General features: G+C 75.4%; 44 protein-coding genes (2 of these 44 cut by a window edge). 26 read left to right on the top strand and 18 right to left on the bottom strand.

Annotation, left to right across the window (positions count from 1 at the left end; translation table 11 throughout):
• The 7 genes from Sya03_RS19385 to Sya03_RS31125 all read left to right on the top strand — a co-directional run.
• A protein-coding gene (locus Sya03_RS19385) for a translation initiation factor III (protein ID WP_239107684.1) crosses the window boundary here: on the top strand, positions 1-1,446 show its 3' portion. 495 nt of this gene lie to the left of the window's left edge; only the last 1,446 of its 1,941 coding nucleotides appear in the window; its start codon lies beyond the left edge, outside the window; the stop codon is at positions 1,444-1,446.
• A gap of 52 nt (positions 1,447-1,498) precedes the next feature.
• On the top strand, positions 1,499-2,977 hold the full coding sequence (locus Sya03_RS19390; RefSeq protein WP_203939752.1) for an NADH-quinone oxidoreductase subunit NuoF family protein: 1,479 nt from the start codon (positions 1,499-1,501) through the stop codon (positions 2,975-2,977).
• Positions 2,974-3,501 carry a TlpA family protein disulfide reductase gene (locus Sya03_RS19395; RefSeq protein ID WP_203939753.1) on the top strand — a complete coding sequence of 176 codons (528 nt, stop codon included), beginning with the start codon at positions 2,974-2,976 and terminating at the stop codon, positions 3,499-3,501. The genes Sya03_RS19390 and Sya03_RS19395 overlap by 4 nt, the downstream gene beginning before the upstream one ends.
• Before the next feature lie 4 nt (positions 3,502-3,505).
• Complete coding sequence (locus tag Sya03_RS19400) at positions 3,506-4,363, top strand: cytochrome c biogenesis CcdA family protein (protein ID WP_203939754.1); 858 nt, start codon at positions 3,506-3,508, stop codon at positions 4,361-4,363.
• Entirely contained in the window at positions 4,360-6,162 is a 1,803-nt protein-coding gene (locus Sya03_RS19405; protein ID WP_239107685.1) for a serine/threonine-protein kinase, read from the top strand. The genes Sya03_RS19400 and Sya03_RS19405 overlap by 4 nt, the downstream gene beginning before the upstream one ends.
• A 24-nt stretch (positions 6,163-6,186) precedes the next feature.
• Positions 6,187-8,211 carry a serine/threonine-protein kinase gene (locus Sya03_RS19410; RefSeq protein WP_239107686.1) on the top strand — a complete coding sequence of 675 codons (2,025 nt, stop codon included), beginning with the start codon at positions 6,187-6,189 and terminating at the stop codon, positions 8,209-8,211.
• Positions 8,212-8,369: 158 nt separating this feature from the next.
• A complete protein-coding gene (locus Sya03_RS31125) occupies positions 8,370-10,649 on the top strand; it encodes a serine/threonine-protein kinase (RefSeq protein WP_239107687.1) in 2,280 nt (759 codons plus the stop codon).
• 34 nt (positions 10,650-10,683) lie between these two features.
• Here the strand turns inward: Sya03_RS31125 and Sya03_RS19420 are convergent, their stop codons facing one another.
• A complete protein-coding gene (locus tag Sya03_RS19420) occupies positions 10,684-13,155 on the bottom strand; it encodes a Tex family protein (RefSeq protein WP_239107688.1) in 2,472 nt (823 codons plus the stop codon).
• 99 nt (positions 13,156-13,254) lie between these two features.
• Between Sya03_RS19420 and Sya03_RS19425 the strand changes: the two genes are divergently transcribed.
• The 5 genes from Sya03_RS19425 (at position 13,255) to Sya03_RS19445 (ending at position 17,583) form a co-directional block, all read left to right on the top strand.
• Positions 13,255-14,286: a zinc-dependent alcohol dehydrogenase family protein gene (locus tag Sya03_RS19425; protein WP_203939756.1), complete on the top strand. Its 1,032-nt coding sequence runs from the start codon at positions 13,255-13,257 to the stop codon at positions 14,284-14,286.
• A gap of 97 nt (positions 14,287-14,383) precedes the next feature.
• A complete protein-coding gene (locus Sya03_RS19430; protein WP_203939757.1) occupies positions 14,384-15,319 on the top strand; it encodes a hypothetical protein in 936 nt (311 codons plus the stop codon).
• A complete protein-coding gene (locus Sya03_RS19435) occupies positions 15,316-15,762 on the top strand; it encodes an ABA4-like family protein (RefSeq protein WP_203939758.1) in 447 nt (148 codons plus the stop codon). The genes Sya03_RS19430 and Sya03_RS19435 overlap by 4 nt, the downstream gene beginning before the upstream one ends.
• Positions 15,763-15,772: 10 nt before the next feature.
• Positions 15,773-16,960, top strand: a complete 1,188-nt coding sequence (locus Sya03_RS19440; protein ID WP_203939759.1) for a sensor histidine kinase — start codon at positions 15,773-15,775, stop codon at positions 16,958-16,960.
• Positions 16,957-17,583, top strand: a complete 627-nt coding sequence (locus Sya03_RS19445) for a response regulator (protein ID WP_203939760.1) — start codon at positions 16,957-16,959, stop codon at positions 17,581-17,583. Before Sya03_RS19440 ends, Sya03_RS19445 begins: the two co-directional genes overlap by 4 nt.
• Here Sya03_RS19445 and Sya03_RS19450 read toward each other — a convergent pair.
• The gene (locus Sya03_RS19450; protein WP_239107699.1) at positions 17,580-18,533 is read right to left on the bottom strand and encodes an AAA family ATPase; all 954 of its coding nucleotides are present in this window, start codon (positions 18,531-18,533) and stop codon (positions 17,580-17,582) included. The two genes, Sya03_RS19445 and Sya03_RS19450, sit on opposite strands and share 4 nt — an antisense overlap.
• Positions 18,534-18,598: 65 nt before the next feature.
• Here Sya03_RS19450 and Sya03_RS19455 point away from each other — a divergent pair, with 65 nt between their 5' ends.
• Positions 18,599-19,318 (top strand): PP2C family protein-serine/threonine phosphatase, encoded by a 720-nt coding sequence (locus Sya03_RS19455; protein ID WP_203939762.1) that lies wholly within the window; start codon positions 18,599-18,601, stop codon positions 19,316-19,318.
• Complete coding sequence (locus Sya03_RS19460) at positions 19,315-19,992, top strand: HAD family hydrolase (protein ID WP_239107689.1); 678 nt, start codon at positions 19,315-19,317, stop codon at positions 19,990-19,992. The genes Sya03_RS19455 and Sya03_RS19460 overlap by 4 nt, the downstream gene beginning before the upstream one ends.
• Positions 19,993-20,048: 56 nt before the next feature.
• On the opposite strand, the gene glgB is transcribed toward Sya03_RS19460, so the two are convergent.
• The 6 genes from glgB to Sya03_RS19490 form a co-directional block, all read right to left on the bottom strand.
• On the bottom strand, positions 20,049-22,154 hold the full coding sequence (glgB, locus tag Sya03_RS19465; protein WP_203939852.1) for a 1,4-alpha-glucan branching protein GlgB: 2,106 nt from the start codon (positions 22,152-22,154) through the stop codon (positions 20,049-20,051).
• 61 nt (positions 22,155-22,215) lie between these two features.
• Complete coding sequence (locus Sya03_RS19470) at positions 22,216-23,532, bottom strand: maltokinase N-terminal cap-like domain-containing protein (RefSeq protein WP_203939763.1); 1,317 nt, start codon at positions 23,530-23,532, stop codon at positions 22,216-22,218.
• Entirely contained in the window at positions 23,529-25,307 is a 1,779-nt protein-coding gene (gene treS / locus Sya03_RS19475) for a maltose alpha-D-glucosyltransferase (RefSeq protein WP_203939764.1), read from the bottom strand. The genes Sya03_RS19470 and treS overlap by 4 nt, the downstream gene beginning before the upstream one ends.
• A gap of 49 nt (positions 25,308-25,356) precedes the next feature.
• Positions 25,357-27,324 carry an alpha-1,4-glucan--maltose-1-phosphate maltosyltransferase gene (locus Sya03_RS19480; protein WP_203939765.1) on the bottom strand — a complete coding sequence of 656 codons (1,968 nt, stop codon included), beginning with the start codon at positions 27,322-27,324 and terminating at the stop codon, positions 25,357-25,359.
• 266 nt (positions 27,325-27,590) lie between these two features.
• The gene (locus tag Sya03_RS19485) at positions 27,591-28,319 is read right to left on the bottom strand and encodes a spermidine synthase (RefSeq protein WP_239107690.1); all 729 of its coding nucleotides are present in this window, start codon (positions 28,317-28,319) and stop codon (positions 27,591-27,593) included.
• An 11-nt stretch (positions 28,320-28,330) separates the two neighbouring features.
• Entirely contained in the window at positions 28,331-28,813 is a 483-nt protein-coding gene (locus Sya03_RS19490) for a MarR family winged helix-turn-helix transcriptional regulator (RefSeq protein WP_203939767.1), read from the bottom strand.
• 71 nt (positions 28,814-28,884) lie between these two features.
• On the opposite strand from Sya03_RS19490, the gene Sya03_RS19495 reads away from it, so the two are divergent.
• Both Sya03_RS19495 and Sya03_RS19500 read left to right on the top strand, forming a co-directional pair.
• Positions 28,885-30,930, top strand: a complete 2,046-nt coding sequence (locus Sya03_RS19495; RefSeq protein WP_203939768.1) for an MMPL family transporter — start codon at positions 28,885-28,887, stop codon at positions 30,928-30,930.
• Between the two features lie 29 nt (positions 30,931-30,959).
• Entirely contained in the window at positions 30,960-31,421 is a 462-nt protein-coding gene (locus Sya03_RS19500) for a PPOX class F420-dependent oxidoreductase (protein WP_203939769.1), read from the top strand.
• Positions 31,422-31,427: 6 nt separating this feature from the next.
• On the opposite strand, the gene ppgK is transcribed toward Sya03_RS19500, so the two are convergent.
• Positions 31,428-32,165, bottom strand: a complete 738-nt coding sequence (gene ppgK, locus Sya03_RS19505; RefSeq protein WP_203939770.1) for a polyphosphate--glucose phosphotransferase — start codon at positions 32,163-32,165, stop codon at positions 31,428-31,430.
• A gap of 188 nt (positions 32,166-32,353) precedes the next feature.
• On the opposite strand from ppgK, the gene Sya03_RS19510 reads away from it, so the two are divergent.
• The 3 genes from Sya03_RS19510 to Sya03_RS19520 all read left to right on the top strand — a co-directional run bounded on the left by Sya03_RS19510 (position 32,354) and on the right by Sya03_RS19520 (position 37,812).
• Complete coding sequence (locus Sya03_RS19510) at positions 32,354-34,174, top strand: S8 family serine peptidase (protein WP_203939771.1); 1,821 nt, start codon at positions 32,354-32,356, stop codon at positions 34,172-34,174.
• Between the two features lie 1,202 nt (positions 34,175-35,376).
• Positions 35,377-36,750 (top strand): putative bifunctional diguanylate cyclase/phosphodiesterase, encoded by a 1,374-nt coding sequence (locus tag Sya03_RS31885; protein WP_373316098.1) that lies wholly within the window; start codon positions 35,377-35,379, stop codon positions 36,748-36,750.
• Between the two features lie 255 nt (positions 36,751-37,005).
• The gene (locus Sya03_RS19520) at positions 37,006-37,812 is read left to right on the top strand and encodes a SigB/SigF/SigG family RNA polymerase sigma factor (protein ID WP_203939772.1); all 807 of its coding nucleotides are present in this window, start codon (positions 37,006-37,008) and stop codon (positions 37,810-37,812) included.
• Positions 37,813-37,869: 57 nt separating this feature from the next.
• Here the strand turns inward: Sya03_RS19520 and Sya03_RS19525 are convergent, their stop codons facing one another.
• Together Sya03_RS19525 and Sya03_RS19530 are read right to left on the bottom strand one after the other, a co-directional pair.
• Positions 37,870-38,424, bottom strand: a complete 555-nt coding sequence (locus tag Sya03_RS19525; RefSeq protein ID WP_203939773.1) for a YflT domain-containing protein — start codon at positions 38,422-38,424, stop codon at positions 37,870-37,872.
• A 55-nt stretch (positions 38,425-38,479) separates the two neighbouring features.
• Entirely contained in the window at positions 38,480-39,373 is an 894-nt protein-coding gene (locus Sya03_RS19530) for a phosphatase PAP2 family protein (protein WP_203939774.1), read from the bottom strand.
• Positions 39,374-39,616: 243 nt separating this feature from the next.
• Between Sya03_RS19530 and gsmA the strand changes: the two genes are divergently transcribed.
• Positions 39,617-40,705 carry a sporangiospore maturation cell wall hydrolase GsmA gene (gsmA, locus tag Sya03_RS19535; protein WP_203939775.1) on the top strand — a complete coding sequence of 363 codons (1,089 nt, stop codon included), beginning with the start codon at positions 39,617-39,619 and terminating at the stop codon, positions 40,703-40,705.
• A gap of 23 nt (positions 40,706-40,728) precedes the next feature.
• A complete protein-coding gene (locus tag Sya03_RS31590) occupies positions 40,729-42,936 on the top strand; it encodes an ATP-binding protein (protein ID WP_275411461.1) in 2,208 nt (735 codons plus the stop codon).
• An 8-nt stretch (positions 42,937-42,944) separates the two neighbouring features.
• On the opposite strand, the gene Sya03_RS19545 is transcribed toward Sya03_RS31590, so the two are convergent.
• A complete protein-coding gene (locus Sya03_RS19545) occupies positions 42,945-43,310 on the bottom strand; it encodes a response regulator (protein WP_203939776.1) in 366 nt (121 codons plus the stop codon).
• A gap of 127 nt (positions 43,311-43,437) precedes the next feature.
• Between Sya03_RS19545 and Sya03_RS19550 the strand changes: the two genes are divergently transcribed.
• From Sya03_RS19550 to Sya03_RS19570, 5 genes are all read left to right on the top strand, one after another.
• The gene (locus Sya03_RS19550; protein WP_203939777.1) at positions 43,438-44,205 is read left to right on the top strand and encodes an aldo/keto reductase; all 768 of its coding nucleotides are present in this window, start codon (positions 43,438-43,440) and stop codon (positions 44,203-44,205) included.
• A gap of 46 nt (positions 44,206-44,251) precedes the next feature.
• Positions 44,252-48,145, top strand: a complete 3,894-nt coding sequence (gene hrpA / locus Sya03_RS19555; RefSeq protein ID WP_203939778.1) for an ATP-dependent RNA helicase HrpA — start codon at positions 44,252-44,254, stop codon at positions 48,143-48,145.
• Between the two features lie 93 nt (positions 48,146-48,238).
• Positions 48,239-50,560 carry a putative bifunctional diguanylate cyclase/phosphodiesterase gene (locus Sya03_RS19560; protein WP_203939779.1) on the top strand — a complete coding sequence of 774 codons (2,322 nt, stop codon included), beginning with the start codon at positions 48,239-48,241 and terminating at the stop codon, positions 50,558-50,560.
• Positions 50,561-50,665: 105 nt separating this feature from the next.
• Positions 50,666-51,079: a DUF6401 family natural product biosynthesis protein gene (locus tag Sya03_RS19565; RefSeq protein ID WP_203939780.1), complete on the top strand. Its 414-nt coding sequence runs from the start codon at positions 50,666-50,668 to the stop codon at positions 51,077-51,079.
• 90 nt (positions 51,080-51,169) lie between these two features.
• On the top strand, positions 51,170-51,925 hold the full coding sequence (locus Sya03_RS19570; protein WP_203939781.1) for a LamG-like jellyroll fold domain-containing protein: 756 nt from the start codon (positions 51,170-51,172) through the stop codon (positions 51,923-51,925).
• A 59-nt stretch (positions 51,926-51,984) separates the two neighbouring features.
• Here the strand turns inward: Sya03_RS19570 and Sya03_RS19575 are convergent, their stop codons facing one another.
• The 6 genes from Sya03_RS19575 to Sya03_RS19595 form a co-directional block, all read right to left on the bottom strand.
• Positions 51,985-52,188 (bottom strand): hypothetical protein, encoded by a 204-nt coding sequence (locus Sya03_RS19575; protein ID WP_203939782.1) that lies wholly within the window; start codon positions 52,186-52,188, stop codon positions 51,985-51,987.
• Positions 52,189-52,395: 207 nt separating this feature from the next.
• Entirely contained in the window at positions 52,396-53,442 is a 1,047-nt protein-coding gene (locus Sya03_RS19580; protein ID WP_203939783.1) for a cobalamin B12-binding domain-containing protein, read from the bottom strand.
• Entirely contained in the window at positions 53,442-55,196 is a 1,755-nt protein-coding gene (locus Sya03_RS19585; RefSeq protein WP_239107691.1) for a PP2C family protein-serine/threonine phosphatase, read from the bottom strand. The genes Sya03_RS19580 and Sya03_RS19585 overlap by 1 nt, the downstream gene beginning before the upstream one ends.
• Before the next feature lie 162 nt (positions 55,197-55,358).
• The gene (locus tag Sya03_RS19590; RefSeq protein ID WP_203939784.1) at positions 55,359-56,147 is read right to left on the bottom strand and encodes an exodeoxyribonuclease III; all 789 of its coding nucleotides are present in this window, start codon (positions 56,145-56,147) and stop codon (positions 55,359-55,361) included.
• Between the two features lie 29 nt (positions 56,148-56,176).
• Positions 56,177-56,308: a hypothetical protein gene (locus Sya03_RS31595; protein ID WP_275411462.1), complete on the bottom strand. Its 132-nt coding sequence runs from the start codon at positions 56,306-56,308 to the stop codon at positions 56,177-56,179.
• A 114-nt stretch (positions 56,309-56,422) separates the two neighbouring features.
• A protein-coding gene (locus Sya03_RS19595; RefSeq protein WP_239107692.1) for a putative bifunctional diguanylate cyclase/phosphodiesterase crosses the window boundary here: on the bottom strand, positions 56,423-57,671 show its 3' portion. It continues 1,067 nt past the right edge of the window; 1,249 of the gene's 2,316 nt are visible here — the last part of the coding sequence; its start codon lies off the right edge, out of view; it ends in the stop codon at positions 56,423-56,425.

Here is a 57,671-nt window from a genome sequence, read left to right on the forward strand (position 1 = left end):
AGCATGGCGTACCTGGCCTGGCCGATCGCCCTCGTGCACGGCCTCAGCGCCGGCCGCGCCGCCAAGACCTGGGTCGTCGTCAGCTACATCGCCTGCATCGCCCTGGTGCTGGTGACGCTGATCGTGCGGCTGTCCGTGGCGATCAACCGCAAGAAGGACTTCAGCTCCACCTCCACCGGCTCGCTCAAGCCCGTCGGCAAGCTGGTGCCGACCGCCACCCCGAGCGCCCGCCGCCCGGCCCGCCGCGACCGCGACGCCGACGTCAACCCGCTGGCCGACCGGCTCGTCTCGGACCGGCGCAACGCCCCCGCCCGCGACCCGTGGGCGGCGTCCGCGCCGCGCGCCGAGCTCGCCGCCGCCCGCCCCGAGCCCCGGTCCGAGGCGCGGTCCGAGGCCCGGTCCGAGACCCGGCCCGCGCTGCCCGAGCCGCGCGGGGCCGCCGACGACGCGTACCGGCCCGCCGGCCGCCGCCCCATCGACGAGCCGCGCGGGCGCCGCGCCGCCGCCGACGACTACGCCGACGGCTACGCCGACGACGACCCGGCCGACTACGCCGCGCCCCGCCGGGCCGCCCGCCGCGACGCCCGCGACGACCGCGACGTCCGTGACCCCCGCGACGACCGTGATGCCCGTGACGACGCCCGCTACGAGCCCGCCGCCCGCTACGACGACGAGCCGGCGCGCCCCCGCGGCCGCCGCCGCGCCGCCGAGGACGACGTCCGCCCCCGCCGCGACGACCGCCCCACCCAGGAGTGGCGCGCCGAGGACGACCGCGACGAGCGGGACTGGTCCCGCGCCGACCGCGGCGGCGACCGTGACGCCCGCGAGTACGCGCCACGCCGGCAGGGCCCGCGCCGGTACGCCGACGACGACGAGCCGGTGCGCCCCCGCGGCCGCCGCGCCGCCGAGCCCCGCTACCCCGAGCGGTACGACGCCGACGCCCGCACCGACAGCTGGTCCGAGGCCCCGCGCCCGCGCCGGGCGATCGAGGACGGCGGCGCCCGGTCCCGCTGGCGCGGCGAGGAGGACGAGGTGCCCGCGCCGCGCGGCGGACGGCGGCGCGCCGAGGACGACGACGAACGGGCCCGGCCGCGCGCCCGCCGGGCCGCCATCGGCGCCGGCGAGGACGACGGTCCCCGCTCCCGCTGGCGCGCCGACGGCCGCGACCCGTACGAGGTGCCGCAGCCGCGCGCGTCCCGGTACGCCGACGACGAGCCGGGCGGCCGCCCCGCCTGGGACGCCGGCGCCGACCCGAACTACCTGCCGCCGGACGACACCCCGACGCTGATCGACATGGCGTCGCGGCGCGCCCGCCGCAGCGCCGACCGCGACGCCGACCGCGACGCGGGACGCGACCTCGGCCGCCGCGCCGGCCGCCGGTCGCGCCGCTCCGCCGACGACGCCGACGACATGTACTGGCGTCAGCTGCGCGGTGAAGCACAGTGATTCCCGAGACTCCCGATGACCCTGCCCGCCGCCACGAGCACGAGGTGATCTTGTGAGCAACGCCCAGGTACCCCCCGTCGCCACCATCGGCACCCCCCGGATCACCGCCGGGTGGGACGACTACGGGCGGCTCGACCTGATGGCGCACCAGGAGGTGCACGGCGGGTTCTCCGCGCTGACCAGCGGCGAGCTCATCGGCCTGGCCGACCGCATCGAGCTGCGCGGCCGCGGCGGCGCCGGGTTCCCGTTCGCCAAGAAGGTCCGCGCCGTCATGGACTCGGCGCGCCGGCAGGACCTGCCGCCGGTGATCGTCGTCAACGCCACCGAGGGCGAGCCGCCGTCGTGGAAGGACAAGGCGATCCTGACCCGCGGCCCGCACCTCATCCTCGACGGCGCGGCGCTGGCCGCGGCCGCCCTGGACGCCGAGGAGATCGTCATCGGCATCGCCGACGACGGCATCGGGCAGAACTCGCTGGCGGCCGCGCTCGCCGAGCGGCGGATGCCGGTGCCGACGCGGATCGTCACCGTGCCGCACCGGTTCATCTCCGGCGAGGGCGGCGCGCTGGTGCGCGGCATCAACGGCGAGGCGCACATCCCGCCCGGGCGCAAGAAGCGGGCCAGCGACTCCGGCGTCAACGGCCTGCCGACCCTGCTGTCCAACGCCGAGACGTACTCGCAGCTCGCCATCGCCGCCCGGATCGGGCCGTGGGAGTACAACGCCGTCGGCCTGCCCGAGGAGCCGGGCACCGTCATGCTGACCGTCGGCGGCTCGGCGAAGAACCCGGCCGTCGTCGAGTGCCCCACCGGCACCCCGCTGTCCGACATCCTCGCCATGTGCGGCGCCTCCATCGGCCCGGGCGTGCTGGTCGGCGGCTTCCACGGCAAGTGGATCACCCGGGAGGCGGCGGAGCGCATCGACGTGTCCCGCAAGGGCTTCGCGTCGGTCGGCGGCACCATCGGCGCCGGCATGATCCTGCCGCTCGGCGACTCGACCTGCCCGCTCGGCGAGGTCGCCCAGGTCACCCAGTACCTGGCGGGGGAGTCGGCCGGGCAGTGCGGCCCGTGCCGCCTCGGCCTGCCCGACCTGGCCCGCACCGTCACCATGGTCGCGCTCGGCGGCAGCAGCCTGGAGAACGTGCGCGCCGCCGCGGGCGTCGTCAAGGGCCGCGGCGCGTGCAGCCACCCCGACGGCACCGCCCGGTTCGCGATGAGCGCGCTGGAGGTGTTCGCCAAGGACGTCGAGGCGCACGCCAACGGCGAGGGCTGCGGCAAGCCGACCCGCGGCATCCTGCCGCTGCCGTACCGCACCGCCGAGGGCGCCATGACCTTCGCGGTGGACTGGTCCCGTTGCGACGGCCACGGCCTGTGCGCGGCCGTCGTGCCCGAGGTGATCCGGCTCGACGCGAACGGCTTCCCGGCCTTCCCGCAGACCCCGCTGCCGCCGTGGATCGAGCCGAGCGCCCGCAAGGCCGTCAACATGTGCCCGGCGCTCGCGCTGCGCCTGACCACCAGCGGCGGGGGCAAGCATTGAGAACCCGCACGCTGCTCGCCGCCGCCATCGCCGCCGCGCTCGCGCTCACCGGCTGCGGCGGCGCCGGGCAGCCGGCGCCCGCCACGACCCCGGCCGTCGCCGGGTCCGCCGCCGGCGCCGTCGCGGAGACCCTGCGGTTCACGGGTACGACGCTCACCGGCCGGCCGTACGACGCGGCCGCGCTGGCGGGCCGGCCGGCGGTGCTGTGGTTCTGGGCGCCGTGGTGCGCGACGTGCGCCAGTCAGGCGTGGTCGGTCAGCGACGTCGCCGCCGAGTACGGCGACCGGCTCGGCATCGTCGGCATCGCCGGGATGGGCCAGAAGGACGCCATGGCCGGGTTCGTCGCCGACATGGAGATCGAGGCCGTGACCAGCCTCGACGACTCCGAGGGCCGGATCTGGCGCAAGTTCGGCATCGCCGAGCAGAGCACGTACGTGCTGCTCGACCGCGCCGGCGCCGTCGTGCACAGCGGCTACCTGGACGACCTGGCGTTCCAGGCGGCCGTCAAGAAGCTGGCCGGATGAGCCCGTGGGCGCGTCGCTGCTGCTCGCGCTGACCGCCGGGATGCTCGGCGCGGTCAACCCGTGCGGCTTCGCCGTGCTGCCCGCGTACCTGTCGGTGCTGGTCGCCGGCGACGCCCCGGTGGCCCGGGCGCTGCGCTGCACCGCCGCCCTGACCCTGGGCTACGTGGCCGTGTTCGGGGCGTTCGGGCTGCTGCTCGCGCCGTTCGCCGGGTTCCTCGGCCCCGGCCTGCCGTGGCTGACCATGACGTTCGGGGTGCTGCTGGCCGGGCTCGGCTGCTGGCTGCTCGCCGGGCGCACCCTGCCCGGCCTCGCCACCGCCGTCCGCGCCCCGCGGCTGACCGGGTCCACCCGGTCCACCGTCCTGTTCGGCATGGCGTACGCCGTGTCGTCGCTCGGCTGCGCGGTCGGGCCGTTCCTGGCGCTCGTGGTCTCCGCCGGGCGGGCCGCCGGCCCGGCCGAGGCGGTCGCGCTGTTCGCCGCGTTCGCCGCCGGCATGGGCGTCGCGGTCGGCGTCGCCGCCGTCGCCGTCGCGCTCGTGCGGCAGTCGGTGCTGGCCCGGATGCGCCGCGCCGGGGCGCTGGCCCCCCGCATCGGCGGCGCCGTCACCCTCGCCGCCGGCGCCTACCTCGCCTACTACGGCCTGTACGAGCACCGGCTGCGCACCGACCCGCGCGGCGCCCTCGGCGACCCGGTCGTCGCCGCCGTCTCGGACGTGCAGCGGTCGGTGTCCGGAATGCTGGGCCAGGTCGGGATCGTACCGTTGGTCGTTGTGCTCGCCGCCCTGGTTGTGGTTGGTTGGACCGCGGCCCGGTCGGGCCGCCGGCGGCGGGCGCCGGCAGAGGCGGAGGTGGACGCGCGGTGATCGGGGACGCCACGACGCGGGGCACCCCCCTGCGCCCCACCGATCCCCGCACCCTCGGCCCCTACACGCTGCTCGCCCGGCTCGGCTCCGGCGGGATGGGCGTCGTGTTCCTCGCCCGGGGCGCCGACGGGCTCGTCGCCATCAAGATGGTGCACGCCGAGCTGGCCGGCGACGACGAGTTCCGCCGCCGGTTCCGCTCCGAGGTCGAGCGCGCCCGCTCCGTCCCGTCGTTCTGCACCGCCGAGCTGCTCGGCGCGGACCCCGACGCGCCGCGGCCCTACCTGGTCGTCGAGTACGTCGACGGGCCGTCCCTGACCGAGGTCGTCGCCGAGCGCGGCCCGCTCAGCCCGGCGAACCTGCACGCCGTCGCGATCGGCGTCGCCACCGCCCTGACCGCCATCCACGACGCGGGCGTCATCCACCGCGACCTCAAGCCGCGCAACGTGCTGCTCGCCCCCGGCAGCCCCAAGGTCATCGACTTCGGCATCGCCCGCGCGCTCGAGGCCACCAGCCAGCACACCCGCACCGACCAGATGGTCGGCACCGTCGCCTACATGGCGCCCGAGCGGTTCTCCGCCCAGCCCGGCACCCCGCTCACCCCCGCCGCCGACGTCTTCGCGTGGGGCTGCGTCGTCGCGTACGCGGGCACCGGCCGCACCCCGTTCAGCGGCGACTCGCCCGCCGCGACCGCCGCCCGCATCCTCACCCAGCCGCCCGACCTCGCCGGCCTCACCGGACCCCTGCGCGGCATGGTGGAGCTGGCGCTGGCCACCGAACCCCGCGAGCGGCCCACCGCCCGCGACCTGCTCGACATGCTGCTCGGCGCCGGGCCCCAGCGCACCCCGCCGCTGGCCGAGGCGTTCGCCGCCCAGCCCGCGCTGCGCACCGCCGCCGCCGAGGTGCAGGCGGCCACGTCCACGGGCGGCCACCCGATCCCGCGCCAGCGGGCGGCCGAGGGCGTCCCCGCCGCCGGCCCCGCCGGCCCCGCCGGTGCCACCGCGTACTTCCCGCCGGTCGCCGGGCCGCCCGAGCCGCCGCCGGGCCCGCCGCGCGGGCACCGCGGCGCCGCCCGCGCCGCCGGCCGCCGGCCCGGCCGCACCCGGCGCGTCGTCGTCGGCGCACTGGCCGCCTTCGGCGCCCTCGTGCTCGCCGGCCTCGCCGCCGCCGTCATCCACGACTACACCTCGACGACCCACGGGCCCGCGTACGTCGAGACGGTCTACACGCTGCCGCAGGGCACCCCGTTCATCGCCGACTCCCTGAGCACCGGCGGGCAGTACCTCGACAGCGAGATCGAGGGCGAGACCGGCTCCCACTGCCGCATCGCCGACGGCGCCATGCGCGCCCAGCGCGTCACCCCCGGCGTCTACCAGTGCGAGGGCCCCGAGAAGCAGCTCGCCGGCGACCACACCGTCGCCGTCACCGCCACCGTCGAGCAGCCCGGCACCTGCGTCGCGTTCTGGCTGCACTGGTCCAGCCGCGGCAGCTACGTCGTCACCGCCTGCGCCGCCGGCGTCACCGTCACCGTCGAGCAGACCGACCGCGACAACTACACCCTCGGCGACCTCGTCTGGGACGCGCCGCTGCCCGTCGGCGAGCCCGTCCGGTTCGAGCTCGCCGTCGAGGGCGGCGTGCTGACCGTCGCCCACGACGGCGTGTACGCCGGCGACATCCCGCTGCCCGAGGCCGGCCTCGACCGCGGGCGCACCTTCTTCGGCATCGCCAGCGACCCCGCCGACGACACCCCGCCGTACGCCGCGTCCTTCTCCGACGTCGAGATCCAGACGCTCGGCGGGTGATCCGCGGCGGGTAGGGTTCGCGGGGTGAGCAGCCACGGGACCCGTGCGTCCGCGCTGCGGCCCACCGACCCCGGCCGGCTCGGCGCGTACCGGCTCGTCGGCCGGCTCGGCCAGGGCGGCATGGGCACCGTCTACCTCGCCGAGTCCCCGCGCGGCGACCTGGTCGCCGTCAAGGCCGTCCGCGCCGACCTCGGCGCCGACGACGAGTTCCGCCGCCGGTTCCGCTCCGAGGTCGCCCGCGCCCGCCAGGTGCCGCCGTTCTGCACCGCCGAGGTCCTCGACGCCGACCCCGACCACGCCACCCCGTACCTGGTCGTCGAGTACGTCGACGGCCCGTCGCTGGCCGACGTGGTCGAGGGCGACGGGCCGCTGCGCTCGTCCCGGCTGCAGGGCGTGGCGATCGGCGTGGCCACCGCCCTGTCCGCCATCCACGGCGCCGGCGTCATCCACCGCGACCTCAAGCCGCGCAACGTGCTGCTCGCCCCCGGCAGCCCCAAGGTCATCGACTTCGGCATCGCCCGCGCGCTGGACGCCACCAGCCAGCACACCAGCACCGGCCAGATGGTCGGCACCGTCGCCTACATGGCCCCGGAACGCTTCGACACGGGCTCCGGCCCGGTCACCCCGGCCGCCGACATCTTCGCCTGGGGCGCCGTCGTCACGTACGCGGGCACCGGCCGCACCCCGTTCCAGGCCGACTCGCCCCCGGCCACCGCCGCCCGCATCCTCACCCAGCGCCCCGACCTGTCGGGCGTGCCGGAACCCCTGCGCGACGCCGTCGAGGTCGCCCTGGCGAAACGCCCGGAGGACCGGCCCACCGCCCGCGAACTGCTCGACCTGATGCTGGAGACGGGCGCCTCGGCGGCCCCGCTGCGCTTCGGCCAGCCCGCCTGGCCGGGCGCCACCCACCCGCCGGACACCACCGCGGTCCCACCGGGCCGCCACCCGGTTTCGGGCGCGCCGCCTGGTGTACCACCGGCTTCCGCGCCGCCCGGCGCGCCTGGCCCGGCCTTCGGGCCGGGACCGGGTCCCGGTTCCGGTCCGGGTTCGGGTTGGGGATCTGGTTCTTGGCAGGGTTCGGGGTCTGGTCCGGGTCCGGGTTCGGGGTCTGGTCCGGGCTCGGGTTCGGAGTTCGGGGCGGGCTCGGATTCGGGGTCCGGGCCGGGATCGGGTTCCGGGTCCGGGCTGGGATTGGGCCGGGGATCCGCGCCCCGGCCTGGGCCGGAATGGGGGCCGGGTCCGGTCTCGGGGCCGGGAGCGGGTGCGCGGCCGGCCGGGCGGCGGTTGTCGCGCACGGCCGTCGCCGCGCTCGCCGGGCTGGCCGCCACCCTGCTGCTCGTCGGCGTGATCGTGACCGCGCCGGGCGTCGGGCGCCTGCTCGGCGGGCCCGCCGAGAGCGAGGTGCTGCCCCCGCCGGACAGCGGCGTCAACCCCGACTCCCCGGAGGTCCCGGACAGCCCGGCGACCGGCGCCGCCGACCTCGGGCTCACCCCGGTGGAGCCGGACGCGCCCGCCTACACCGACGGCGACGTCGTGCCCGCCCGGTTGCCGCTGCGTACCGCCGACGGCACCTGCCGCGACGGCGACGGCATCGAGGTCGTCCTGACCCATCCCGGCGACCTGCACTGCGGCGACAGTCGCCTGTCGTTCGCCCGCCGGCACCAGGTCACCGTCGACGCCACGCTGCTGTCGGCCGGCAGCTGCGCGTCGCTGTGGTTCCTCGCCGACGGCGACGGCGCGTACCGGCTCAGCGCCTGCCCCCGGCACTACGAGGTGGCCTGGCACGACGACGCCGGGGCCACCACGCTGCGCACGTACCCTCTCGGCCGCCCGATCGCGCTGGACGCCGGGTTCCAGCTCGCCCTCGAGGTGCGCCGCACCGACGTGGTGTTCACCCGCGACGCCGAGGTCGTCGGCACCCTGCCGCTACGTGAGCGGCCCGCGGTGCAGGGCGGCCACCTGCGGCTGGGCGCGCACGGTGAACCGGCGGGCGGCCCCGCCCCGTACCGTGTGACGTTGCGCGGGATGACCGTCCGTTCGCTCGAGTAGGGCGCCACCGGTCTCGATTGCGTGCCATCCGGCGCGCTGCCCTTCAACGGGCTCGAGCGGGGCCGGTATGGTGCAGCACGGTCGCGTGATGGCGGCGGGGGAGGACGGTCGAGCGTGAGGCGCGCCGACCGCCGGCGACAGGGTGGGGTGACCGGGGTATGTCCGACGACCGGACCGGCGACCGGACCGGTGACCGGGCGGGTGCGGCGGCGCCCCTGCGGTCCACCGACCCGGCGCGGCTCGGCGCGTACCGGCTGCTCGGCCGGCTCGGCGAGGGCGGCATGGGCACCGTGTTCCTCGCCAGCGGCCCCGGCGACGACCTGGTCGCCGTCAAGATGGTCCGGGTCGACCTGGCCAGCGACGACGAGTTCCGCCGCCGGTTCCGGTCCGAGGTCAACCGGGTCAAGCAGGTGCCGCCGTTCTGCACCGCCGAGGTGCTCGACGCCGACCCCGACCACGAGCACCCGTACCTGGTGGTGGAGTACGTCGACGGCCCGTCGCTGGCCGACGTGGTGCAGAGCCGCGGCCGGCTCACCTCGTCGAACCTGCACGGCGTGGCGATCGGCGTCGCCACCGCGCTGACCGCCATCCACGGCGCCGGCGTCATCCACCGCGACCTGAAGCCGCGCAACGTGTTGCTCGCCCCCGGCAGCCCCAAGGTCATCGACTTCGGCATCGCCCGCGCGTTCGAGGCGACGAGCCAGCACACCCGCACCGACCAGATGGTCGGCACGGTCGCCTACATGGCGCCGGAGCGGTTCGAGGGCGACGCCACCATCACCGCCGCCGCCGACATCTTCGCGTGGGGCGCGGTCGTCGCGTACGCGGGCACCGGGCGCACCCCGTTCCAGGCCGACTCGGCCCCGGCCACCGCGGTGCGCATCCTGACCCAGGAGCCGGACCTGACCGGCCTGACGGGTTCCCTGCGCGAGCTGGTCGCCGCGTCGCTGGCGAAGGACCCGCGGGACCGGCCGTCGGCCCGCGACCTGCTCGACCTGCTGCTCGCGGCGGGCCCGCAGCGCTCCGCCGCGGCGGCGGCCGCCCTGAAGCACCAGCCCGCCCTCGCCGATGCGGTGCACGAGGCGCAGGCCGCCACCGGCTACGCCCCCGAACGCGACCTGACGGCCGCCGCCGCACCGGCCCCGCTCGTCGGCCACACCGACGCCCCCACCCACCCGGCCAGCCCGGCCGCCTCGGCCACGGAGATCCTCTCCGGCGGGCCGCGCGAGCACCCGACCGAGGTCATCCGGGCGCAGACCGCCGGTTCGGCGCCCGGTTCGGCGCCCGGTTCGGCGCCCGGCTTCGCCGCCCCGACCCAGGCCGCCGCCCACCTGGCCGGCGGCGCCGGGTACACCGTCCCGGCCCAGCAGGGCCCGGCCGCCTACGGCCCCCGCACCGGCGCCGACAACCTGGTGTCCGGCCCGCCGGCCGCGGGCTACCCGGGCCAGCCCGGCGCGGGTCACTTCGCACCCGGCGACCCGGGCGCGGGCTACCCGGGCCAGGGACAGACGGGCACCCGCCACCTCGGCGCCACCCATCCCGGCGCAGGCCACCCGGGCGCAGGCCACCCGGGCGCAGGCCACCCGGGCGCAGGCCACCCGGGCGCAGGTCACCCCGGCGGCGGGTATCCGACCGGTGGGTATCCCGGCGGCGGGTATCCCGGCGGGCCGCCCGGGTACGGGCCGCCGCCGCAGCAGGGGCCGCCCGCGCCGCCGCGCCGGCGGTGGGTCGGGCCCGTGCTGGCGCTGGTCACCGTGCTGCTGCTCAGCGGGCTCGGGGCCGCCGCGTGGGCCCGGTTCGGGGTGGACCGGCAGCAGACCGGCGGCGGGACGCCCGTCACGCAGGGCAGCACCGCGCCGGCCGTCAAGCCGGTGCTGGAGGTCGAGGACGCCCTGCGGGCCCAGCGCCTGTGGGAGCCCGTGGAGGTGGAGACCGAGAAGGCGTCGTGCTACTTCGACGACGCGCTGGTCGCCGAGCGGGCGGAGTCGACCGGCACGCTGCGTTGCCGCGGGCCGCGCGACGACCTGCCCGCCGATCAGCGGGTGCAGGTGGACATCCGGCTGCTGACGGCGGGCAGCTGCGCGGCGTTCTGGCTGCGGTTCGCCGACAACCGCGGCTACCAGGTGCGGGTGTGCGCGGACCGGGTCATGGTGGGCGCGCACGTCACCGCGCGGCCCAGCGTGTACCAGTCGATCCCGCTCGACGAGCCGCTGGAGATCGGCGGCGACCCGGCCACGTTCACCGTGTCGGTCATCGGCGACACGATCGAGGTGGAGCGCGACGGCAGCCCGCTCGGCGGGCCCGTGCAGCTGCTCGACGAGGGCATCGGCACCGGGCGCATCGTGCTGGGCATCTTCACCGAGGATCCCGGCCCGGGCCACAAGCCGCCGTACCGGGTGGCGTACACCGACGTGAAGATCTGGTCGCTCGGCGGCTGACCGCCGCCGGCCGGGGCCGGCGGCGGCGCCGCGATCACTTCTTGTCGGTCAGGCCCGCCCGGCGCAGCGCGTCGGCCATCGCACCGCCGACGAACCCGCCCTGCCCGCCGCCGGACGACCCGCCCGAGCCGCCCGAGCCGCCGCGGCCCTGACCGCCCCGGCCCTGGCCGCCGCGATCCTGGCCGCCGCCCTGACGGGGCTGACCGCCGTCGCGCCCGCCGCCCGGACGCGGACCGCCCTGGCGCGGCTGGCCCTGGCGCGGCTGGCCCTGCCGGGACCGCCCGTCGCCGCCGGCCGGACCGCCCGCGCCGCCGCCGGACGCGCGCCGGTCGCCGGCCGGGTCGGCGTCGAGGCGCATGGTCAGCGAGATGCGCTTGCGGGCCTCGTCGACCTCGACCACCCGCACCTTCACCACGTCGCCCGACTTCACGACGTCACGCGGGTCCTTGACGAACGTGTTCGACAGCGCCGACACGTGCACCAGCCCGTCCTGGTGGACGCCGACGTCGACGAACGCGCCGAACGCCGCCACGTTGGTGACGACGCCCTCCAGCACCATGCCGGGCCGCAGGTCGGCGATCTTCTCGACGCCCTCGGCGAACGTGGCCGTCTTGAAGGCCGGGCGCGGGTCGCGGCCGGGCTTCTCCAGCTCCTTGAGGATGTCGGTGACGGTGGGCAGGCCGACCGCGTCGTCGACGAAGTCCTGCGGGCGCAGGCCGCGCAGCAGCGGGCTGTTGCCGATGAGGCCGCGCAGGTCGCTGCCGGCGGCGGCGAGGATGCGCCGGACCACCGGGTACGACTCGGGGTGCACGCTGGACGCGTCGAGCGGGTCGTCGCCGCCGGCGATCTTGAGGAAGCCGGCGCACTGCTCGAACGCCTTCGGCCCGAGGCGGGGCACCTGCTTGAGCGCCGAGCGGTTGCGGAACGGGCCATTGGCGTCGCGGTGCAGCACGATGTTCTCGGCGAGCCCGGCGCCGATGCCGGAGACGCGGGTGAGCAGCGGCGCGGACGCGGTGTTCACGTCGACGCCGACGGCGTTCACGCAGTCCTCGACGACGGCGTCGAGCGAGCGCGACAGCTTGATCTCGGACAGGTCGTGCTGGTACTGGCCGACGCCGATGGACCGCGGGTCGATCTTGACCAGCTCGGCGAGCGGGTCCTGCAGGCGGCGGGCGATGGACACGGCGCCGCGCAGCGACACGTCGAGGCCGGGCAGTTCCTGCGAGGCGTACGCCGACGCGCTGTAGACCGACGCGCCCGCCTCGCTGACGACCACCTTGGTCAGCGACAGCTCGGGGTGCTTCTGGATGAGCTCGGCGGCGAGCTTGTCGGTCTCCCGCGACGCGGTGCCGTTGCCGATGGCGACCAGGTCGACGGAGTGCGCGGCGGCGAGCCGGGCCAGCGTGGCGATGGACACGTCCCACTTGTGCTGCGGCACGTGCGGGTAGATCGTCTCGGTGGCGACGACCTTGCCGGTGGCGTCGACGACGGCCACCTTGACGCCGGTGCGGAAGCCCGGGTCGAGGCCCATCGTGGCGCGGCTGCCGGCGGGCGCGGCCAGCAGCAGGTCGCGCAGGTTGGCGGCGAACACGCGCACCGCCTCCTCCTCGGCGGCCTGCCACAGCCGCAGCCGCAGGTCGGCGCCCAGGTGCACGAGGATGCGGGTGCGCCACGCCCAGCGCACCGTGTCGCGCAGCCAGCGGTCGCCGGGGCGGCCGTGGTCGCTGATGCCGAAGCGGGCCGCGATGGGCGCCTCGTAGGTGCTGGGCGCCAGCTCGTCGGTGACCTCCTCCGGTTCGAGGACGACGTCGAGCGCCTCCTCCTTCTCGCCGCGGAAGATGGCCAGCACCCGGTGCGACGGCAGGGTGGTGAACGCCTCGGCGAAGTCGAAGTAGTCGGCGAACTTGGCGCCCTCGGTCTCCTTGCCGGGGCGCACCTTGCTGACCAGCCGGCCGCGGGTCCACATGCGCTCGCGCAGCGCGCCGATGAGGTCGGCGTCCTCGGCGAAGCGCTCGACGAGGATGGCCCGGGCGCCGTCGAGCGCGGCGGCCGCGTCGGCCACCGCCTCGGACACGTAGGACGCGGCCTCGGCGCGCGGGTCGAGGCCCGGGTCGGCCAGCAGCGCGTCGGCGAGCGGCTCCAGGCCGGCCTCGCGGGCGATCTGCGCGCGGGTGCGCCGCTTCGGCTTGTAGGGCAGGTAGATGTCCTCGAGCCGCGCCTTGCTCTCGGCGGCCAGGATCTGCGCCTCCAGCGCGTCGTCCAGCTTGCCCTGCGAGCGGATCGACTCGAGCACGGCGGCGCGCCGGTCCTCCAGCTCGCGCAGGTAGCCGAGCCGCTCCTCGAGGGTGCGCAGCTGCGCGTCGTCGAGGGTGCCCGTCACCTCCTTGCGGTAGCGGGCGATGAACGGAACGGTGGCGCCGCCGTCGAGCAGTTCGACTGCCGCGGTGACCTGGCGTTCACGGACACCGAGCTCGTCGGCGATGCGTTGGGAGATGGAGACCGTCACGGCGCCGATTGTGCCCGGACCCTGCGACAGTTGTCGCGCCGCCATGCTGGCCCGGGGAGTAGCGTCACCCGGGGTGTCCTGTCGAGAACGGAGACGGTGGTGCGCGCGACGGTACTGCACGGCCCGAAGGACGTCCGCCTGGAAGATGTGCCCGACCCGCGGATCGAGGACCCGGCGGACGCCCTCGTCCGGGTGACGGCAGCCTGCGTCTGCGGCTCCGACCTGTGGCCGTACCGCGGGATCCGGCCCACGCCGCAGCCGCGGCGGTTGGGCCACGAGTTCGTCGGCGTGGTCGAGGAGACCGGCGCCGCCGTGACCCGCGTCCGGCCCGGCGACTTCGTGATCGCGCCGTTCGCGATCAGCGACGGCACCTGCCCGCACTGCCGCAACGGCGTCACCACGTCGTGCGAGCGCGGGCAGTGGTGGGGCTCGGACACCGACGGCGCGCAGGGCGAGTTCGTGCGGGTCCCGCTGGCCGACGGCACCCTGGTCGCCACGCCCGGCGTGCCGGACGACGCGCAGGTGCCGGCGCTGCTGGCGCTGTCGGACGTGATGGGCACCGGCCACCACGCGGCCCGGGCGGCGCGGGTGCGCCCCGGCCGCACGGTGGCCGTCGTCGGCGACGGCGCGGTGGGCCTGTGCGCGGTGCTGGCCGCCCGGCGCCTGGGCGCGGAGCGGATCGTCGCGTTCTCCCGGCACCGCGACCGGCAGGCGGTGGCGCGGCGCTTCGGCGCGACCGACGTGGTGGAGCTGCGCGGCGACGAGGGCGCGGCGGCGGTCCGCGAGCTGCTCGGCGGGGTCGGCGCGGACACGGTGCTGGAGTGCGTCGGCACCCGCGAGTCGATGGCGCAGGCGCTGGCCACCGTGCGGCCCGGCGGCGCGGTCGGCTACGTCGGGGTGCCCGCGGGCGGCCCCGAGCTGCCGATCGACCGGCTGTTCGGCACGAACGTCACCGTGGGCGGCGGCGTCGCGCCGGTGCGGGCGTACCTGCCGGAGCTGCTCGACGACGTGCTGGACGGCACCCTCGACCCCTCCCCGGTGTTCGACCTCGAGCTGCCGCTGGCCGAGGTGGCCGAGGCGTACGCGGCGATGGACGAGCGCCGCACCATCAAGCCGCTGCTGCGGCCCTGACGCCTCCTACCGGGGGAGGAGGCGCCCTCCGACCGGCGGCCGCGACGGCGGCCGGCGGGCGGGCGCGCCGGGGCCCGCGCGCCGCGAGGCTGTCGTCATGACACGTTGGAACCGTCCCCTGGTGGTCCTCTGCGCCGCGATGGCCGCGCTGACCGTCGTCTCGCTGGTCGGCGTGGTCGCCGACGACCGGGTGCTGACCGGCGCCCCGATCTGGCTCAAGGTGTTCAAGTTCTCCGTCTCGATCGTCCTGTACAGCGCCACGATCGCCTGGATCCTGTCGGTGCTGCCGCGGCGCAGCCGGGCCGCCGAGCGCGCCGCCGTGGTGCTCGTCGGCGCGCTCACCGTCGAGATGATCATCATCACCGGCCAGGTGATCCGTGGCCGGACCAGCCATTTCAACAACGCCACCACGCTGGACGGCATCCTGTTCAACCTCATGGGCACGGCGATCCTGGCGCTGTGGTTCGCCCAGCTGGTGATCACGATCGCGGTGGCCCGCCGCCCGCTCGCCGACCGCACCGCCGCCCTGGGCATCCGGCTGGGCCTGGCGGTGTCGCTGCTCGGCGCGGCGGCGGCCGTCCCGATGACCCTGCCGTTGCAGGCGCAGAGCGCGACCGTCACCGGCGCGCACAGCGTCGGCGTGCCCGACGGCGGCCCCGGCCTGCCGCTGGTCGGGTGGAGCACCACCGGCGGCGACCTGCGCGTCGGCCACTTCGTCGGCCTGCACGCCCTGCAGGCGCTGCCGCTGCTGGCGTGGCTGCTCATCGCGCTGGCCCGGCGGGGTTCGGCGCTGGGCGCCCGGCTGGACGAGACCACCCGGGTCCGGCTCGTCGGCATCGCCGGCGCCGCGTACGCCGCCCTGGTGGTGCTGCTGACCTGGCAGGCGCTGCGCGGGCAGCCGCTGCTGCGCCCGGACGCCCTGACCCTGGCCGCGTCCGGCATGCTGGTGGCGGCCACCGCCGCGGCCGCCGCCGGGGCGCTGCGCCGCCGCCCCGCCACCGTCGAGGTACCCGACCTGGAGCCGGCCCGATGACCAGCGCGCTGTTCTCGCTCAGCTTCCTGCTCGCGGCCCCGTTCTGGGCCCTGATGATCGTGCTGCCGCACTGGTCGTGGACCCGGCGGATCGTCGCGTCGCCGTGGATCGTCGCACCGCCGGCGCTCGTCTACGCGGTGCTCGTCCTGCCGCACCTCGGCACGTTCCTGCCGGCGGTGTCGTCGCCCACGCTGCCCGGCGTGCAGGGCCTGCTCGGCACCGCCGGGGGCGCGGCGGCCGGCTGGGCGCACTTCATCGCGTTCGACCTGCTCGCCGGCCGGTGGATCTACCTGGACAGCCGGGAGCGGGCGATGCCGGCCCTGCTGACCGCGCCGGTGCTGCTGCTGACGATCCTGTTCGGCCCGCTCGGCCTGCTCGCCCACCTGGCGCTGCGCACCCGGTGGGCGCCCGCGGAGCCGCGCCCCGCGCTGCAGGACGCCTAGGGTGGGCGGCGTGCGGTGGGTGGGGCGGCTGTTCGACGAGCGCGACACGCTCGCCCGGCTCATGCTGCTCAACCTCAGCGGCATCGGCTACCTGGTGCTGCGCCCGGTGGGGGAGCCCGCCCCGACCGGGCCGCAGTGGGCGCTCGCGCTGACCGGGTTCACGACGATCCTGCTGCTGTACCGGCTGCCGTTCGTCAACGCGCTGTGGCAGACCGCCCTGCTCGGCGTGGCCATCGCGATCCTGGACGACCCGCTCATCAACCAGGTGGGGGCCAGCTGGTCGCTGCTCGAGCTGACCATGCGCACCCGCCGGCTCGCCCTCGTCTGGGTGGCGGCGGGCGCGCACGCCGCGGTGTTCCTGGCCGGCGAGACGGACGGCTGGCCCGCCTCGATCGCGGCGTCGGTGTTCAGCGCCGTCACCGTGATCGGGCTGCCGGTGCTGCTGGGCGTCGTGGTGCGCAACTCCCGGGAGCTGGCCCGGCAGGCCGAGCGGCGGGGCGAGGAGGACCGCCGCCGACGCGAGTACGAGGACCAGGCCGCCCGCGCCGCCGAGCGCGCCGCCATCGCCCGCGAGCTGCACGACGTCGTCGCGCACCATGTGGCGTCGATGGTGCTGCGCGTCGGCGTCGCCCGGCACGTGCTGGACGTGGCGGACCCGCGGGTCACCGAGGTGTTCGACGACGTGCACGGCACCGGCACCGTCGCCCTGGCCGATCTGCGCCGGCTGGTGGAGCTGCTGCGCGACCCCGCCGGGGTGCGCCCCGACGCCGCCGCCACCGCCGCCGTCGAGCCCGGCACCCTGCCGGAGGCGCTGCGGGCCGCCGTCGACGAGGCCCGGCGCACCGGCCTGGAGGTGACCGCCGCCGTCGACCCGGCCGTCGGCGGGCTGGACGCGGTGCGCGGCCTCGCCGTGCTCCGCCTGACGCAGGAGGCCCTCACGAACGTGGCGAAGCACGCCGGACCGTCCGCGCACGCCCGGCTCACCGTTACCGTCACCGGCGGCGACGTGCGCATCGAGGTCGCCGACGACGGCGACTCCGGCGGCGTGCCCGCCGTCGACCGCCCCGCCGGGGGCGGTCACGGCCTCACCGGCATGCGGGAGCGGGTCGAGGTCTTCGGCGGGTGGCTGGAGGCGGGCCGCAGCGGCGCCGGCTGGCGGGTCACCGCGGTGCTGCCCGACGCGGGGGAGGCCGCGTGATCCGCGTGCTGCTGGCCGACGACCAGCACCTCATCCGGGCCGGGCTGAAGATGCTCTGCGAGGCGCAGCCCGACCTGGAGGTGGTGGGGGAGGCCGACAACGGCGGCGACGCCGTCCGGCTCGCCGAGCAGCTCGTGCCCGACGTGACCGTGATGGACCTGCGGATGCCCGGCGTCGACGGCATCACCGCCACCACCCGCATCGTGGCCGCCCGCCCGGCCGCCCGGGTGCTGGTCCTGACCACGTTCGGCGACGACGACCACCTGTACCCGGCGCTCACCGCCGGGGCCTGCGGCTTCCTGCTCAAGGACGCCCCGCCGGGCGAGCTGCTCGACGGCATCCGCCGCGCCGCCGCCGGCGACAGCCCGTTCAGCCAGGCCGTGCTCCAGCGGCTCGTGCGCCGGGCGGTCAGCACCCGGGCGCCCGCCCCGCAGCCGCTGCCCGCCCTCACCGGCCGGGAGCGCGACGTGCTCGAACTGGTCGCCCAGGGCCTGAGCAACACGGAGATCGCGGAGCGGCTGCACATCGGCGTCACCACCGTGAAGACCCACATCACCAGCCTGATGACCAAGACCGACAGCCCCAACCGGGTACGCCTGGCCCTGCGCTGGACCGGCGGCTAGGTGCCGGCCGCCACCATGCCGCGCCGCACCGCCCACAGGGCCGCCTCCGTGCGCGACGTCGACTCCGTCTTGCGCAGCAGGTTCGACACGTGCACCGTCACCGTGCGCACCGAGATGCCCAGGCTGCGCGCCACCTGCTTGTTCGACATGCCGGCCGCCAGGCAGCCCAGCACCTCCACCTCGCGGGCCGTCAGGTCGCCGTCACCGGCCATGTCGCCGGCCCCGCCCAGCGTCGCCGGGTCGCCGTCCGCGGTGGCCAGCAGCTCACCCAGCCGGTACGGGTTGCCGCCCGTGCGCTCCCACACGGCGCGGGCCACCCGCTCCGGCACCCCCACCGCCCGCAGCACCTCGGCCACCTGCGCCTCGCTCAGCGCCGTCAGGTGCCGCCGCACCGCGCCCGCCCCCGCGAGCCGGGCCAGCGTGCGGGCTGCCAGCTCCGGCGCCACCGCCGTCTCCACCGGCCGGCTCGTCACCACCAGCAGCGCCGGCAGCCGCGCGTCCGCCAGCTCGCCCACCAGGTTGAGGCTCGCCGGGTCCAGTGCGTGCAGGTCCTCCACCACCAGCACCGCCGGCCCGGCTCCGACCAGGTGGCGCACCACCGTCACCGCGATCCGCAGCAGCGCCTCCGGCGTGTACCGCTCCCGGGGGATGTGCGGCAACTGCGCCAGCCAGGCCAGCGCGTCGGCCGGCACGGCCAGCCCCGCCGTGCCCCGCCCGGCCAGCACCGCCGCCAGCCAGTCGTACGGCGCCGGGCTGTGCACCCGCGCCGCCCCCGCCAGCACCAGCGGCGGCCGCACCGAGTCGATCAACGCCCTGATCAACGCGCTCTTGCCGGTGCCCGCGGCCCCCGTGACCACAGCCGGGCGCCCGCCGCCGCCGGCGCGCACGGGCCCCCACGCGGCCCGCAGCTCGTCCAGCGCGGCCGCGCGGCCCACCAGCGGCATCGGCATCACGGGTTCACGATACGTAGTAGGTACTAGAGACAGCTCGTGCGGTCAGTTGGCAAGGTAGACACATGGGGTTCGTACTGCACGCGGTCGTGGCATCCGACAAGGGTCTGGTTCGCGACAACAACGAGGACGCGGTCCACGCCGGCCGCCGCCTGCTCGTGGTCGCCGACGGCATGGGCGGCCTGCCCGCGGGCGAGGAGGCCAGCGCCATCCTCGTCCGGGCGCTCGCCCCGGTCGACGACGCCCCCGCCGACGGCGAACCCCTGCACCGGCTCGTCGAGGCGCTCACCGAGGCGAACGCCCGCATCCAGGAGTCCGTCGCCGAGGCCGAGGAGCGCACCGGCATGGGCACCACCGTCACGGCCGTCCTGCTCGACGGCGACCGCCTCGCGGTGCTCAACGTCGGCGACTCGCGCACCTACCGGCTGCGCGACGGCGAGCTGATGCAGCTCACCCGCGACGACACCTACGTGCAGGCCCTCGTCGACCAGGGCGTCCTCACCCCGGAGGACGCCCGCCGCCACCCGCAGCGCGCCCTGGTCACCGCCGCGGTCCAGGGCGGCGACCTGCGCCCGGCCGGCCGCGTGGTCACCCCGGAGCCCGGCGACCGCTACCTGCTGTGCAGCGACGGGCTGTCCGACTACGTGGCGGACGAGGTCATCGCCACCACGCTGCGCAGCTACACCGACCGCGAGACCTGCGCCGCCGAACTGGTCAAGCGCACCCTGGAAGCCGGCGCCCCGGACAACGTGACGGTGATCGTCGCCGACCTCGACGAGGAGTGACCGCCCGGCCGGCCGCGATCCGCGCGGTCTTCTTCGACGTCGGCGGGACGATCCTCGACGAGACGGGGGAGTTCGCGGGCTGGGCCGACTGGCTCGGCGTGCCGCGGCACACGTTCTCGGCGGTGTTCGGCGCCGTGATCGCCCGCGGCCTGCCGTACGACGAGGTGTTCCGGGTCTTCCGGCCCGGCTTCGACCTCGCGGCCGAGCGGGAGCGCCGGGCGGCCGCCGGAGATCCGGAGACGTTCGGCGAGCGGGACCTCTACCCCGACGCGCGCGCGTGCCTGGCCGCCCTGAAGGGGCAGGGCCTGCTGGTCGGCCTGGCCGGCAACCAGCCGGCGCACGCCGAGGCGGCCCTGCGCGCCCTGGGCCTCGGCGTGGACGTGATCGGCACGTCGCACGGGTGGGGCGTGGAGAAGCCGGCCCCCGCGTTCTTCGACCGGGTCGTCCGGGAGGGCGGCGGCGACGCGGCGTCGATCCTGTACGTCGGCGACCGGCCCGACAACGACGCGGCACCGGCCCTGGCCGCCGGGATGCCGGCGTGCCTGATCCGGCGCGGGCCGTGGGGCCACATCCTCGACGCCCCGGACGTGGCCGCGCGGTGCCTGTTCCGCATCGGCGCGCTGGACGAGCTGCCGGACCTTGTGGCGCGGCACAACGCGGCGCACCCGCATTGAGCCGACGGGCCCGCCGGAGTGCCGGCGAGCCCGTCGAAAGGTGAGGCGGTGGTGGGTCAGCCCTCGTGGCGCAGCCACAGGGCGCCCAGCGGCGGGATGCGCAGCTCCGCCGACGCGGGCAGGCCGTGCCACGGCGTGGCCTCGGCCTGGACGGCGCCCATGTTGCCGACGCCCGAGCCGCCGTAGATGTCGGCGTCGGTGTTGATGATCTCGCGCCAGGTGCCCGTGCGGGGCAGGCCGATGCGGTAGCCCTCGTACGGGATGGCGGAGAAGTTGACCAGGCAGGCCAGGGCCGAGCCGTCGGGCGCGAAGCGGATGAACGAGAACGTGTTGTGCTGCGAGTCCTCACTGGTGATCCAGCGGAAGCCGCTGGCCTCCGTGTCCTGGCTCCACAGGGCCGGGGTGTCGCGGTACGCGCCGTTCAGGTCCTTGACCAGGCGCTGCAGGCCCGCGCGCGGCGGGTGCTCCAGCAGGCTCCAGTCCAGCCCGGCGCTCTCGTTCCACTCGGCCTCGCCGCCCAGCTCGGCGCCCATGAAGATGAGCTGCTTGCCGGTGAACGCCCACATGAAGCCGAGCAGCGCGCGGGTGTTGGCGAGCTTCTGCCAGTAGTCGCCGGGCATCTTGCCGGTGAGCGAGCCCTTGCCGTGCACGACCTCGTCGTGGCTGATCGGCAGGATGTAGTTCTCGCTCCAGGCGTACACCGTGGCGAAGGTCATCTGGTGGTGGTGCCACTGGCGGTGGATCGGGTCCTTCTCGATGTACGACAGGGTGTCGTTCATCCAGCCCATGTTCCACTTGAAGCCGAAGCCCAGGCCGCCGAGGTGGGTGGGGCGGGTGACGCCCGGCCACGCGGTGGACTCCTCGGCGACGGTGATGACGCCGGGGTGGTGCTTGTAGACGGTGGCGTTCATCTCCTGCAGGAAGCTGATCGCGTCGAGGTTCTCGCGGCCGCCGTACTGGTTGGGGCTCCACTCGCCGTGCTTGCGCGAGTAGTCCAGGTAGAGCATGGAGGCGACGGCGTCGACGCGCAGGCCGTCGACGTGGAACTCGTCGCACCAGTAGAGGGCGTTGGCGACGAGGAAGTTGCGCACCTCGCGCCGGCCGAAGTCGAAGATGTACGTGCCCCAGTCGGGGTGCTCGCCGCGCTGCCAGTCGCCGTGCTCGTACAGCGGGGTGCCGTCGAAGCGGGCGAGGGCCCACTCGTCCTTGGGGAAGTGGGCGGGCACCCAGTCGAGCAGCACGCCGATGCCGGCCTGGTGCAGCCGGTCGACCAGGTAGCGGAACTCGTCCGGCTCGCCGAACCGCGACGTGGGGGCGTAGTAGCCGGTGACCTGGTAGCCCCAGGAGCCGCCGAACGGGTGCTCCATGACGGGCATCAGCTCGACGTGGGTGAAGCCCATCTCGGTGACGTACTGGGTGAGCTGGTCGGCCAGCTCACGGTACGACAGGCCGGGCCGCCACGAGCCGAGGTGCACCTCGTACACGCTCATCGGCTCCTGGTGGGCCTTCGACTGGGCGCGGCGGGCGAGCCACTCGGCGTCGTTCCACTCGTAGTTCGACTGGTAGACGACCGACGCGGTGTTCGGCGGGACCTCGGTGTACATGGCCATCGGGTCGGCCTTCTCGCGCCACACGCCGTCGCGGCCGAGGATCTTGAACTTGTACTTGGTGCCGGCGCTGGCGCCGGGCACGAAGATCTCCCACACGCCGCTGGAGCCGAGCGAGCGCATCGGCCAGCCGTCGTGCGGGCCCCAGCCCATCTGGTCGCCGATGATGCGCACGCCGCGGGCGGCGGGCGCCCATACGGCGAAGCCGACGCCGCCCTCGCGCGGGTGGGCGCCGAGCACGGTCCACAGCCGCTCGTGCCGGCCCTCGCCGATGAGGTGCAGGTCCAGCTCGCCGAGCGTGGGCGGGTGCCGGTACGGGTCGTCGCTCACGCCGCCGTCGATGTCGAGGCGGTAGTCGAGGACGGTGCCGGGCACCTCCACGGCGAACAGGCCCTCGTCGTGGGCCTTCGTCATCGGGTAGCGGTCGTCGCCGACGACGACGCTCACCTCGGACGCGCCGCGGCGCAGGGTCCGGATGATCGTCGTGCCGTCCTTGGGGTGCGCGCCGAGCACCGCGTGCGGGTCATGGGTGTCGCCGCTGATCAGGTGCTCCATGACGCGCCCCTCCACGGCCCAGGCGGGCGTAGTCGTCTGCATGAGAGTGCTCCCAGGTGGGTCAGCCGACGAGCCGGGCGACGGACTGCAGGGGGAGCCGCAGCCAGGTCGGCCGGTGCCGGGCCTCGTACGCGGCCTCGTAGACCGCCTTGTCCAGTTCGTACGCCGCCAGCAGGTCGGCCTGCTCGCGCGGGTCGTTGCCCGTGACCGCGGCGTAGCCGTCGCAGAACGCGGACCGGTTGCGGTCTGCCCAGGCGCGGGCGCGGGCGGCCAGGTGCTCGTCGTCGACGTCGTCGGCGACCAGCAGCTGGTACGCGGCGTACTCGTACGAGCGCAGCATCCCCGCGACGTCGCGCAGCGGCGAGTCGGGGCGGCGGCGCTCCTCGAGGGGCTGGCCGGGCTCCCCCTCGAAGTCGATGACCAGCCAGGTGTACGGGGTGCGCAGCACCTGGCCGAGGTGCAGGTCGCCGTGGATGCGCTGGACCGTGACGGGCGCGCCGTCGAGCGCCCGGAACCGGGCCTCGACCTCGGGCACGTAGTCGGCCAGCTCGGGCACCGCCTCCGCCGCGCCGCGCAGCCGGCGCACGATCGCGTCGACGGGCAGCGCCACGCTGGAGGTGCCCAGCTCGGTGGCCAGGGCGGTGTGCACGGCGGCGACGGCCTCGCCGAGCCGGTACGACTCGTCGGCGAAGTCGCCGCCGGCGTCCTCCGGGCGCATCTCGGTCTCGGCAAACAGGTCGCGGGCGCTGGCGGTGGCCATCGCCCAGCCCTCGGCCGAGTTGGCCGCGTACTCGGTGACCATGCCCAGCGCGGCGAGGTCGTCGCCGTCGCCGGTCTCGATGGCGCCGAGCAGGCGGGCGACGTGGGTGCTGCCGGCCCGGCCGAGCGCCCGGTTCAGCTCGATGTCGGGGTTGACCCCGGTGGAGACCCGGCGGAACACCTTGAGGATGGCCTGCTCCTCGAAGATGACGCTGGTGTTGGACTGCTCGGCGTCGCCGACCCGGGCGTGGCACTCGACCGGCAGCTCGACGCCGGGCTCGCGCTCGAAGCGCAGCGGGCCCACGTTCTCGCCCCGGTCGATCAGGGTGAGCAGGTAGCGGGCCGCCTCGGAGTCGTACAGCGCGTCGTAGCCGGTGCGGTCGCCGTCGGAACCGATGGTGGCGACCGCGCTGTACTCCACGTTGGACGGGCCGTTGTCCCAGGCCACGAGCACCTGGTAGCGCTCGGTGCCGCCGTCGGCGTAGCGGGCGTCGAGCAGCACGTGGTCGAGGTCGTCGCGCAGGGCGGTCACGGCGGCCGGTTCGACCGCCTCCAGGGTCCGGTTGCGCCCCGCGTACCACCGCTGGTGCGGCAGCCAGTCGGCGAACGGCAGGTTCATTGCTTCTCCTCCGCGTTGCACAACTGGAACCAGTAGAAACCGTGCCCGGGCAACGTCAGCAGGTACGGCAGCTGGCCGATGCGCGGGAAGTTCACGTGGCCGGTCAGCTCGGTCGGGGTGTAGCCGCTCCAGTGCTGCAGGTTGAGCTCGATGGGCTGCGGGAAGCGCGACAGGTTGTTGACGCACAGCACCACGTCGTCCTCGTGCTCGCGCAGGAACGCCAGCACCGACGGGTTCGACCCGCCCAGCTCCCGGAACGTGCCGACCGCGAACGCCTCGTGCCGGCGGCGCACGGTCAGCATGGTGCGCGTCCAGTTCAGCAGCGACGTCGAATTGTCGCGCTGGGCCTCCACGTTGACGGCCTGGTAGCCGTACACCGGGTCCTGGTTGGCCGGCAGGTAGAGCCGGCCCGGGGTGGCGGTGGAGAAGCCGGCGTTGCGGTCGGGCGTCCACTGCATCGGGGTGCGCACGCCGTCGCGGTCACCGAGCCAGATGTTGTCGCCCATGCCGATCTCGTCGCCGTAGTACAGCACCGGCGAGCCGGGCAGGCTGAGCAGCAGGGCGGTGAACAGCTCGATCTGGTTGCGGTCGTTCTCCAGCAGCGGGGCCAGCCGGCGGCGGATGCCGACGTTGGCCTTCATCCGCGGGTCCTTGGCGTACTCGGAGTACATGTAGTCGCGCTCTTCGTCCGTGACCATCTCGAGCGTCAGCTCGTCGTGGTTGCGCAGGAAGATGCCCCACTGGCACATGTCCGGGATCGGCGGCGTCTGCGCCAGGATCTCGGAGATGGGGAAGCGCGACTCGCGCCGCACCGCCATGAAGATGCGCGGCATGAGCGGGAAGTGGAACGCCATGTGGCACTCGTCGCCGCCGGTGTCGGAGTCGCCGAAGTACTCGACCACGTCGGCGGGCCACTGGTTCGCCTCGGCCAGCAGGACGCGGCCCGGGAACTCGTCGTCGATCACCTTGCGGCAGTGCTTCAGGAAGTTGTGCGTCGCCGGCAGGTTCTCGCAGTTGGTGCCCTCCTCCTCGAAGAGGTAGGGGACCGCGTCGAGCCGGAAGCCGTCGATGCCCAGGTCGAGCCAGAACCGCAGGACGTCGATCATCGCCTCCTGCACGGCCGGGTTCTCGTAGTTGAGGTCCGGCTGGTGCGAGAAGAAGCGGTGCCAGTAGAACTGCCGGCGCACCGGGTCGAACGTCCAGTTGGACTCCTCGGTGTCGACGAAGATCACCCGGGCGTCCTGGTACTTGTCGCTGGTGTCGCTCCACACGTAGAAGTCGCCGTACGGGCCGTCGGGGTCGCGGCGCGACTCCTGGAACCACGGGTGCGAGTCCGACGTGTGGTTCATGACCAGGTCGGTGATGACCCGGATGCCGCGCTTGTGGGCGGCGTCCAGCAGGGCCACGAAGTCCTCGACGGTGCCGAACTCGGGCAGCACCTTGTAGAAGTCGCGGATGTCGTAGCCGCCGTCGCGCAGCGGCGAGTCGTAGAACGGCGGCAGCCAGAGGCAGTCCACGCCGAGCCACTGCAGGTAGTCGAGGCGCTCGATCAGGCCCCGCAGGTCGCCGGAGCCGTCCGAGCTGGAGTCGTAGAACGCCCGGACCAGCACCTCGTAGAACACGGCGCGCTGGAACCACGTCCGGTCCGCCGGCAGCGCTCTGGCGTGGCCGAAGTCGTCGGCGTTCGGGTGTTCGACCACCCCGTGCTCGACGTGGCTGCCCTCGGCCGGGTCGTGCTCCCCGGCCGCATCCGTCAGGTCACGCGTCAAGTCCATCAGGCCCCACCTACCCGCTCGCGCATGGTCAGTAACAGGTGACCGGGACCTACCCCCGGCGGCGCACGGAGAACACGTGCGCCGGTTCGACGTACGGGTCGATGCGGACGGCGTTGTGCTGTCCCCAGTCGTACGTCGCCCCGGTGAGCTCGTCGCGGACCTCGAACCGTTCGTGCCAGTCGAGCCCGAGGGCCGGCATGTCGAGGGTCGTGTTGCCCCACTGCACGTTGGCCGAGTCGAACGAGCAGATCACCAGGATCGTGTTGTCACCCTCCGGGTCGCGCTTCGAGAAGCACAGCAGGGAGGGGTTGTCGATGTCGTGGAACCGCAGGTTGCGCAGCCAGTGCAGCGCGGGGTTCTCCTTGCGGATCCGGTTGAGGCGGCCGATGTACGGCGCCAGCGAGCGGCCGGCGGCCTGGGCGGCGGCGAAGTCCCGCGGCTTCAGCTCGTACTTCTCGTTGTCGATGTACTCCTCGGCGCCCGGCCGTGCGACGTGCTCGAACAGCTCGAAGCCCGCGTACATGCCCCAGGAGGGGGTGAGCATGCTCGCCAGCACCGCGCGGATCTTGAACATCGGCGGCCCGCCGTGCTGCAGCGACTCGTGCAGGATGTCCGGGGTGTTGGGCCAGAAGTTCGGCCGCATCCAGTCGATCGAGCCGAGCAGCTGCTCGCAGTACTCGCGCATCTCCGCGGCCGTCGTGCGCCAGGTGAAGTACGTGTAGGACTGCGTGAAGCCGATCTTGCCGAGCCCGTTCATCATGGCGGGACGGGTGAACGCCTCGGCCAGGAACAGCACGTCGGGGTCGACGGCCTTGACCTTCGCGATCAGCCACTGCCAGAAGTTCAGCGTCTTGGTGTGGGGGTTGTCGACGCGGAAGATCCGGATGCCCTGCTCGACCCAGTGCAGCGTGACCCGCAGGACCTCCTCGCGCAGGCCCACCGGGTCGTTGTCGAAGTTGAGCGGGTAGATGTCCTGGTACTTCTTCGGCGGGTTCTCCGCGTACATGATCGAGCCGTCGGCGCGGGTGGTGAACCACTCCGGGTGGGCGGTGACCCACGGGTGGTCCGGCGCGCACTGCAGCGCCAGGTCGAGCGCCACCTCGAGGCCGTGCTCGCGGGCGGCGGCGACGAAGCCGCGGAAGTCCTCGAGCGAGCCCAGCTCGGGGTGGATCGCGTCGTGGCCGCCCTCGGCGGAGCCGATCGCCCACGGCGAGCCGACGTCGGTCGGGCCGGCGACCAGGGTGTTGTTGCGGCCCTTGCGGTTGACCTTGCCGATGGGGTGGATCGGCGGCAGGTAGAGCACGTCGAAGCCCATCTCGGCGACGCGCGGCAGCGACTCGCGGGCGGTCACGAAGGTGCCGTGCCGCTTCGGGGAGCCGTCGGGGTGGATCTCGGCGCCCTCGGAGCGCGGGAAGAACTCGTACCACGCGCTGAACAGGGCGCGCTTGCGGTCGACCCACAGCGCGTACGAGCGGGTGGTGGTGACCAGCTGGCGGACCGGGTACTGCCAGAGCAGCTCCTCCAGGTCCAGCGCCGGGGCGATGCGCTCGAACAGCGGCCGCTCGCCGTCGCGCAGCAGGGCGGCGGCGACGCGCACCGGCTCCTGGTGCTGGTCCGGCACGATCTTGGCCGCGAGGTCGAGGATGTCCGCGCCCTCGGCGAGGTCGTTGGCGAGGTCCTCGACGCCCTGCCCGGCGCCGACCTTCTTGACCACGGCGTCGCGCCAGGTCAGGTAGGGGTCGTCGAACGCCTCCACGGTGAACGTCCACCGGCCGACGGCGTCGGGCTGGATGAACCCGTGCCACTGGTCGAGGCCCGGCTCGCCGGGGGTCAGCCGGGTGAACGGCCGCGCCTGCCCGTCGGGGCCCTGCCATACCACGTTGACGCCCAGGGCGTTGTGGCCTTCCCGGTAGGACACCGCCGACACGGGCACCAACTCGCCCACGACGGCCTTGGCGGGGTAGCGGCCACACGCCACCGAGGGCGTGACGTCTTCGATGGGGAACCGTCCCGTCATGATCCCCACCGTAGTCAGGGTCGCCGGAGTCGGCTCGGTGACCATGGAACTTTTTGCCGCCGTTTTTTCCGTCCTCTCCGAATTGGAGTGACCCGGACGGATCGCCCCTGATCAACGGGGGTGCGGGGCCGTGACCGCCGTCGATCCCCACCGGCGTCCCGGCGTGTCACGCGGCGCTCGCGCAGGCCGCGCGGCGTGTCGCGCTCCGCCGGTGACCCGCGCCCGGGCGTGTCGCGGGTTGATCATGGCCGTCGCCGCCCTGACCGTTAGCGCCCATCCGCCGGCGGCCGGGCCCCCGCCGCGAAGGTGACGAGCGCCTCGCCGGCCAGCACCCGCTCGGCGGCGCGGCCCACCCGCCCCGGCAGCGGCGCCGCCGACGCCGCCAGCACCACGTTGCCGGCCCGGCGCCCGCGCAGCACCGCGGCCGGCCCCAGCGCGGCGACGTGCGGGAACGCCGAGCGCGCCGCCGCGACCTGGGTCCGCGCGTACGCCAGCGGCGGCACGTCGGTCACGTTCGCCACCAGCAGCCCGGCGGGGCGCAGTGCCCGGGCCGCGTCGGCGTAGAAGCCGCCCGTGGCGACCGAGTCCGGGGCGCGGGCGGCGGCGAAGACGTCGGCGACCACCACGTCGTGGCCGCGCTCGCCCGCCAGGGCCGCCCGGGCGTCGCCGGTGACGACCTCGACCGACGCCGGCCACGGCAGGTGCCGGGCCACCAGGTCCACCACGCGGGGGTCCAGCTCGACCACCCGCTGCGCGGAGCCGGGCCGGGTCGCCGCGACGTAGCGCGGCAGCGTCAGCGCCCCGCCGCCGAGGTGCAGCACCCGCAGCGGCGCGCCCGCCGGTCCGGCCGCGTCCAGCACCGCCGCGATCACCCGCACGTACGCGAACGCCAGGTGCCGAGGGTCGCCCGCGACGACGTACGACTGCTCGACGCCGCCCGCGTACAGCGTCCAGCCGCCGGGCCGCCGGGCGTCCGGCACGAGCTCGACCGGCACGCCGCCGCCCGTCATTGCTCCAGGTCGCCGCGGTACGCCTCGACGGTGTGCGCCATCGCGTCGACGAACCGCAGCACGACGGCCAGCTCGGCCTCGTCGAAGCCGGCCATGATGTGGTCGGTGCGCTCGCCCAGCGGCCGGAAGAACGCCGCCGCCAGGGCCATCGCGGGCTCGGCGTAGCGCAGCTCGACGCGGCGGCGGTCGGTGCGCGAGCGGTCCCGGGTGAGGTGCCCGGCGCGTTCCAGCCGGTCGACGACCGCCGTGGTGGCCGCCGACGACAGGCGCAGCCGGGCGGCCAGGGCGCCGGCGGTGAGCGGGGCGCCGCCCGCCTCGGCGTCCATGACGGCGATCAGCGCGGCCATGTCGGTGGGGTGCAGGCCGTGGCGCCGGGCGAAGGCGTGCGCGACGTGCTCGCTCTGCACGACGTACCAGCGCATGCGTTCGATGATCTCGCGCTGCAGCTTTCGGCGCGGTGTGTCCCGGGGCGCGTACACGGCTTGCACTCTAGTCCTTCATCGGCAAAACTCTCGATAGTCGAAAGTCTCGGTCATCGAAGGGATTTGCCGTGGACGTGCTGGCGCGGTGGGTGAGTGGCCGGATCTCGGCCTGGATCGTGCTGGCGGTCGCCGTCGTCACGAGCGTCCTGGTCGTCGGCATCGGCGGCAGCGCGGACACCGTGCAGGACGAGGCGGGCGGCCTGCCCCGCACCGCCGACTCCGCCCAGGTCGCCGAGCTGCGCAAGCAGCTGCCGAGCGGCCGGGAGAACCCCGCCCTGGTCGTCTACCGCCGCGACGGCGGCCTGACCCCCGCCGACCGGGCCGCCATCGACGCCGACCGCACCGCGTTCGCGGCCACCGCCGCCGGCGAGGTGAGCCCGGTCATCCCGTCCGAGGACGGCACCACCGCCCTGGTCACCGTGCCGCTGCCGGTCGACGCCGCCGGCGCCGACCCGGTCGACGCGGTGGCCGCCCTGCGCGCCCAGACCCGCGACGGACTGCCCGCGGGCCTCGTCGCGCAGGTCACCGGCGGGGCCGCGTTCGGCGCCGACATCGCCTCCTCGTTCGAGGGCGCCAACGTCTCGCTGCTGCTGGTCACCGTCATCGTTGTCGCGGTGCTGCTCATCGTCACCTACCGCAGCCCCGTGCTGTGGCTCGTCCCGCTCGCCGTCGTGGGCACCGCCGACGTCGTCGCCAACTCGGTCATCGCGCTGCTGTCGCGCTACGCCGGGCTCGACGTCGGCCCGTCCACCATCGGCATCGCCGACGTGCTCGTCTTCGGCGCCGGCACCAACTACGCGCTGCTGCTCATCGCCCGCTACCGCGAGGAGCTGCACCGGCACGCCGACCGCCGCGAGGCGCTGCGCGCCGCCTGGCGGGGCGCGTCGCCCGCCGTCGCCGCCAGCGCCGCCACCGTCGTGCTGAGCCTGCTCATGCTCGGCTTCGCCGACCTGCAGGGCACCCGCGCCATCGGCTACGCCAGCGCCGCCGGCATCGGCATCGCCGCGCTGTTCGGCCTGCTCGTGCTGCCCGCCGCGCTCGTCGTCTGCGGCCGGGGCCTGTTCTGGCCGTTCGTCCCCCGCTACAGCGAGGCCGGCGACGCCGGACGCGCCCGCGGCGCCTGGTACCGGGTCGGCCGCTTCGTCGCCGGCCGCCCCCGCACCGTCGCCGCCGCGGCCGTCGCCCTGCTCGCCCTGCTGGCCGTCGGGCTGACCGGCACCCAGCTCGGGCTCAGCCGCGCCGAGTCGTTCCGGGTGCAGGCCGAGTCCATCGACGGGCTGGAGACCCTCGGCCGGGCGTTCCCGGCCGGCGCCGCCGACCCGGTCGTCGTCATCAGCACCGCCGGCGCCGCCGACGCCGTGCGCGCCGCCGCCGAGGGCACCCCCGGCGTGGCCGCCGCCCGGCCCGGCTCGCGCGGCGGCGACCGGGCCGAGACCGTCGTGACGCTGGAGGCGTCGCCCGACACCCCGGAGAGCTACTCCGCCGTGCGCGCCCTGCGCGAGCGGGTCGCCGCGGTGCCCGGCGGCGAGGCCCTCGTCGGCGGCGAGGTCGCCACCAACCTCGACACCCGCGACGCCGCCGCCCGCGACCTGCGCGTGGTCGTGCCGCTCGTGCTGGCCGTGGTGGTGCTGGTCCTGCTGGTCCTGCTGCGCTCGGTCGTGGCGGCGATCGCGCTGGTGCTCACCGTCGTCGGCACCTACTTCGCGGCGCTCGGCGCCGGCGTGCTCGCCTTCGACGTGTTCGGCTTCGCCGGGCTCGACGTGCAGGTGCCGCTGCTCGCGTTCATCTTCCTGGTCGCGCTCGGCGTCGACTACAACATCTTCCTGGCCACCCGGGCCCGGGAGGAGACACCCGAGCGGGGCACCCGCGAGGGCATGGTGGTCGCGCTCGCCGCGACCGGCGGGGTCATCACCAGCGCCGGCATCCTGCTCGCCGCCGTGTTCGCGGTGCTCGGCGTGCTGCCGCTGATCACCCTCACCGAGATCGGCGTCATCGTCGGCCTCGGCGTGCTGCTCGACACCCTCGTCGTGCGGACCCTGCTCGTGCCGGCCATCGCCACCCTGCTCGGCCGGCGGTTCTGGTGGCCCAGCAGACTGGACGCCGACCGCGCCTGAGCCTGAGCCTGAGCCACCAGGAGGCACCGTTGGCCCGCAGCATCGCCACCAACTCCCGCGTCGACCGGGCCGGACTGCGCGAGTTCCTCGCCGTCCGGCACCGGGCCGTGCTCATCACCGCCCGCGCCGACGGCACCCCGCAGTCGTCGCCGGTGACCTGCGGCCTCGACGCCGAGGGCCGCGTCGTCGTCTCGACCTACCCGGAGCGGGCGAAGGTCGCCAACGTGCGGCGCACCCCGCAGGTGGCGCTGTGCGTGCTGTCCGACGACTTCGACGGCCCGTGGGTGCACCTCGACGGCACCGCCGAGGTGCTCGACCTGCCCGACGCGCTGGAGCCGCTCGTCGAGTACTACCGCAGCATCTCCGGCGAGCACCCCGACTGGGACGAGTACCGCGCGGCGATGACCCGGCAGGGCAAGTGCCTGATCCGGGTCACGCTGACCGGCTGGGGACCGGTCGCCACCGGCGGCTTCCCGGCCCGGCTGGCCTGACGGCCGTCAGGCCAGCGCGGCGGCCGCGGCCGCCGCGCCGATGATGCCGGCCTCGTTGCGCAGCACCGCCGGCACGATCGGCGTGCGGATGTCGACGTGCGGCAGCCACTTCTCCGCCTTCTTGCTGACCCCGCCGCCCACGATGATCAACCCGGGCTGCAGCAGCAGCTCGACGTGGCGCAGGTAGCGCTGCACCCGCCCGGCCCACTCGTCCCAGGCCAGGTCCTCGACCTCGCGCGCGCGGTCGGACGCCTTCAGCTCGGCGTCGAAGCCGTCCAGCTCCAGGTGGCCGAACTCGGTGTTCGGCACCAGCCGGCCGTCGAGGAACAGCGCGCTGCCGATGCCGGTGCCGAACGTCAGCATCAGCGTCGTGCCGGTGCGCCCGCGCCCCGCGCCGAACGTCATCTCGGCCACGCCCGCCGCGTCGGCGTCGTTGAGCACCACCGCCGGCCGGCCGATCGCGTCCGCGAACAGCTGGGCCGCCGGGGCGCCCACCCACGACTTGTCCATGTTCGCCGCGGTGCGCACCACGCCGTCGATGACGACGCCCGGGAACGTCACGCCGACCCGGTCCGGCGCCTCGAACTGCGCCACCACCTCGACGACGGCCTTCACGACGCTCGTCACGTCCGACGGCTGCGGGGTCGGCACCCGGTGCCGCTCGGCGGTCAGCTCGCCCAGCGCGGGATCGACCGGCGCGCCCTTGACGCCCGAGCCGCCGATGTCGATGCCGAGGACCACCATGCGCCTGACTCCCTCCGAATGCGTCACGCCACGGTCGTCATACCCGCGGCGCCCGGATCCGTATCGTGCCGCACCCCGGCCCCGGGAACTTCTTCAGGTCCGGCGCGGCGCGACCGATCAGAGCGTCATCGGCGGTGTCGCCGCGGATCCCCCCGTCCGCGCGGCCCCCGGAGCGAGGAGACGACCACATGCGCACCAGGACCACCCCGGTGGCGGCGCGGCGGACCGCCGTGCTCGCCGCCGTCGTGCTGGCCGCCGCGTGCCTCCCCGCTACCGCCGCCACCGCCGCGCCCGCCCCCGCTCATGAGGTAGCCGCCGCGCCGGCCGCCGCCGGGCGGCCCGTCATCGTGCGGGTGGCCGGCGCCGCCGCGCTCGCCCGCGCCGAGGCCGCCGTCGCCGCCGCCGGGGGCACCGTCACCGGCCGGCTCGGCGTCATCGGCGGGCTCGCCGCCACCGTGCCCGCCCCGGCCGTCACCGCGCTGGCCGCCGTGCCCGGCGTGCTGGCCGTCACGCCCGACGCCACCGTCCGGCCGTCCGCCGGCTCCTGGACCGACACCGGCCGGAACCTGCTGGCCGACATCGCCGCCACCGCCGGGCTCGACCGGCGCGGCACCGCCGACGACCGGCTGCTCGACGGCCGCCGGCTGACCGGCGCGGGCGTCGGCGTCGCGATCATCGACTCCGGCGTCGCGCCGGTGCAGGGCCTCGCCGGGCCCGGCAAGGTGATCCACGGCCCCGACCTGTCGTTCGAGTCGCAGGCGGCCAACCTGCGCAACCTCGACACCTACGGGCACGGCACCCACCTGGCCGGCATCATCGCCGGGCAGGATCCGGACACCGTCAAGGGGGCCCGCCGCTTCGACGGCGTCGCGCCCGGCGCCCACCTGATCAGCCTCAAGGTGGCGGCCGCCGACGGCGCCGTCGACGTCTCGCAGGTCATCGCCGCCGTCGACTGGGTGGTCACGCACCGCCGCGACGCCGGGCTCAACATCCGGGTGCTCAACCTGTCGTTCGGCACCGACTCCACCCAGAGCGCCGTGCTCGACCCGCTGTCGTTCGCGGTCGAGTCCGCCTGGCGCCACGGCATCGTGGTCGTCGCCGCCGTCGGCAACGAGGGCCCCTCCGCGGCCCGGGTCACCATGCCCGCGGCCAACCCGTTCGTCATCGCCGTGGGCGCGTCCGACCCGGGCGGCACCCCGGCGGCCAGGGACGACACGGTCGCGTCGTTCTCCAGCCGCGGCACCCTCACCCGGCACGCCGACGTGCTCGCCGGCGGCCGGTCCGTCGTGTCGCTGCGCAGCCCCGGCTCGTACCTCGACAGCAGCTACCCCGAGGCGCGCATCTCCGACGGCGCCACCGACCGGTTCTTCCGCGGCAGCGGCACCTCCCAGGCCGCCGCCGTGGTCTCCGGCGCCGCCGCGCTGCTGCTGCAGCAGCGGCCCGAGCTGACCCCGGACCAGGTCAAGAAGCTGCTGCGGGACACCGCCGCGCCGATCCGCGGCGCCGACCCGCGGTCAGGCGGCGCCGGCCAGATCGACGTGCTGGCCGCCGTGAGGGCCGCCGCCCCGCTGCTGTCCGCGCAGGCCGCGCTGCCGTCCACCGGCGCCGGCCGGCTGGAGCTGTCGCGCGGCTCCGCGCATGTCGCCGACGCGGCCACCGGCGCCGTGCTGACCGGCGAGCAGGACATCTTCGGCGCGCCCTGGCGCCCGTCCGAGTGGACCGACGCGTCCCGGGACGGCCGCGCCTGGTCCGGCGGCACCTGGAACGGCACCGCGTGGACGGGCAGCACCTGGACCGGCGGGGGCGGGCTGCAGGCGCGCACCTGGTCGGCCCGCACCTGGTCCGCCCGCACCTGGTCCGGCTCGACGTGGAACGCCCGCACCTGGAGCTCGGCCGTGTGGACCGGCGACGGCTGGTCGGCCCGCACCTGGTCGGCGCGGACCTGGTCCGCCCGCACCTGGAGCGGCCGCACGTGGAGCTCCGCGCAGTGGCCGGGGCCGTGGCAGTGACCCCCGCGCCGGCCGATCCGGCGCAGACGCAGCAGGACCCGGCGCAGCGGCCGGCCGGCCCGCCCGCCGCCCCGCCCGCGCGGGACGGCTGGTGGGCGCAGCCCGAGCGCCGGGTCGCCGCCCTGGCCGTCGGCCTCGGCGCCGCCGCCGTGGCGCTGGGCCTCCTGCTCGCCCGCGACGGGGTCACGCTGCCGCAGGGCGCGCGCGGCCTGGTCTGGCTGGGCACCCTCACCGTGCTGTTCGCCGCGTTCGAGGGCTTCGTCGTGCACATGCGGGTGCGCCGCGGCGCGCACGCGTTCAGCCTCACCGAGATCCCGATGGTGCTCGGCCTGCTGTCGCTCAACCCGCTGCTGGTCGTGCTGGCCCGGGTCGCCGGCGGCGGCGCCGGGCTGCTCGTGCTGCGCCGCCAGCGCGGCCTCAAGCTGGTGTTCAACGTCGCGCTCGTCGCCGCCCAGTCCGTCGTCGCCGCCTGGGTGTTCCACCGGCTCGGCGGCGACCTCGCGGGCGTCTCCGGGCTCGGCGTGCGCCAGCTCGTGGCGGTGTACTCGGCGATGATCCTCGCCGACGTCGTCGCCGCCGTGGCCGTCACCGCGGTGATCGCGCTGCACGACGACCCGGGGGAGTGGCGGCGGCTGCCGTCCGCCCTGCGCGGCACCGTCGTCGCCGCCGGCCTCACCACGATCGGCGTGGTCGGCGCCGAGGCCGCCTCGCAGAGCCCCTGGTCGGTGTCGCTGCTGGTGGTCCTGTGCGTGGTCCTGCTGCTGGTGTACCGGGCGCTGGTCCGGCAGGGCAACGACCGCGCCGAGGTCGGCGAGCTGTACGCCTTCACCACCGCCCTCGACGGCGCGGCCGAGCTGGACGAGGTGCTGCCCGTCGTCCTGGACCGGGTCCGCGACCAGCTGCGCGCCGACGTGGCCGAGATCGTGCTGACCGGCCCCGACGGCCCGCCCCGGGTGGCCCGGATGAGCGGGCCCGGCGTGGTCACCGACGCCGAGGTGCCCCCGTTCGCCTGGTACCTGCCCGCGCTGCGCGGCGAGCCCGTGCGCACCGGCAACGTCGAGGGGACGGTGGCCGGCGCGGAGCCCGTCGACGGCGCCGCCGTGCCGCTGCCGCTGGGCGAGGCCACCGGCGCGCTGGTGGTGCGCGGCAGCCTGCCGGACAGCGGCGGCTTCACCGACGACCGGCTCGGCCTGCTGCGGGCCATGGCCAACCACGCGGGCGTGGCGCTGGGCAAGGCGCAGCTGCTGGACCGGCTGCGCCGGGAGGCGGCCGAGAAGGAGCACCTGGCGCTGCACGACACCCTGTCCGGGCTGCCGAACCGGCGGCACTTCCTGCGCCTGGTCGACGACGCCCTGGCCGGCGGCGGGGGCTCGGGCGCGGTGCTGCTGCTGGACGTGGACCGCTTCAAGGAGGTCAACGACGCGCTCGGCCACGACATCGGCGACGCCCTGCTGACCGAGGTGGCGCAGCGGCTGCGCGCGCATGTCGAGGGCATCGGCGTGGCGGCGCGGCTGGGCGGCGACGAGTTCGCCGTGTGGCTGCCCACCGACGGCACGATCGAGGCGGGCCTGGCGCGCGGCGCCGAGCTCAGCGAGAAGCTCGAGCAGACCATGCCGATCGGCCCGCTGACCATCGACCTGCGGGCGAGCGTCGGCGTGGCGGTGGCCCCGCTGCACGGCACCGACGCGCACACCCTCGTCCGGCACGCCGACGTGGCCATGTACGCGGCCAAGGAGACCCGGGCGGGGCTGCGCGCGTACGACGAGACCGCGGACGTCAACACCCCGCAGCGGCTGGCCCGCATCGCCGACCTGCGCGCCGCGATCGACCGCCGGGACCTGATGGTGGCGTTCCAGCCGAAGGTGGACCCGGCCACCGGCGCGGTCGTCGGCGCGGAGGCGCTCGCCCGCTGGCACCACCCGGCCGACGGCATGGTCCCGCCGGACGAGTTCATCCCGCTGGCCGAGCACTCCGGCCTGATCCGGCCGCTGACCCTGCACATGCTGGAGGTGGCGCTGCGCAGCCGGGCCGCCTGGGCGCGCACCGGGCACGACCTGCACGTGGCGGTGAACCTGTCGCCGAACGGGCTGCTCGACGTGACGCTGCCGGAGGTGGTGGAGCGGCTGCTGGCGCAGACGGGCAGCGCCCCGGCCAGCCTCACCCTGGAGATCACCGAGAGCAGCATCATGGCCGACCCGTCGGGCAGCCTCGCCACGCTGGAGCGGCTGCACGCGCTCGGGGTGAAGCTGTCGATCGACGACTTCGGCACCGGCTACTCGTCGCTGGGCCGGCTGCGCCGGCTGCCGATCCACGAGGTGAAGATCGACCGGTCGTTCGTGCAGCGGCTGACGCACGACCACCGGGACCGGGCCGTGGTGCGCTCCGCGGTGCAGCTGGGGCACGCCCTCGGGCTGGAGGTCGTGGCGGAGGGCGTGGAGGACGCCGGCGCGCTGGAGCTGCTCGCCCGCGAGGGCTGCGACCTGGTGCAGGGCTATTTCGTGTCGCGGCCGCTGGCCCCGGACGCGTTTACCGAGTGGCTGACGGGGCAGCCGGTGCACGAGCGCCGTCCCGCCTGAGCCGACGGTGCCGTCACCCTGCGCCACTCATACTTTCGGCTAGTATTTGGTCGTCCACTGGGCTAGTGTCGTTGTACTGAACGGACGACAACTGCGCGGTCCGGCCGGGTCGACAACCGGCGGCGGGCCCCGCACACAGAGCGACATCTCCAGCCCGTCGAGGGCGGTCGGAGCGCCGGGGAGACCCGCCGCCGGAGACCGGACCCGGCGGGCCACCGGCGGACCACCGGCGGACGAGGTGCAGGGAGGACCACCATGACCGCGACCACGACGGACCAGCGCACGGACGACACGCTCTCCACGGCCGCACCGGCCGACACCGCGGCCGAGCTGCTCGCCGCGATGGCGGCGACGCCCGCCGGTCACCCCCGCCGCCCCGCCCTGCGGGCCCGCGCCATCGAGGCCTGGCTCCCGCTGGCCCGGCACCTCGCGCACCGCTACTCCGGCCGCGGCGAGCCCACCGACGACCTGGTGCAGACCGCCACCGTCGGGCTCATCAAGGCCGTCGACAAGTTCGACCCCGAGCGCGGCGTCGACTTCGCGGGCTACGCGATCCCCACGATCATCGGCGAGATCAAGCGGCACTTCCGCGACCGCACCTGGTCGGTGCGCGTCCCGCGCCGCCTGCAGGAGCTGCGCCTGGCCATCACCGAGGCCAACGCCACCCTGACCCACACCCTCGGCCGCTCGCCGACGGTCCCGGACATCGCCGTGCACCTCGGCATCACCGAGGAGGAGGTGCTGGAGGGCCTGGAGGGCGCCCGCGCCTACAACGCGACGTCGCTGTCCACCCCGGTCGGCGCCGAGGGCTCCACGGAGCTGGGCGACACGCTCGGCGGCGAGGATACCGAGTTCGAGCTGGCCGAGCTGCGCGTGGCCCTCGGCCCGGCGCTGGCCACCCTCGACGAGCGCGAGCAGCGCATCCTCACCCTGCGGTTCTACGGCAACCTGACCCAGTCGCAGATCGCCGACCAGATCGGCATCTCGCAGATGCACGTGTCGCGTCTGCTCGCCAAGGCGCTCGGCAAGCTGCGCGGCCAGCTGAGCCTCGACGGCATCTGATCCACCGCACGACGGAGGGCCCCCGGTTCGGGGGCCCTCCGCATGTCCGGGGTCCGGTCAGACCGCGCCGCTGGCCCGCCAGTTCAGCTGCACCAGCAGCTGCCGCGCCTGGTCGGCGAACTCCGGGTCGGCCAGCACCACGTACTGCCCGGCCTGCAGGGAGCTGCGCGACGTGAAGTCGCGCCGGCCGCCGGTCATGGCGTGCGCGATCGCGCCGAACACCGCGCCCCAGAGCGCGCCGATGAGCACGGCCGCGAGCAGCACGGTCCACCAGGCGGACACGCTGAAGATGGCGAACAGCAGGCCGATGAGCAGGCCGAACCAGGCGCCGCTGGCCGCGCCGGCGGCGGCCGCCCGGCCCACGGTCAGCCGGCCCAGCACGTTCTCGACCAGCCGCAGGTCGGTGCCCACGATGGCGGTGCGCTCGACCGGGAACTTGTTGTCGGACAGCAGGTCGACGGCCTGCTGGGCCGCCGGGTAGTTGTCGAAGGTGCCCACCGGCACCCCGCCCGCGAGGCCGGGGGCGGCCGCGGCGGGCGGTGCGGTGGCGCCGCCCGGGCCCGGCGGGATGCCCGGGCCGGCGGCGGTGGAGGGGTCGGACGACGTGGTCACGGCGGTGTCCTCTCGCAGAGATGTCTGCCGATGACATATCCCGCCGGGGCCCGGATCAATCGTTGCGGTGACGGACCTCGCCCTCGGCGACCAGCCACACCCAGATCAGGAAGGCGCCGGCCGTGCACCCGGCGATGCCCGCCGCGCCGGCGATGAACGCCGCCAGCTCCGACACCAGCCCCGGGATGAACCGCTCCGAGACGACCACCGCGCCGAGCCCGATGGCCCCGATCGCCCCGGCCACCGCGGCGCCCAGCGCCAGCGGCAGCGTGGCCAGGCGCGACGCGGCCCGGGGTGGCGCCTCGGCCCGCCGGCGCAGCCGCACCACTGTGACGGCCAGCGCTCCCCAGCCGAGGGTGACCAGCAGCGCCGCCACCGTGTCGCTGGGGCGGTGCCAGGCCGCCCACACCGTCGCGATCGCGATGACCGCCACGTAGAGGGAGCCGGCCAGCGCCAGGAAGGCGCGGGTCGCGTACGGCAGCACGAGCACCAGCGCGAACGCCACCGACACCGCGGCGGTCGTGTGCCCGCTGGGCAGCGAGTTGGGGGCCGGGTCGCCCAGCGGCGGCCGGGTCAGCTCGCGCTTGAGGAACTGCGTCGTCAGGTTGCTGCCCAGCACGAGCACGCCGGCGGCCACGGCCAGGTCGACGCGGCGGCGCAGCAGCCCGACCGCCGCCGCCACCACCGCCACGGCGGCGATGCTGAGCAGCGACGTGCCGTCCAGGGTGCTGTTCAGCACGGAGACGACCCGCTGGTGCTCGACCTCGGCGCCGCGCATGGCGGCCTCGTCGACCACCTGGCCCAGCCGGGTGCGCACGAACACGGCGTACACCGCCACCGCGCCGGCGGCGGCGAGCAGCGCGATCACCGGCGGGGCGCCGAGCCACCAGCCACTGGTGGCGCCGGCGGTCCGGCCGGCCGGCGGGCGGCGGCTCGCCACGGCGGTCATCAAGCCGTCCTCTCGGGGGGAGTGTCGGGGGGCTCTCACCATTCCCCGGCGGGCGCGGGCTCAAGCGCGGCCCAGCGCCGCATCATAGTGCCCTTGCGCACCCCGGCCCCCAGCCGTCACCGCCGTGCGCGCGACGCACCCGAACCGCACCCGGGTTCTCCCTCCGCGCCCCGGCCCGCCCTCCGACCGGGAGGGGGACGGCGGCGCTGCCGATGCGCCGCCGGGGAAAGGGGGCACCTCACCATGTGGCGCCAACTGCTCACCGGCACCCTCGCCGCGGCCGCCCTGGCCGCCGGCGTCGTCGCCGTCCCGGCCGCGGCCCAGGCCGCCGCCGTCACCGGCACCGTGCGCGTGGCGGGCGGCACCCTGAAGGTGCGCAGCACCCCGGCCACCACCGGCGCCGTCGTCGGCTCCCTGCGCAACGGCGCCCGGGTCACGCTCAGCTGCTGGGTGTACGGCGCCACGGTGCGCGGCACCGTGCGCACCACCAACGTGTGGGACCGGCTCGCCAACGGCCGGTACGTCTCGCACGCCTACGTCTCCAGCCGCGGCTTCCCGAAGTGCGCCACCGCCGTGTCGTCCGGCCCCGTCGCGGGCCGCATCCGCAGCGCCGACGGCTCGGTCAACGTGCGCGCCGGCGGCAGCCGCGCCACCGCGGTCACCGGTCGGCTCGCCGGCGGCACGGCCGTGTCGATCGTCTGCGCCGCCGCGGGCGAGCGGGTCAGCGGGACGGTGCGCACCACCGACCAGTGGGACCGGCTGAGCGTCGGCGGCTGGGTCTCGCACGCCTACGTCGAGTCCGGCGCCGTGCCGGTCTGCCCCGGCTCGCGGACGCCGTCGAGCGCGCCCAACCTGACCACGGCGCAGTTCATCGCGGCCGCGGTGCCCGGCGCCCAGCAGGGCTGGCGCGAGTTCGGGGTGCCGCCGTCGGTGACGATCGCGCAGGCCATCCTCGAGTCCGGGTGGGGCCGCAGCGGCCTGGCCGCCAACGACCGCAACTACTTCGGCATCAAGTGCTTCGACGGGCGCAAGGGCGCGATCGCCGCCGGCTGCCGCACGTACAACACCACGGAGTGCACGAAGGCCGGCAAGTGCTTCGCCACCTCGGCCACGTTCCGCACCTACCGCACGGCCGCCGACTCGTTCCGCGACCACGGCAGCTTCCTGCGCGCCAACCAGCGCTACCGCCCGGCGTTCGCGTACACCCGCAACGCCAACGCCTTCCTCGTGGAGATCAAGCGGGCGGGCTATGCGACCGACCCGGACTACGTCGCGAAGACGGCCGCCCTCATGCGAACGTACGACCTGTACCGGTACGACACCTGGCGATGAGAATGCGTAATATCCTCTGATCGGTGGGGAGAAGCGCGGATCGCGGCGGGGGCTGGCTGGGGCCGGTCCTCGCCGTCGTCGTGCTGGCGACCGGCCTCGGGGCCACCTGGTACGGCGCCGCCGGCCTGCGCGCCGACGACGCCACCAACGCGCGCCGGGTGATGGACCAGCGCACCGCCGTCGCCCGGGCCTCGGTCATCGCCGAGACCGGCCGCTACCTCGACCTGCTCCAGACGGTCGCGGCCGGCCTGGGCGCCGGGCCGGACATCAGCGCGAGCGGTTTCCAGGCCGCCACCGCGCCGCTGGCCACGTCCCGGCTCACCGGCGCCACCGGCGTCGCGCTGGTCGTGCCGGCCGACACCGCCGAGGTCGCCGCCGTCGAGGCCGCCTGGCGCGCCCGCGGCGCCGCCGGCCTGCGGCTCTCGCCCCGGCCCGGGACCACCCGGCACCTGTTCCCCGTGCTGTCCCGGCCGCTCAACGCCACCGTGCCCGCCACCCCGGGCGCCGACCTCGCCGCCTCCGTCGAGGCCTCGGCCGCGCTGGCGGAGGGCCGGCGCACCGGCGCCCCCGCGGTCAGCGACGCGTACGTGCTGCTGCGCGACCGGGCCCTGCCGCCGAGCCGCCAGCAGCTGTCGTTCGTGTTCGCCGCCCCCGTGTACGCCCCGGGCGACGGCGGCGCGTTCCGCGGCTGGGTCGTGCTCGGGCTGCGCGGCCAGGACTTCCTCGGCGGGGTGCTGGGCGACGCCAGCCAGGGCCTGCTCGCCGGCACCCTGCGCGCCACCGACAGCGCGGGCCGCGCGGTCACCGTCGCCGCCTATCAGGCGCTGGGCCGGCGCGACCTGCGCCGGCAGGCCACCTTCCCCGTCGGTGACCAGCACTGGACGCTGGTCACCGAGGCGGACTCGGCGCGGCTGCCGGGCGCCCGCACCCTGCTGCCGCTGACCGTGGAGGTGGGCGGCGCGGCGGCCACGGTGCTGCTGGCGGGCCTGATGTACGTGCTGGCCACCGGCCGGGCCCGGGCGCAGGCGCGGGTGCGCACCGCCACGGCCGAGCTGCGCCAGGCCGAGGCGGAGGCCCGCCGTCAGGCCGGCCTGCTCTCGGCGATCATGGCCAGCCTCGGCGACGGCGTCGGGGTGATCGACGAGCAGGGCCGCTACCTGCTGCACAACCCGGCGGCCCGGGCGCTGCTGGGCACCGACGCCGACGTGGACGGGCCGGACAACTGGCAGCGCCACTACGGGCTGTTCCTGCCCGACGGCACCACCCCGTTCCCCGAGGAGCGGATGCCGCTGGTGCGCGGCCTGCGCGGCGAGTCGTCGGACGGCGTCGAGATGATCGTGCGCAACGCCGGGCGCCCGGAGGGCATCCTGCTCAGCGTCGACGGCCGCCCGCTGGACGCCAGCGCCGGCCAGCGCGGGGCGGTCGCCGTGTTCCGCGACATCACGGCGCTGCGCCGCTACGAGAACGACCTGGCGGTGTTCGCCGGGGTGGTGGCGCACGACCTCAAGGCGCCGCTGTCGGTCGTGCGCGCGCACTGCGAGCTGGCCATCGACCAGCTCGCCGAGGCCCCGCCGTCCGACGACGTGACGCAGGCGCACACCGCGCTGCGCCGCATCCTGGGCGCCGCCGACCGGATGGCCGCCCTCATCGACACGCTGCTGGCGTACACGACGGCGCGCGACGCGCCGCTGAGCCTGACCGTCGTGCCGCTGGGGCCGCTGGTCGCGGACGTGGTCCGGGAGCGCACCGAGCACCTGCGCCGCGGCACCGACCCGTCGCCGGCCATCTACGTCGGGGCGCTGCCCGCCGTGACGGGCGACCCGGCGATGCTGCGGCACGTCGTGGACAACCTGATCGGCAACGCGCTCAAGTACGTGCGACCCGGCCAGGACCCGCGGGTCGACGTGACGGCGCTGCCGGCCGAGGGCGACCGGGTGCGGTTCACGGTGGCCGACCGCGGCATCGGCATCCCCGACGACGACAAGCCGCGGATCTTCGAGACGTTCCACCGCGCGCACGCCGGCAAGGGGTACGCGGGCACGGGCCTCGGCCTGGCGATCTGCCGCCGGATCGTGGAGCGGCACGGCGGCACGGTGACGGTGGAGGACAACCCGGGCGGCGGCACCCGGTTCGTCGTCAGCCTGCCCGCCGCGGCGGCGGACGCGGCCGGCGACGGCGAGCCGGCGGCGGCGCCGCTGCCGCTGCCCGCGCCGGAGCACGCCCGCGCCTAGCGACCGGCCTACCGACCGGCTGCCGCCAGCACCTCGGCCACGCAGCTGAGCAGCTCGGCCGGCAGGAAGGGCTTGAGCAGCGTGGCGTTGGCGCCGGCGGCCTCGGCCCGGCCGTCGCCCGGCAGCAGCGAGCCGCTGGCCATGATGACGGGGATGTGCCGCAGGCTCTCGTCGGCGCGGATGGCCCGGCACAGGTCGAGGCCGTTCATGCCGGGCATGTCGACGTCGGTGACCACGACGTCGGGCCGCAGGCGGCGGACGGCCTCCCAGGCGGCGTCGCCGTCGGGGGCGGCGACCACCTCGTGCCCGGCGCGCTGCAGCGCACGGGTCAGGACGAATCTGATGTCCTCATGGTCTTCGGCCACGACGATCACGGGCGATCTCCCTCACTGTCGTGGGGGAAACGCCCGTTTTGTCTGAGGGACACGGCCGGGGTGTGCCAATCGGTGTGACCGGGTCGGCGCCGGGTAAAGGTGCGGCGCGACGACGGAGAGGCAGACCATGATCGACGACGCGGTGAAGCTCGACACCGGCACCAGCATCCCCCTGCTCGGCTTCGGCACCTGGCAGCTGCGCGGCGACGAGGCGTACCGCGCCGTGCGCGCCGCCCTCGACGCCGGCTACCGGCATATCGACACCGCCACCATGTACGGCAACGAGGCCGAGGTGGGCCGCGCCCTGCGCGACAGCGGCGTGCCGCGCTCCGACGTGTTCGTCACCACCAAGCTGCCCGCCGAGCGCCGCGGCCGGGAGGCCGCCACGCTCGAGGCGAGCCTGCGCGCCCTCGGCGTCGACGCGGTCGACCTGTGGCTGATCCACTGGCCGCCCGGCGGCGCCGGCGTCGACGTGTGGCGCGAGTTCCTCGCCGCCCAGGACGCCGGCCGGGCGCACGCCGTCGGCGTCAGCAACTACAGCCTCGGCCAGCTCGACGAGCTCACCGCCGCCACCGGCCGCACCCCCGCGGTCAACCAGATCCGCTGGGGCCCGAGCCTGTACGACGCCGCCGTCGACGCCGGGCACCGGGAGCGCGGTGTCGTGCTGGAGGGCTACAGCCCGTTCAAGACCACCGACCTCGGCCACCCGGTGCTGGCCCGGATCGCCGCCGCGCACGGCGCCGAGCCGGCCCAGGTCGTGCTGCGCTGGCACGTGCAGCACGGCACCGTCGTCATCCCCAAGTCGGCCCGGCCCGAGCGGATCCGGGCCAACGCCGACATCGGCGGGTTCACGCTCACCGACGACGAGGTGGCGGCGATCGACGGCCTGCGCTGAAATCGGGCGGCGGGCCGATCGGCGACCGCACTATCCTTGCCGGGACATGTCGACACCGGACCTCCACCAGCGCGTCGCCGAGCTGCCCGCCGCCGATCAGCGCCGGCTCCGCAAACGCCTCGACGGCACCCGCCGCATCCGCGACGCCGCGCACCGGCAGACGGTGGTCGACCGGATCACCGCCGACGTGGCCGCCGCCGAGCAGCGCCTGGCGAACCGGGCCGCGGCCCGGCCCGCCGTCACGTACCCGGAGCAGTTGCCGGTCAGCCGGCGTCGGGAGGACATCCTGGCCGCGATCCGTGACCACCAGGTCGTCGTGGTGGCGGGGGAGACCGGCTCCGGCAAGACCACCCAGCTGCCGAAGATGTGCCTGGAGCTGGGGCGCGGGGTGCGCGGCACGATCGGGCACACCCAGCCGCGGCGCATCGCCGCGCGCACGGTCGCCGAGCGCATCGCCGAGGAGCTGGGCGTGCCGCTCGGCGCGGCCGTCGGCTACAAGGTGCGGTTCACCGACCAGGCGAGCGACGACACGCTGGTCAAGGTGATGACCGACGGCATCCTGCTGGCCGAGCTGCAGACCGACCGGATGCTGTCGAAGTACGACACGATCATCATCGACGAGGCCCACGAGCGCAGCCTCAACATCGACTTCATCCTCGGCTACCTCAAGCAGCTGCTGCCGCGGCGCCCCGACCTCAAGGTCGTCATCACGTCGGCGACGATCGACCCGCAGCGCTTCGCCGACCACTTCGGCGGCGCGCCGATCGTCGAGGTGTCCGGCCGCACCTACCCCGTCGAGGTGCGCTACCGCCCGCTCGTCGAAGTCGACGACGACGAGGGCACCGAGGAGCCGCGCGACCAGATCGAGGCCATCTGCGAGGCCGTCGACGAGCTCGCCGGCGAGGCGCCGGGCGACGTGCTGGTCTTCCTGTCCGGCGAGCGGGAGATCCGCGACACCGCCGACGCGCTGGCCAAGCGCAACCTGCGCAACACCGAGATCCTGCCGCTGTACGCCCGGCTGTCCGCCGCCGAGCAGCACCGGGTGTTCCAGCCGCACACCGGCCGCCGGGTCGTGCTGGCCACCAACGTCGCCGAGACGTCGCTGACCGTGCCCGGCATCCGCTACGTGGTCGACCCCGGCACCGCCCGGATCAGCCGGTACAGCAACCGGCTCAAGGTGCAGCGGCTGCCCATCGAGCCGGTCAGCCAGGCGTCGGCCAACCAGCGCAAGGGCCGCTGCGGGCGGACCAGCGACGGCATCTGCATCCGGCTGTACTCCGAGGAGGACTTCGCGTCCCGGCCGGAGTTCACCGACCCGGAGATCCTGCGCACCAACCTGGCCAGCGTCATCCTGCAGATGTCCTCGCTGGGGCTGGGCGACCTGGCGGCGTTCCCGTTCGTCGACCCGCCGGACCGGCGCACCGTCGCCGACGGCGTCAAGCTGCTGGAGGAGCTGGGCGCGTTCGACCGCGACGGCCGGCTCACCGCGCTCGGCCGCAAGCTCGCCCAGCTGCCCGTCGACCCGCGGCTGGCCCGCATGGTCATCGAGGCGGACGCCGGCGGCGTGGTGCCCGAGGTGCTGGTGGTGGCGGCCGCACTGTCCATCCAGGACCCGCGCGAGCGCCCCGCCGAGAAGCAGCAGGCCGCGGACGAGAAGCACGCCCGGTTCACCGACCGCACCAGCGACTTCCTCACCCTGATCAACCTGTGGAAGTACCTGCGCGAGCAGCAGGAGGAGCGCTCCAGCAGCGCGTTCCGGCGCATGTGCAAGGCGGAGTTCCTCAACTACCTGCGGGTGCGCGAGTGGCAGGACGTGCACGCCCAGCTGCGCCAGGTCGCCCGCACGCTGGGCATCGAGAGCAAGGCGCGCGAGCTGCCGGCCGAGACCGACGGCGACCGGCTGCACGCGGCGCTGCTGTCGGGCCTGCTGTCGCACATGGGCATGAAGGAGGGCGACCGCAACGAGTACCTCGGCGCCCGCGGCGCGAAGTTCGCGATCTTCCCGGGCTCGGCGCTGGCCAAGAAGCCGCCGCGCTGGGTGATGGCCGCCGAGCTGGTCGAGACGAGCCGGCTCTGGGGGCGGGTCGCCGCGTCCGTCGAGCCCGAGTGGGCCGAGCGGCTCGCCGGGCACCTGGTCAAGCGCTCGTACAGCGAGCCGCACTGGGAGAAGAAACAGGGCGCGGTCGTCGCCTACGAGAAGGTGTCGCTGTACGGGCTGCCGATCGTCGCCAAGCGCAAGGTCAACTTCGGCCGGATCGACCCGGTGGCCAGCCGCGACCTGTTCATCCGGCACGCCCTGGTCGAGGGCGACTGGCAGACCCACCACGCGTTCTTCGCCGCCAACCGGGCGCTGCTCGGCGAGGTCGAGGAGCTGGAGCACCGGGCCCGCCGCCGCGACATCCTGGTCGACGACGAGACCCTGTACGCGTTCTACGACCAGCGCATCCCCGCCGACGTGGTGTCCGGCCGGCACTTCGACTCGTGGTGGAAGAAGGCCCGGCACGCCGACCCGGAGCTGCTGACGTTCTCGCTCGACCTGCTGGTGAACGAGGGCAAGGGCGGCCTCGACCCGGTCGACTACCCGGACACGTGGCGCCTCGACGGCCTGGAGCTGCCGCTGAGCTACCAGTTCGAGCCGGGCGACGCCGCGGACGGCGTCACGGTCGAGGTGCCGGTGGCGCTGCTCAACCGGCTCGACCCGGCCGCCCTGTCGTGGCAGGTGCCGGGCCTGCGCCGCGACGTGGTCATCGCGCTGATCCGCGGCCTGCCCAAGGCGATCCGCACCCATTTCGTGCCGGTGCCCGACCACGCCGACGCCGTGCTGCCGCAGCTGCGCCCGGACGGCTCCCTGCTCGACGCGCTCACGGACACGCTGCGCCGGCTCACCGGCGTGATCGTCCCGCGCGAGGCCTGGCAGCCCGGCGCGCTGCCCGAGCACCTGCGCATCAACGTGCGGGTGGTCGGCGAGGACGGGGCCACGCTCGGCGAGGGCCGCGACGTGGCCGCGCTGCGGGCGAAGCTGGCCCCGGCGGTGCGGCAGACGATCTCGAAGGCGGCCGCCTCGGTCGAGCGGCGCGGCCTCACCGCCTGGGGCGACGAGATCGGCACGCTGCCGCGGCGGGTCGCGCAGGACCGGGGCGGGTTCACCGTGCACGTGTTCCCGGCGCTGGCCGACGAGGGCGACACCGTGGCGGTGCGCGTGGTGGAGACCGAGGCGGAGCAGCGCGTCGCCATGCGGGCCGGCACCCGCCGGCTGCTGCTGCTCGGCCTGCCCAGCCCGGCGAAGTACCTGACCGGGCGGCTGGACAACCGGGCCAAGCTGGCGCTGAGCCGCAACCCGCACCGCAGCGTCGCCGACCTGCTCGACGACTGCGCGGGCGCGGCCGTCGACCAGCTCGTGGACGCCGCCGGCGGCCCGGCCTGGGACGCGGCGGGCTTCGCCGCGCTGCGCGAGCGGGTCCGCGCCGAGCTGGTGCCGACGGTGGAGGCCGTCGTCCAGCACGTGCGCGCGGTGCTCGGCACGGCCTACGACGTGGAGCGGCGCGTCGCCGGCACCGCCGACCCGCGGCTGCTCACCCAGCTGACCGACATCCGGGCGCAACTCGCCCGGATGATCTACCGCGGCTTCGTCACCGAGACCGGCTGGCGGCAGCTGCCGCACCTGCCGCGCTACCTGCAGGCCGTGGCGCACCGGCTCGACCGGCTGCCGGGCAACCTCACCCGCGACACCCAGCTCACCCGCACCGTGCAGGAGATCCAGGCGGAGTACGACGAGCTGCGCGCCGAGCTGCCCCGCGGCGGCCCGGCCGACGAGGGGCTGACCGAGATCCGCTGGATGATCGAGGAGCTGCGCGTGAGCTACTTCGCGCAAGGACTCGGCACGGCGTATTCGGTGTCGCCGAAGCGCATCTACAAGGCCATGGACGAGCTGCCGGTTTAAGCCCACTAGCCACAAAGCGCACCCCATCGGACTGATCCGGCCATCCGGACTTCCCGATCATGCGACCGTGGGCCGGTAGGAGGTGTGACACCGGTGGTGCGGTGGTGGCTGTGGTACCTGCTCACGGCGGTCGCCGTCGTCGCCGGTGGCCCCGCGCTGCCCCCGTCCGCCGCCACGGCGCTCTACACCCTCGTCGGCCTGAGCGTCGTCGCGGCCATCGTGACCGGCATCCGGCGGCACCGCCCGGTGCGGCCCGCCGCCTGGTGGACCCTGCTCGCCGGCCTGAGCTGCGCCGCCGTCGCAAACCTGGGCTGGGCGGCCCTGCAGCTGCTGGGCGTGGTGGTGCCGCCGTTCTCGGTGCTCGACGTCCTCTACTACGCGATGTACCCGCTGATCGCGGCGGCGCTGGCCGTGCTGCCGGTGCACGGCCGCTACGGCAGCCCGCTGGCGGGCATGACCGAGGCGGGCATCATCACCTGCACCGCGGCGGTGCTGTGGTGGACGATGCTGGTGGACCCGCTGGTCATCGACCCCGGGCGGCTGCCCGCCGACCCCGACTTCCTCGCCTACCCGCTGCTGGACCTGCTGCTCGGCGCGATGGCCGTGCGGCTGGCGCTGGTCAGCGGCGCCCGCGCGGTGTCGTTCGTGCTGGTCCTGCTGTCGGCGGCCGCCCTGCTCACCGCGGACACGGTCTACTTCATGCACGCGGCGACCACCGGCTCGGTGGACAACCCGCCGCTGAGCACGGCCGGCTGGCTGCTGGCCAACGCGCTGCTCGGGGCGGCGGCGCTGCACCCGTCCATGGCGCGGGTGGCGCCCGACGGCACCGCCGGGGCGCAGACCGAGCGCATCGTGGCGCTGCCGCTGTACGTGGTCATGGTGGTGCTCACCCCGGTGGTCGCCGGCATCATGCTGGTGCACGAGATCCGGGCCGGCGGCATCGACGAGTGGGACGTGCTGGTGCCGCTGGCCGCCACCACGCTGACCGCCGTGCTGCTCGTGCAGCGCCTGCGCCAGCTGCACCGGGTCGCCCAGCGCCGCGCCGCCGACCTGGACGCGCGCGGCGGCGAGCTGGAGGCCGCCCTGCACAGCCAGGGCGAGCTGCAGCGCGAGCTGCGGCACCGGGCCTCGCACGACCCGCTGACCGGCCTGCCGAACCGGCTGCTCTGGCACGAGCGGGTGGCCGCCGCGCTGGCCGGCCGCGCCGACGGCGCGCTGTTCGTCGTCGACCTGGACGGCTTCAAGGACGTCAACGACCGCTTCGGCCACGCCATGGGCGACGACCTGCTGCTCGCCGTCGCCGCCCGGCTGCGCGGCCTGATGGGCGGCACCGGCCTGCTGGCCCGCCCCGGCGGCGACGAGTTCGCCGTGCTGGTCGAGCAGGGCGGGCCCGAGGCCGCCATCCGGTGCGCTCAGCACATCCTGCGGGCGATGCGCCGCCCGGTCGAGGTGCAGGGCCACGAGCTGTTCGCCACGGTCAGCATCGGCCTGCGGGTGCTCGACCCCGAGCTGACCGCCCTGGACATGCTGCGCGACGCCGACCTGGCGCTGCACGGCGCCAAGGCGGCCGGCAAGGACCAGCTGGTGCTGTACGACCGCCGGCTGCGCGAGGAGCGGCTGCAGCGCACCCGCACCGTGGAGCGGCTGCGCGGCGCCCTGGCCGACTCCGAGCTGCTGCTGCACTACCAGCCGCTGGTCCGGCTGGCCGACGAGCGGTTCGTGGCCGTCGAGGCGCTGATCCGGTGGCAGCCGCCGGGGGAGCGGCTGGTGCCGCCGGACGCGTTCATCCCGGCCGCCGAGGACAGCGGCCTCATCGTGGGCATCGGGGCGTGGGTGCTGCGCCAGGCCTGCGCGGACGCGGCGCCGTGGCACCAGCGGCACGGCACCCTGCTGTCGGTGAACGTCTCGCCGCGGCAGCTGCGCGAGCCGGACTTCGCGGCGATGGTCCGCGACGCGCTGGCCGCCTCCGGGCTGCCGCCGCAGGCGCTGATCCTGGAGATCACCGAGAACGTGCTGGTCGACGCGGGCGCGCCGACGGAGCTGGCGCTCGGGCACCTGAACGCGCTGCGGCTGGCCGGCGTGCGGGTCGCCGTGGACGACTTCGGCACCGGCTACTCGTCGCTGGCGTACCTGCGCGACCTGCCCATCGACCACGTGAAGATCGACCGCTCGTTCATGCCGGACCGGGCCACCGGCGACCCGCGGCTGCCGCTCGTCAAGGCCGTCATCGACCTGGCGAACGGGCTGGAGCTGGGCACGATCGCGGAGGGCGTGGAGACGGCCGAGCAGGCGGTGCTGCTGCGCGGGCTGGGCTGCGAGCGGGCCCAGGGCTGGCACTACGCGCGGCCCGCCCCGGCCGCCGAGGTGGCCCGGCTGCTGGCCGCCGGCCGGCGTGCGCCGGTCGCCACAGCGTGACCGGCAGACCCGTCCGTACCAGGCCCGGAGCACCCCGGTAGGCGTACGGGTGCCGTTCGGTCACCACGGCACCACGCCCTGTCCGGACTGCCTAACGTTCCCCGCATGACGAACGACTTCCTCGCCGCCGACGCCGCCGCCGACACCGCCGCCGACACCGCCGCCGCCCTCGCCGCGGAGCTGGCCGCCGACCCGGCCCGCGCCTTCCTCGACGACCTGATGGCGCGCGTCGGCGTGGACGGGCTGTCGGCCGCGCTGGCGCACCCGGGCCTGCTGGCCCAGGTCGACCAGCACGCGGCCGCGGTGCGCGAGTCGCTGCGCGCGGCGGGCCGGGCCGCCGACGCCGCGGGCCTGGCCGCGTACGGCCGGTCGATCGTCGCGGCGGCGGAGCGGATGGGCCGCCCGGTGCCGGCGGCGGGCGCCGCGTACGCGTCGACGCCGGCCTGGCTGGCCGCGGAGTGGCACCTGCTGCGCCTGGTCGCCGTCTGCCTGATCGCGGAGTCCGCCGGTCTGCTCTGAAAAGTAACCGTTCTGTCAGTAATCAGATTTTAGGTGCGAAACGCCCGTGCCGCGCTTTGCACAAAGTTCGGACATACGTAGCTTTTGGTCATGAAGTTCCGTCGAACGATCGTCGCGCTGGCGCTGCTGGCCATCCCCGCCGTGCCGACCCTGGCACTGGCCGCCCCCGCGGCCGCCCCCGCCACCGGCCCCGTCCGCGTGGCCGCGTACACCTTCAACGGTGGCGTGACCGCCTCCGGCCTCATCGCCTCGAACTCCACCCGCGGCACCGTGCTGCGCGTGCGCGCCGTCAACGGCGCCCGCATCACCGTCCCCACGTACCCGGGCACCACCGTCGACCGCTACGTGCGCTTCCCCGCCAAGTGCTCGGCCACCATGACGCGCTGCCCGCGCCTGCTGCTCGAGGGCACCGACGACCCCGACCTGGACCCGGGCACCCGGCCGTTCCGGTGGGGCGCGAAGGTGATCGCCACGCCGAACCACGTCGGCCTGTCGTCGAACGTCATGCAGAAGGGCGTCGCCACCACCGACAGCCAGTGGAAGATGCAGATCGGCGGCCAGAAGCACCGCGCCCAGTGCGTCGTCGTCGGCGTCGGCTCCACCCGCGCGTACGTCGCCAAGAGCGACATCGGCGTGGCCGACGGCCGGTGGCACAACCTGGTGTGCCTGCGCACCGCCACCAGCCTCACCGTCTACGTCGACGGCTCTGCCCGCGGCCGGGTCGCCCTGCCGGCCAACCTGAGCATCGCCAACAACCTGCCGCTGCGCGTCGGCGGCGCCAACTTCGGCGCCACCAGTGACAGCTTCAACGGCTGGGTCGACAACGTGTACGCCGACCGCCTCTGAACCGACCGACCACACGCAGCAGGGCCCGGGGACCACGTCCCCGGGCCCTGCCCCGTTTCCTAGCTGCGCCGGAAGGCGTACTGGCGGCGGCCCGCCGCCGCGGTGGTGCGGACCTTGCCGCCGCCGCGGCCGCCGTGGCGCGGAACCGCGCCCCCCGCGCCGCGGCCGTCGGCCGGCTTGCCGCCGGCGGCGCCGCCGGCCAGTTCGAGCAGCTTCAGCTCGTCGGGGTCGAGGTGGACCTGGAAATCGGGTCGTGCACGCATGGGGACCTCCCGGAAAAGGGTTCGGGCGCACCACGGCGGCCCGCGCGGCGGCGGCGCGGTGCGGTGACGGATGTGCCTCCGGCGCCGGGCTGGGAGCGGGCGCGGGGCGGGACGGGGTGCGGGCGGCGCGCGGTGCGGGCCGCCACGGACGCGTCAGGAGATCATGCGCGAGACGCTAGTCGCGGGCCGTGCGGGCCCGCAACGCATTTACCCGGCGGCGTCGACCGCGGCGATGCCGGCCTGCAGGATCGCGCTCGCCCGCGGGTAGTGCCGCAGCTGCGCCCGGTACGCCTCCAGGCCCACGGACAGCGCCGCCGGGGGCACCCCGCGCGCCGTCAGCACCGCCGCCGTCCACCCGATGAAGTCGGTGAACACGTCCGGGTCGTCCACGTACAGCGCCGCGGCCAGGAAGTCGGCGATGTGGCCGTAGTCCTCCAGCGTGGCGTCGCGCTGCCGCTCGTCGTAGGCCAGCGCCTCCGGGTACGCCGCCGCCAGCCGGCCCAGCGCCACGGCCAGGAACTCGCCCCGGCCGCGCACCACCTCGGTGTACTCGTCGTCGCCCAGGAACGGGCGGCTGTGCGGGTCGCCCGAGGCGGCCGGCGGCCAGTCGTGCTCCAGCCGGTCGGCAGCCTCCTCGGCGGTGGCCGCCCAGGCGTCCGCGCCGAGCAGCAGGGCGTGCCGGCCGTGCCGGCCGAACCCGGCGCCGCCCGCGATCACCGGCACGCCGACGGCCTGGCAGGCCGTGATGGCGGCGTGCGCGCGGGGCAGCCGGGTGGGCAGCGTGCAGCTCAGCGCCACCACGTCCGAGCCGGTCTGGTGCAGGTGGGTGATCAGGTGCGGCCCGGGCACGTTGGCGCCCAGGAAGTCGACCTGCCAGCCGCGCAGCCGCAGCACCTCGGCCAGGATGCGCACCGGCAGCGCATGCCACTCGCCGTCGGTGCAGGCCACCGTGAGCCGGCCGCGGCCGGGTCGCCGGTTGGTGCGGGCGGCCACGGCGGCGACGACCCGTTCGCTGATGGCGGTGGCGGCGTGCTCGCGGGCCACCGACCAGGCGTTGGCGGCCCACAGTTCGCCCACCTTGGCCTGGGTGGGCGCGATGAGGTCGAGCAGGATCCGCTCCGGCGGCACCCCGGCGCCGAGCAGCCCGAGCGCCAGCTCGACGGCGCCGTACTCGTCGCCGTCGCCCAGCAGGCCCAGGTACTCGTCCGAGAGCCCCGGGCGGTCGAGGCCCGGGCCGATCGTGTCGACGCTCATCAGCGGTGGCGGTTCCTCCCCGGGAGGCGGCGGGCGTCCACATGATAGTGCGAGCGGCCCGTCTGGTGCCCGGCGACGCCGGGCTGGCCGTCGAGGTCGGCCGCCAGCGTCAGCGGGGTCCGGGTGGGCGCGCGCACCGCCAGCATGGCGATGTCGTCGTGGGTGCCGCCGTGCACCCAGTCCGAGACGAGCTGGCGGATGCGCTCGACGACCGCGTCGGCCGGCATGCCCCGGCAGCTGGCCAGCGCGGCGTGCAGGCGCTTCTCGCCGTACAGCTCGTGGCCGGCGCCGCCGCGCGCCTCGGTCAGGCCGTCGCTGAACAGCAGGCACAGCTCGCCCGGGCCCAGCTCGATCGTGGCCGGCTGCACGACCGTGCGCGGCACCGCGCCGATCAGGGTGCCGCGGGTGGGCACCTCCTCGACGGAGCCGTCGGCGCGCAGCACCAGCGGCGCCGGGTGCCCGCCGGAGGCCAGCGTCATGCGCAGCCGCCCGGACTCGATCCGGCAGACCGTGCCGACGACCAGCGTGACGAAGCGGTGCGGGCGCCGGCCCGGCTGCAGCAGCGCCTGGTTGAGCACGTCCAGCATGGCGTCGGGGCGGCTCTCGACCAGGCGCAGCGCGCGGATGGTCTGGCGCACCTTGCCGGTCAGCACGGCCGCCTGGGCGCCCTTGCCGCACACGTCGCCCAGCACCACGACGGTCTCGCCGGACGGGCCGGCCGGCGGGAACACGTCGTAGAAGTCGCCGCCGACGCGGACCGCGTCCTGCGCGGGCTGGTACGCCCCGGCCAGCTCGATGCCGTCGGTCGGGGGCAGCTCCGGCGGCAGCAGGTCGGCCTGCAGGATCGCGGTGGTGTCGACCTGGTCGCGGTACAGCCCGGCCGCGGACACGGCGGCGCCGGCCCGGGCGGCGAAGATGCGGGTGAGCAGCTCGTCGTCCTCGCCGAACGCGGCGCCCGGCCCGCGCTTGGCCAGCACCAGCGCGCCGGCCGGCACCGCGTTGCCCGGCAGCGGGGTGACCAGCAGCGCGCCGACGTCACCGAAGCCGTCGGGCAGCAGCCAGGCCGGCGCCTGCGACGGGTCGAGCCAGCGGCTGGGGATCGGCGGGAAGCCCGCCAGCGCCTCGACCAGGCCGGGCACCTGCGCGATCTCGTGCTCGCGCATCGTGAACGGCTCCGGCGCCCCGCCCGCGACCAGGCGGAAGCACTCGATCTTGCGGCCGCGCGGCGGCAGCACCACGACGGCGGCGTCCGCGAGGTGCGCCACGGCCAGCTCGGCGGTGATGCGGGTGGACCGGGCCTCGTTCAGGGTGGCGCTCAGCCGGCGGCCCGCCTCGTCGAGGAAGGCGGTCCGGGAGCGCTCGGCCTCCAGCGCGGCGACCCGGGCGGCGGTCTCGGTGTCGTCGCGCAGGTACCACACGTAGTGCTCGTCGCCGAGCGAGCGGCGGCGGCCGTGCAGGCGGCGCCCCTCGTGCTCGGTGTCGAAGGCCTCGCCGCCGGCCAGGCCGGCGTCGGACAGCGCGGGGACGCCGAGGCCCGCGATCGTGAGCCCGCCGGAGGTGCGCTGCGCGGCCGGGCCGAGCAGCGTGCGGGCCGCCGCGTTGGCCAGCAGCACCTCGTCGGTGTCCGCCGCGCACAGCAGCATGGCCTCCGGGGAGGCGTCGAGGGTGGCGTGCAGAAGGGCCTGGGGAAGCGGGGCCGCCAGGACGGTCGCCGTGCTGCCGTCCGTGCGGTCGGTGCGCACGCGCGGGGCCAACGGGGTTCACATCCCTCCGGGAGCGTTCCGGTCTCGGGTTCCGGGCCGCATCCCTACTGTTGCGTCCGACCAGCCTACGCTGCCGGGCCGCCGGCGGCGCCTCCGCGCGCCCGCCGAACGGCCCGTCCTGCGTCGGTTCGCCCTGCTCGCGGGCGCGAACGGTCAGCCGGCGACGTCGAGATCCACCACGATCGGCGCGTGGTCCGACGGGCCCTTGCCCTTCCTGGCCTCCCGGTCGACGTACGCGTCGCGCACCGCGCCCGCCAGCGGAGCCGTCGCGTACACCAGGTCGATGCGCATGCCCTTGTTCTGGTGGAACATCCCGGCGCGGTAATCCCAATAGGTGAACGGGTGGTCGCCCTTGAGGGCGCGGGCGGGCACATCGGTGAGGCCCAGCGCCCGCAGGTCCGCCAGCGCGGCCCGCTCCGGCGCCGTCACGTGCGTGGACCCGGCGAACACGGCGCGGTCCCACACGTCGGCGTCGGTGGGGGCCACGTTGAAGTCGCCGGCCACCACGAGCGGCCCGGCGGCCACCTCCGGGGCCAGGGCGTCGCGCAGCGCCGCCAGCCAGCGCAGCTTGTACGCGTAGTGCGGGTCGTCCGGGGTGCGGCCGTTGGGCACGTACACCGACCAGAAGCGCACGCCGCCGCAGGTCGCGCCGATCGCGCGGGCCTCGGCGTCGTCCGGGCCGGGGAAGCCGGGCTCGCCGGGGAAGCCGAGCCGCACGTCGGCCAGGCCGACCCGGGACAGCAGCGCGACGCCGTTCCACCGGCCGTCGCCGTGCACGGCCGTCTCGTAGCCCAGCTCCGCGACCTCCGCGGCGGGGAAGCCGGCCGCGGCGACCTTGGTCTCCTGCAGGCACAGCACGTCGGGGCGCACGGCGCCGAGCCAGTCCAGCAGGCGCGGCAGCCGGGCCTTGACCGAGTTGACGTTCCAGGTGGCGAGGCGCATGCCCGCCAGAGTGCCCTACCGGCCGGGCGTCAGCCCGCGGAGGGGCGGCGTGCCGGGCGGGCGGTCTCGCGGGTGGCCAGCGCGAGCGCCCCGAGCAGCCCGCCGGACAGGACGAGCAGCACCAGCGCGAGCCAGAGCATCGTGTCGCCGTCGAACGGCATGGTCGCCTCCCCGGGGGTGTCGCCGTCACGGCGCGGTCGTGCCCTGTCTATCGGCCGCGGGGGCCCGATGAGAAGGATCCTGCCGCACCGCGGCCGTGCGGGGAAGGGTGCGATTCAGTTACCGGCGGTGAGCGGCCGGCGCGCCGCGGCGGCGTCCGGCACGCCCGGGATGGCGCCCCAGCGGGTGGCGAACTGGGCGGCCGTCACGGCCTTGCCCCACAGCCAGCCCTGCCCGAGCGGCACGCCGAGCGAGGCGAGGGCGTCGCGCTGTTCCACGGTCTCCACGCCCTCAGCCACGGTGCTCAGGCCGAGCGCCGTGCTCATCGCGACCACGGCCCGGACGATCTCCGAGTCGGAGTGGTCGGTGCCGAGGCCCGACACGAACGAGCGGTCGATCTTCACCCCGGTGACCGGGAACCGGCGCAGGTAGCCCAGCGCGGAGAAGCCCGTGCCGAAGTCGTCCACCGCGAGCCGCACGCCGAGCGCCCGCAGCTCGAACAGCACCTGGTCGGTCTGCGTCGAGGCGTCCACCATCACCGACTCGGTGATCTCCAGGGTGACGACGCCTGCGGGCAGGCCCAGGCCGGTCAGCTCGGCGCCCACCGCGGCGGGCAGGCCGCCGTCGCGCAGCTGCCGCGGCGACACGTTGATCGACATCCAGAAGTCGTCGGACACCGTGTGCTCGGCGCGCCACTGCGCGAGCTGCCGCAGCGACTCCTGACGCACCCAGGTGCCCAGCGCGTCGATCAGCCCGGCCTCCTCGGCGATCGGGATGAACACGCCGGGCGGGATCGGCCCGCGGCGCGGGTGGTCCCACCGCACCAGCGCCTCCGCCCCGACCGGCCGCCCGTCGGCGATGGCCACGATCGGCTGGTACGCCACGTGCAGCTCGCCGCGGGTCAGGGCCGTGCGCAGCGCGCCCTCCAGCTCCACCCGGTCGCGGGCCTGCTCGTGCATCGAGGTGTCGAACATCGTCGACCGGCCCGGGCCCTCGGTCTTCGACCGGAACAGGGCGGTGTCGGCGTCGCGCATCAGCGCCTCGGCGGTGGCCGTGCCGTCGGCGTCCGGCGTGGCGGCGGCGCTCGCGATGCCGACCGACGCGCTGACCACCACGTCGGTGCCCTGCACCGCCAGCGGCTCGGCCATGGCGGCCAGGATCCGCTCGGCGGTGCGCGCCGCGTGGGCGGCGTCGCCGATCTCCGCCACCACGAACTCGTCGCCGCCGATGCGGGCCACCGGGGTGCCCGGCGGCACCAGGCCGGTCAGGCGCCGGCCCACGTCGATGACGAGCTGGTCGCCGGCGTCGTGGCCGTACGACTCGTTGACGAACTTGAAGCCGTCCAGGTCCAGCGCGTACACCCAG

It is taken from the genome of Spirilliplanes yamanashiensis, assembly GCF_016863475.1.
In the GTDB taxonomy this organism is placed as follows: domain Bacteria; phylum Actinomycetota; class Actinomycetes; order Mycobacteriales; family Micromonosporaceae; genus Spirilliplanes; species Spirilliplanes yamanashiensis.

Bases quoted from the DNA above. Each gene is read 5' to 3' on its own strand.
- Sya03_RS19470 (WP_203939763.1), bottom strand. From the start codon at position 23,532: ATGAACCTGCCGTTCGCCGACTGGCTGCCGCACCAGCGGTGGTACGCG.
- glgB (WP_203939852.1), bottom strand. From the start codon at position 22,154: ATGGAGCACCTGATCAGCGGCGACACCCATGACCCGCACGCGGTGCTC.
- Sya03_RS19565 (WP_203939780.1), top strand. From the start codon at position 50,666: ATGACGAACGACTTCCTCGCCGCCGACGCCGCCGCCGACACCGCCGCC.
- Sya03_RS19430 (WP_203939757.1), top strand. From the start codon at position 14,384: ATGACACGTTGGAACCGTCCCCTGGTGGTCCTCTGCGCCGCGATGGCC.
- Sya03_RS31595 (WP_275411462.1), bottom strand. From the start codon at position 56,308: ATGCCGTTCGACGGCGACACGATGCTCTGGCTCGCGCTGGTGCTGCTC.
- Sya03_RS19570 (WP_203939781.1), top strand. From the start codon at position 51,170: ATGAAGTTCCGTCGAACGATCGTCGCGCTGGCGCTGCTGGCCATCCCC.
- Sya03_RS19580 (WP_203939783.1), bottom strand. From the start codon at position 53,442: ATGAGCGTCGACACGATCGGCCCGGGCCTCGACCGCCCGGGGCTCTCG.
- Sya03_RS31885 (WP_373316098.1), top strand. From the start codon at position 35,377: ATGGCCAACCACGCGGGCGTGGCGCTGGGCAAGGCGCAGCTGCTGGAC.
- Sya03_RS19590 (WP_203939784.1), bottom strand. From the start codon at position 56,147: ATGCGCCTCGCCACCTGGAACGTCAACTCGGTCAAGGCCCGGCTGCCG.
- gsmA (WP_203939775.1), top strand. From the start codon at position 39,617: ATGTGGCGCCAACTGCTCACCGGCACCCTCGCCGCGGCCGCCCTGGCC.
- Sya03_RS19510 (WP_203939771.1), top strand. From the start codon at position 32,354: ATGCGCACCAGGACCACCCCGGTGGCGGCGCGGCGGACCGCCGTGCTC.
- Sya03_RS19435 (WP_203939758.1), top strand. From the start codon at position 15,316: ATGACCAGCGCGCTGTTCTCGCTCAGCTTCCTGCTCGCGGCCCCGTTC.
- hrpA (WP_203939778.1), top strand. From the start codon at position 44,252: ATGTCGACACCGGACCTCCACCAGCGCGTCGCCGAGCTGCCCGCCGCC.
- Sya03_RS19450 (WP_239107699.1), bottom strand. From the start codon at position 18,533: ATGCCGATGCCGCTGGTGGGCCGCGCGGCCGCGCTGGACGAGCTGCGG.
- ppgK (WP_203939770.1), bottom strand. From the start codon at position 32,165: ATGGTGGTCCTCGGCATCGACATCGGCGGCTCGGGCGTCAAGGGCGCG.
- Sya03_RS19520 (WP_203939772.1), top strand. From the start codon at position 37,006: ATGACCGCGACCACGACGGACCAGCGCACGGACGACACGCTCTCCACG.
- Sya03_RS19530 (WP_203939774.1), bottom strand. From the start codon at position 39,373: ATGACCGCCGTGGCGAGCCGCCGCCCGCCGGCCGGCCGGACCGCCGGC.
- Sya03_RS19575 (WP_203939782.1), bottom strand. From the start codon at position 52,188: ATGCGTGCACGACCCGATTTCCAGGTCCACCTCGACCCCGACGAGCTG.
- Sya03_RS19480 (WP_203939765.1), bottom strand. From the start codon at position 27,324: ATGACGGGACGGTTCCCCATCGAAGACGTCACGCCCTCGGTGGCGTGT.
- Sya03_RS19550 (WP_203939777.1), top strand. From the start codon at position 43,438: ATGATCGACGACGCGGTGAAGCTCGACACCGGCACCAGCATCCCCCTG.
- Sya03_RS19455 (WP_203939762.1), top strand. From the start codon at position 18,599: ATGGGGTTCGTACTGCACGCGGTCGTGGCATCCGACAAGGGTCTGGTT.
- treS (WP_203939764.1), bottom strand. From the start codon at position 25,307: ATGGACTTGACGCGTGACCTGACGGATGCGGCCGGGGAGCACGACCCG.
- Sya03_RS31125 (WP_239107687.1), top strand. From the start codon at position 8,370: ATGTCCGACGACCGGACCGGCGACCGGACCGGTGACCGGGCGGGTGCG.